Annotated in this window: 43 protein-coding genes; 10 read left to right on the forward strand and 33 right to left on the reverse strand. The window is 52.8% G+C overall.

Annotated elements, in window-relative coordinates; all coding sequences use genetic code 11:
- Positions 1-740 (forward strand): hypothetical protein (locus RNAN_RS19285; protein WP_040552391.1); only part of this gene is annotated, 740 nt, incomplete at its 5' end.
- 16 nt (positions 741-756) lie between these two features.
- On the opposite strand, the gene RNAN_RS16515 is transcribed toward RNAN_RS19285, so the two are convergent.
- The 14 genes from RNAN_RS16515 to leuS all read right to left on the reverse strand — a co-directional run bounded on the left by RNAN_RS16515 (position 757) and on the right by leuS (position 13,976).
- Complete coding sequence (locus tag RNAN_RS16515) at positions 757-1,116, reverse strand: PilZ domain-containing protein (protein ID WP_008223888.1); 360 nt, start codon at positions 1,114-1,116, stop codon at positions 757-759.
- Between the two features lie 131 nt (positions 1,117-1,247).
- Positions 1,248-2,225 carry a lipoyl synthase gene (lipA, locus tag RNAN_RS16520; RefSeq protein WP_040552392.1) on the reverse strand — a complete coding sequence of 326 codons (978 nt, stop codon included), beginning with the start codon at positions 2,223-2,225 and terminating at the stop codon, positions 1,248-1,250.
- Complete coding sequence (gene lipB, locus RNAN_RS16525) at positions 2,218-2,919, reverse strand: lipoyl(octanoyl) transferase LipB (protein WP_008223890.1); 702 nt, start codon at positions 2,917-2,919, stop codon at positions 2,218-2,220. The genes lipA and lipB overlap by 8 nt, the downstream gene beginning before the upstream one ends.
- A gap of 49 nt (positions 2,920-2,968) precedes the next feature.
- A complete protein-coding gene (gene ybeD / locus RNAN_RS16530) occupies positions 2,969-3,250 on the reverse strand; it encodes a DUF493 family protein YbeD (RefSeq protein WP_008223891.1) in 282 nt (93 codons plus the stop codon).
- Positions 3,251-3,353: 103 nt separating this feature from the next.
- Positions 3,354-4,511, reverse strand: a complete 1,158-nt coding sequence (locus tag RNAN_RS16535) for a serine hydrolase (protein WP_008223892.1) — start codon at positions 4,509-4,511, stop codon at positions 3,354-3,356.
- A gap of 32 nt (positions 4,512-4,543) precedes the next feature.
- Positions 4,544-5,365, reverse strand: a complete 822-nt coding sequence (locus tag RNAN_RS16540; protein ID WP_008223893.1) for a septal ring lytic transglycosylase RlpA family protein — start codon at positions 5,363-5,365, stop codon at positions 4,544-4,546.
- Complete coding sequence (gene rodA, locus RNAN_RS16545) at positions 5,365-6,483, reverse strand: rod shape-determining protein RodA (protein WP_008223894.1); 1,119 nt, start codon at positions 6,481-6,483, stop codon at positions 5,365-5,367. The genes RNAN_RS16540 and rodA overlap by 1 nt, the downstream gene beginning before the upstream one ends.
- Positions 6,476-8,344 carry a penicillin-binding protein 2 gene (gene mrdA, locus RNAN_RS16550; RefSeq protein ID WP_008223896.1) on the reverse strand — a complete coding sequence of 623 codons (1,869 nt, stop codon included), beginning with the start codon at positions 8,342-8,344 and terminating at the stop codon, positions 6,476-6,478. Before mrdA ends, rodA begins: the two co-directional genes overlap by 8 nt.
- Positions 8,345-8,346: 2 nt before the next feature.
- Positions 8,347-8,817: a 23S rRNA (pseudouridine(1915)-N(3))-methyltransferase RlmH gene (gene rlmH / locus RNAN_RS16555; protein ID WP_008223898.1), complete on the reverse strand. Its 471-nt coding sequence runs from the start codon at positions 8,815-8,817 to the stop codon at positions 8,347-8,349.
- A gap of 6 nt (positions 8,818-8,823) precedes the next feature.
- Entirely contained in the window at positions 8,824-9,144 is a 321-nt protein-coding gene (rsfS, locus tag RNAN_RS16560) for a ribosome silencing factor (RefSeq protein ID WP_008223899.1), read from the reverse strand.
- A gap of 62 nt (positions 9,145-9,206) precedes the next feature.
- Positions 9,207-9,839 (reverse strand): nicotinate-nucleotide adenylyltransferase, encoded by a 633-nt coding sequence (gene nadD / locus RNAN_RS16565; protein WP_148275772.1) that lies wholly within the window; start codon positions 9,837-9,839, stop codon positions 9,207-9,209.
- Between the two features lie 4 nt (positions 9,840-9,843).
- Positions 9,844-10,890 carry a DNA polymerase III subunit delta gene (gene holA / locus RNAN_RS16570; protein ID WP_008223902.1) on the reverse strand — a complete coding sequence of 349 codons (1,047 nt, stop codon included), beginning with the start codon at positions 10,888-10,890 and terminating at the stop codon, positions 9,844-9,846.
- A 19-nt stretch (positions 10,891-10,909) separates the two neighbouring features.
- The gene (locus RNAN_RS16575; RefSeq protein WP_008223905.1) at positions 10,910-11,389 is read right to left on the reverse strand and encodes an LPS-assembly lipoprotein LptE; all 480 of its coding nucleotides are present in this window, start codon (positions 11,387-11,389) and stop codon (positions 10,910-10,912) included.
- A gap of 1 nt (position 11,390) precedes the next feature.
- The gene (gene leuS, locus RNAN_RS16580; RefSeq protein ID WP_008223907.1) at positions 11,391-13,976 is read right to left on the reverse strand and encodes a leucine--tRNA ligase; all 2,586 of its coding nucleotides are present in this window, start codon (positions 13,974-13,976) and stop codon (positions 11,391-11,393) included.
- Between the two features lie 138 nt (positions 13,977-14,114).
- Between leuS and RNAN_RS16585 the strand changes: the two genes are divergently transcribed.
- The 6 genes from RNAN_RS16585 (at position 14,115) to pnuC (ending at position 17,109) form a co-directional block, all read left to right on the forward strand.
- The gene (locus tag RNAN_RS16585) at positions 14,115-14,594 is read left to right on the forward strand and encodes a zinc ribbon-containing protein (RefSeq protein ID WP_008223909.1); all 480 of its coding nucleotides are present in this window, start codon (positions 14,115-14,117) and stop codon (positions 14,592-14,594) included.
- 184 nt (positions 14,595-14,778) lie between these two features.
- On the forward strand, positions 14,779-15,129 hold the full coding sequence (locus tag RNAN_RS16590) for a putative quinol monooxygenase (protein ID WP_008223910.1): 351 nt from the start codon (positions 14,779-14,781) through the stop codon (positions 15,127-15,129).
- A gap of 411 nt (positions 15,130-15,540) precedes the next feature.
- Positions 15,541-15,732, forward strand: coding sequence for a hypothetical protein (locus tag RNAN_RS16600; protein WP_008223912.1), 192 nt, complete (start codon positions 15,541-15,543; stop codon positions 15,730-15,732).
- A gap of 22 nt (positions 15,733-15,754) precedes the next feature.
- Positions 15,755-16,096 (forward strand): gamma-glutamylcyclotransferase family protein, encoded by a 342-nt coding sequence (locus RNAN_RS16605; protein ID WP_008223913.1) that lies wholly within the window; start codon positions 15,755-15,757, stop codon positions 16,094-16,096.
- Between the two features lie 4 nt (positions 16,097-16,100).
- Entirely contained in the window at positions 16,101-16,505 is a 405-nt protein-coding gene (locus RNAN_RS16610) for a DCC1-like thiol-disulfide oxidoreductase family protein (RefSeq protein WP_008223916.1), read from the forward strand.
- Positions 16,506-16,545: 40 nt separating this feature from the next.
- Positions 16,546-17,109 carry a nicotinamide riboside transporter PnuC gene (pnuC, locus tag RNAN_RS16615; RefSeq protein WP_008223918.1) on the forward strand — a complete coding sequence of 188 codons (564 nt, stop codon included), beginning with the start codon at positions 16,546-16,548 and terminating at the stop codon, positions 17,107-17,109.
- On the opposite strand, the gene RNAN_RS16620 is transcribed toward pnuC, so the two are convergent.
- A complete protein-coding gene (locus tag RNAN_RS16620; RefSeq protein WP_008223920.1) occupies positions 17,073-17,516 on the reverse strand; it encodes a choice-of-anchor L domain-containing protein in 444 nt (147 codons plus the stop codon). The genes pnuC and RNAN_RS16620 overlap by 37 nt on opposite strands.
- Positions 17,517-17,869: 353 nt before the next feature.
- On the opposite strand from RNAN_RS16620, the gene RNAN_RS16625 reads away from it, so the two are divergent.
- Positions 17,870-18,652: a hypothetical protein gene (locus RNAN_RS16625; RefSeq protein ID WP_008223922.1), complete on the forward strand. Its 783-nt coding sequence runs from the start codon at positions 17,870-17,872 to the stop codon at positions 18,650-18,652.
- 46 nt (positions 18,653-18,698) lie between these two features.
- On the opposite strand, the gene RNAN_RS16630 is transcribed toward RNAN_RS16625, so the two are convergent.
- The 4 genes from RNAN_RS16630 to RNAN_RS16645 form a co-directional block, all read right to left on the reverse strand.
- Entirely contained in the window at positions 18,699-19,397 is a 699-nt protein-coding gene (locus RNAN_RS16630; protein ID WP_008223923.1) for a DUF3379 family protein, read from the reverse strand.
- Entirely contained in the window at positions 19,390-19,950 is a 561-nt protein-coding gene (locus RNAN_RS16635) for a sigma-70 family RNA polymerase sigma factor (RefSeq protein WP_148275773.1), read from the reverse strand. Before RNAN_RS16635 ends, RNAN_RS16630 begins: the two co-directional genes overlap by 8 nt.
- An 80-nt stretch (positions 19,951-20,030) precedes the next feature.
- Positions 20,031-20,633 (reverse strand): HvfX family Cu-binding RiPP maturation protein, encoded by a 603-nt coding sequence (locus tag RNAN_RS16640; RefSeq protein WP_008223926.1) that lies wholly within the window; start codon positions 20,631-20,633, stop codon positions 20,031-20,033.
- Between the two features lie 80 nt (positions 20,634-20,713).
- Positions 20,714-20,989, reverse strand: coding sequence for a hypothetical protein (locus tag RNAN_RS16645; protein WP_008223928.1), 276 nt, complete (start codon positions 20,987-20,989; stop codon positions 20,714-20,716).
- Between the two features lie 146 nt (positions 20,990-21,135).
- Between RNAN_RS16645 and RNAN_RS16650 the strand changes: the two genes are divergently transcribed.
- Positions 21,136-23,526, forward strand: coding sequence for a Lon protease family protein (locus RNAN_RS16650; RefSeq protein ID WP_008223931.1), 2,391 nt, complete (start codon positions 21,136-21,138; stop codon positions 23,524-23,526).
- Here the strand turns inward: RNAN_RS16650 and RNAN_RS16655 are convergent.
- The 12 genes from RNAN_RS16655 to RNAN_RS16710 all read right to left on the reverse strand — a co-directional run bounded on the left by RNAN_RS16655 (position 23,523) and on the right by RNAN_RS16710 (position 40,192).
- Complete coding sequence (locus tag RNAN_RS16655) at positions 23,523-24,116, reverse strand: GNAT family N-acetyltransferase (protein WP_081502316.1); 594 nt, start codon at positions 24,114-24,116, stop codon at positions 23,523-23,525. The two genes, RNAN_RS16650 and RNAN_RS16655, sit on opposite strands and share 4 nt — an antisense overlap.
- Positions 24,117-24,248: 132 nt before the next feature.
- Positions 24,249-25,898 (reverse strand): S8 family serine peptidase, encoded by a 1,650-nt coding sequence (locus tag RNAN_RS16660; RefSeq protein WP_008223937.1) that lies wholly within the window; start codon positions 25,896-25,898, stop codon positions 24,249-24,251.
- Between the two features lie 292 nt (positions 25,899-26,190).
- Positions 26,191-27,789, reverse strand: coding sequence for an apolipoprotein N-acyltransferase (lnt, locus tag RNAN_RS16665; RefSeq protein WP_008223938.1), 1,599 nt, complete (start codon positions 27,787-27,789; stop codon positions 26,191-26,193).
- 4 nt (positions 27,790-27,793) lie between these two features.
- Positions 27,794-28,666 (reverse strand): CorC family transporter, encoded by an 873-nt coding sequence (locus tag RNAN_RS16670; RefSeq protein ID WP_008223940.1) that lies wholly within the window; start codon positions 28,664-28,666, stop codon positions 27,794-27,796.
- A 33-nt stretch (positions 28,667-28,699) separates the two neighbouring features.
- The gene (gene ybeY / locus RNAN_RS16675) at positions 28,700-29,161 is read right to left on the reverse strand and encodes an rRNA maturation RNase YbeY (RefSeq protein ID WP_008223943.1); all 462 of its coding nucleotides are present in this window, start codon (positions 29,159-29,161) and stop codon (positions 28,700-28,702) included.
- Positions 29,161-30,165 carry a PhoH family protein gene (locus RNAN_RS16680; RefSeq protein ID WP_008223945.1) on the reverse strand — a complete coding sequence of 335 codons (1,005 nt, stop codon included), beginning with the start codon at positions 30,163-30,165 and terminating at the stop codon, positions 29,161-29,163. Before RNAN_RS16680 ends, ybeY begins: the two co-directional genes overlap by 1 nt.
- Before the next feature lie 41 nt (positions 30,166-30,206).
- Positions 30,207-31,640 carry a tRNA (N6-isopentenyl adenosine(37)-C2)-methylthiotransferase MiaB gene (gene miaB, locus RNAN_RS16685; protein WP_008223948.1) on the reverse strand — a complete coding sequence of 478 codons (1,434 nt, stop codon included), beginning with the start codon at positions 31,638-31,640 and terminating at the stop codon, positions 30,207-30,209.
- A 304-nt stretch (positions 31,641-31,944) separates the two neighbouring features.
- The gene (locus RNAN_RS16690) at positions 31,945-32,793 is read right to left on the reverse strand and encodes a DMT family transporter (RefSeq protein WP_008223951.1); all 849 of its coding nucleotides are present in this window, start codon (positions 32,791-32,793) and stop codon (positions 31,945-31,947) included.
- A gap of 117 nt (positions 32,794-32,910) precedes the next feature.
- On the reverse strand, positions 32,911-37,413 hold the full coding sequence (locus RNAN_RS16695) for an EAL domain-containing protein (protein ID WP_008223952.1): 4,503 nt from the start codon (positions 37,411-37,413) through the stop codon (positions 32,911-32,913).
- Between the two features lie 139 nt (positions 37,414-37,552).
- A complete protein-coding gene (locus RNAN_RS16700) occupies positions 37,553-38,503 on the reverse strand; it encodes a cobalamin biosynthesis protein CobD/CbiB (RefSeq protein ID WP_008223953.1) in 951 nt (316 codons plus the stop codon).
- 1 nt (position 38,504) lies between these two features.
- Complete coding sequence (gene mtnN, locus RNAN_RS16705) at positions 38,505-39,215, reverse strand: 5'-methylthioadenosine/S-adenosylhomocysteine nucleosidase (RefSeq protein ID WP_008223954.1); 711 nt, start codon at positions 39,213-39,215, stop codon at positions 38,505-38,507.
- A gap of 89 nt (positions 39,216-39,304) precedes the next feature.
- On the reverse strand, positions 39,305-40,192 hold the full coding sequence (locus RNAN_RS16710) for a pirin family protein (RefSeq protein ID WP_008223955.1): 888 nt from the start codon (positions 40,190-40,192) through the stop codon (positions 39,305-39,307).
- A gap of 204 nt (positions 40,193-40,396) precedes the next feature.
- Here RNAN_RS16710 and RNAN_RS16715 point away from each other — a divergent pair, with 204 nt between their 5' ends.
- Positions 40,397-40,933 carry an outer membrane beta-barrel protein gene (locus RNAN_RS16715; protein WP_008223957.1) on the forward strand — a complete coding sequence of 179 codons (537 nt, stop codon included), beginning with the start codon at positions 40,397-40,399 and terminating at the stop codon, positions 40,931-40,933.
- Positions 40,934-40,953: 20 nt separating this feature from the next.
- On the opposite strand, the gene RNAN_RS16720 is transcribed toward RNAN_RS16715, so the two are convergent.
- Both RNAN_RS16720 and RNAN_RS16725 read right to left on the reverse strand, forming a co-directional pair.
- Entirely contained in the window at positions 40,954-41,415 is a 462-nt protein-coding gene (locus tag RNAN_RS16720; RefSeq protein WP_040552415.1) for a methylated-DNA--[protein]-cysteine S-methyltransferase, read from the reverse strand.
- A 14-nt stretch (positions 41,416-41,429) separates the two neighbouring features.
- On the reverse strand, positions 41,430-42,628 hold a 1,199-nt coding region (locus RNAN_RS16725), incomplete at its 5' end, for an AlkA N-terminal domain-containing protein (protein WP_040552398.1).

Genomic DNA, 42,628 nt, shown 5'->3' on the forward strand with positions numbered 1-42,628 from the left:
TGCAGCCGGTGGTAAGCCAGCAGGCCGGGCTTAACACCTGGCTGCGGCTGTTAAGTCAGTGGCAGCAAGATGAGCAGTTACAGCAGTTAGCCGTCTGCTTTGCGCCGGCCATACAGCTAAAAGCTACCGAGCTTAACTGCACCGAGCAGCCAGACAGCCGTATTCAGTGCAACTATCAGGCGCTGTCCTCTACCGTGGCGGCCGGCGGTTTTAGTCAGCTGCTGGTGCTCGCTGGGCGCGGTGCTGCCAGTTATAACAATGGCATTTTACAGCTACCGGATAATGCCAGCCTGGCTTTATTGCGGCATGAGTTTATGCATGTATTGGGCTTTATTGATGAATACCGGCTAGCGGACGATACCGCCGCTGAGGTTTGTCACAGTGCAAAACTGTACCCTAATATCTTATTTGCCGCGCAGCAGGCAGCCTATTTACAGCACTGGCAGCTAGACGCCGGGCAAATTGCGCTAACACCTGTCGAGAGCTGCGCGGCAAGCAACCTGCAGGCGTATCGGGTGGTAGAGACAGCGAATGTCATGCGCTCGTACGAGCTGGGGTTGCCAGCGCTTTATTTGACACTGGCGCAGCGTATTCTCAACAAGCCAGAGGCCATTATGCCGGTGCAGTATTATTTTGCGTATCTGGCGCGCCAGCAACAAAACTGGCCGGCCTGGCAGCAATTTATGCAACAGGCTGCTGCGCTGGGGTATGATGAGGCGCAGCAGGCACTTGCACCTTAGCCATATGCGCGGGGGCTTAGCCGTGTTCTCCAAGCTCTGCCAGCTCACGGCTTAACAGGCTGGCATCGCCTAAATTCAGCTCCAGTAAGCGGCGCAGGTGTGACACACTTTCAATGTCAATCTTCTCGCAGTGCAGGCCCACCACAGAGGCTGACTGATGGGCAACACTCACCTCCATTTGCAGCTCCAGCGGAAAATCATTAAGTGCAATACGCAGGGTTATGCGCTTGGGTAAGCGGGCAGGCCAGTCGTCAGGCTTTTGAATAAGCGCCCCTTTAAGTGATAAATCCAGCACCTGGGTACTACAGCTGTGGCTGCCAATATCCAGATGGGCCTTACCTGTAAAATTTACCCGGCTAAAACGTCTGTTTTCCATGCAACCCCCGGCTAATGTTGTAACAAGCATAGCGGTTTTTTGCCGGAAAAACAGTTAGTAAAAGCGGGAAAATCAGCACGCTCGGCGGGCGACAGCAGAAAAAAACGCGCCTGAGGGCGCGTTCTGTTGCTTTACGGCTTTAGCAAGCCGATGTCTTCACCGGCAGCCTGGCGATCGGCGTGGTAGCTGGAACGCACGAACGGCCCGCTGGCAACGTGTTTAAAGCCAAGCTCATAGGCAATGCGTTTAATTTCGTCAAATTCAGCCGGCGGCATATAGCGTTTTACCGGTAAGTGGTGCTTACTCGGCTGCAGGTACTGGCCGACGGTGAGCATATCAACGTCATGCTCACGCAGGTCTTTTAATACTTCGATCAGCTCTTCGGTGGTTTCACCTAAGCCAACCATTAAGCCTGATTTAGTGGCCACAGTAGGATGGGCCGCCTTATAGCGTTTTAACAGCTGTAATGACCATTTATAGTCGGCACCCGGCCTTGCCAGTTTATACAGCCGTGGTGCGGTTTCCAGGTTGTGGTTAAACACATCCGGTGGTGTTTGAGTCAGAATATCCAGCGCGGTGTCCATGCGGCCACGGAAATCCGGTACTAACACCTCAATTTTAATCTCAGGGTTGTGCTGGCGAATTTCAGTAATACAGTCGGCAAAATGCTGGGCGCCGCCATCGCGTAAATCGTCACGGTCAACTGAGGTGATTACCACATATTTCAGCTTCATATCGCGAATGGTTAACGCCAGTTTTTGCGGCTCTTCGGCGCTTGGCGGCAATGGCCGGCCATGGGCCACATCACAAAACGGGCAGCGGCGGGTACAAATGGCGCCCAAAATCATAAAGGTGGCGGTGCCGTGGTTAAAGCATTCGGTCAGGTTAGGGCAGGCAGCCTCTTCACATACTGAATGTAAGCCATGTTTGCGCAGCGCACCTTTGATCTGGTCAATGCGCTCTGAGCTTTTCGGCAGTTTAATTTTGAGCCACTCGGGTTTGCGTAGCATCTGCTCGGGTTCTGTTGGCAGTACCTTTACCGGAATTAACGCCATTTTTTCGGCGTCGCGCAGTTTAACGCCGGGCTCCATACGTGCAGTTTTAGTCATTTTGCCAGTCTAACCCTGTTTTAGCATGCAGTGTGGTAATGTTCAGCGCCTGCTGAAAACACTGCACTATTCGTTGTTTGGCCTGGGCAATACTTTGCGGGCCACCGATATCTTTACATTGGATCATTCGCATGCCGGCGTAACCGCAAGGGTTAATACGCGAGAATGGTGTTAAATCCATAGCGACATTAAGTGCCAGACCATGAAAGGTGCAGCCTTTGCGCACTCTAAGCCCCAGAGACGCGATTTTTGCTTCATCAACATAAACGCCGGGGGCATCGGCCTTGGCGTAGGCATTTATGCCGTAAGGCTGAAACAGCTGCACCAGAACCTGCTCAATTAAGGTAACCAGTGCCCGCACACCCAGGTTGCGCCGTTTTAAGTCCAGTAGCACATAGACCACCAACTGGCCGGGGCCGTGATAAGTGACCTGGCCGCCCCGGTCGACTTTCACCACCGGAATCTCGCCGGGAAACAGCAGATGCTCTTCTTTGCCGGCCTGGCCCTGGGTAAACACGCTGTGATGCTCCAGCAGCCACAGCTCATCTGCTGTTGCGCCAGTGCGTGTATCGGTAAACTGCTGCATCGCCTGCCACACTGTGGTGTAGTCTTGGATGCCCAGATCCCGGATCACCAGCTGGTTGCACATCGCTGCTAACTGCTGCGCGTCGGCCTGTTGTAAATCGCTGTGCATTATACCGCCTTATACACGCAATACGAGTAGCGCCATCGGAGGTATTACCTCAAAGGACGTAACGTACCAGTTCAATTTTGCCAAGCTCTGTGTACAGTAGCTCAATATGCTGCTTGCTGGTTACAGTGACGCTAACAGAAACAGAGTGATAGGTGCCTTTGGTACTGGGGCGTACAGTGGGGCTGTAATCACCGGCATCGGTATGCTGGCGCACTACGGCCATCACCTGATCAACCAAAGCTTCATCAGCCAGGCCCAGCACTTTAAAGCTGAACTGGCAGGGAAACTCCAGATATTCGTCAAATTTGGTGTTTTTTACTTCATGCGCCATTTTGTTCTCACTCTTACACTGCAGGCCGGGCCTGCAAAACTGGGCTAATTGTAACAAAAAGTCCCGGACAATGCCGGGACCTGATGCACAAAAATGCGGCCTGTTAGTTAAACTGCATTTTTATATAGTCAATCATCCGGCTGAAGAAGCCGCCCTCGGCCACATCTTCCAGCGCAACCAGCGGGTAGGTGGCAATATCTTCACCCTGTAGCTTCAGGTAAACCGTGCCCACTGGCTGGCCTTTGGATATGGGGGCAATCAGCTGCTGATCCAAGGTAAAGTCGGCTTGTAAATCTTTACGCTGGCCACGCGGAATGGTAATTTGTACTGGTTGTAAAATACCCAACCGGATGTTTTCTTTATCGCCCTGCCAAATACGTTGTTCGGCAAACTGTTCACCGGCCTGATAGGGGCTGAAGGTTTCAAAAAAGCGAAAGCCGTAAGTCAGCAGTTTTTTGTTTTCTGCTGCGCGCGCCTGCTCGCTGTTTGCCCCCATCACCACTGAGATAAGCCGCATGCCGTCACGGGCCGCCGAGGTAATTAAGCTGTAACCTGCTTCGCTGGTGTGGCCGGTTTTAATGCCGTCGACTTCCAGGCTGCGATCCCACAACAGGGAGTTACGGTTGTACTGCTTAATATTGTTGTAGGTGAATTCTTTTTCAGCATACAGTGCGTATTCTTCCGGCACGTCACGAATAAGCGCGGCCGATAAAATGGCCATATCACGCGGTGTGGAATAGTTTTCTGCACTGGGCAGGCCGTGGCTGTTACCAAAACGGCTATTGGTCATGCCCAGGCGCTGAGCGTGGGCGTTCATTAAATCCACAAAGGCGCTTTCACTGCCGGCGATATGCTCTGCCAGTGCGACACAGGCATCATTGCCTGACTGAATAATGACGCCTTTATTCAAGTCTGCTACCGACACCTGGGTGCCGACCTCGATAAACATCAGTGAGGAGCCGGGGAAGTTCTTCGCCCAGGCATTTTTGCTGATGGTCACCATATCTTCGTTACGGATATTGCCGTTTTTCAGCTCGGTGCCAATGACGTAGCTGGTCATCATCTTGGTTAAACTGGCCGGGGCTAACGACATATCGGCATTGTTTTCGGCCAACACTTTACCGGTGTCATAATCCATCAGGATATGGCCTTTAGCGGCGACTTCCGGTGGCTGGGGGATCACGTTTTGTGCCAGCGCGGGCAGGCTGGCACTGGCCACAGAAACGGCGGCGACGGCAAATATCTGGTAGTAACTATTCATGAGACCTGTTCTTATTCATCGTTATAATGATGTCAGCTGCACTGACGGCTATCAAAAAAATATGCATCCGGGAAAGGCCCGGCTTTTAACTGTTGCAGCCACTGTTGTGCCTGCTGCTTACTGGCGGTAGGACCAACAAGTAAGCGAAAAATTCCACTGCCCGGCTGTATTTCACTGGGTAAGGCCTGCTCTTTGGCTAAGCGCTGCTGCAGTTGGCTAAGCCGGTTACTGTCACTGCTGGCCAGCACCTGAATAAAGCAGCTGTTATTGCCAGGTAGCGTGGTGTTGGCATACATAGCGGGCGATTGTAACAGTTCGAGCTGAACTCTGGCTGTACCTTGCTTTAACATGCCAATTTTATGCGCTGCTGAGTAAGATAAATCAATCACCCTGTCGCGGTGAAACGGACCGCGGTCATTCACCCGCACTATGGCCGACAGGTTATTATCCAGGTTAGTCACCCGCACATAAGATGGCAGCGGCAGGGTTTTATGCGCGGCGGTCATGGCAAACATGTTGTAGGTTTCGCCATTGGAGGTCAGATGGCCATGAAACTTATTGCCATACCAGGACGCCATGCCAATCTCGGTATGGCTGGTGCTGTTAACCAGCGGCGAATAGTGCTGGCCAAACAGGGTATAGGGCTTGTTGCCGCCGCGGCTTAATGGCTCGGCTTTGGGCTTTGGGTCAACCATTTCCAGCATGGTCGGCAGACGCGATGGAATACTGTCTTTATCCTGTTGGTAGCGGCCGGCATTAGGCACTGGTTCAGCTGTGGTATTGGCAGGCGGCGGTGAGCTGCTGCAGGCGGCAAGTACAACACTAAGTGATGCGATAATAAATGCGTATTTCATCAGGGCGTTGCCAACATACGTTTATGAGTACCAATCGACATAATAATACCAAAGGCTGCCATCAGCGTAACCATAGAGGTACCGCCGTAACTTATTAGCGGTAGCGGTACGCCAACCACCGGTAATAACCCGGACACCATGCCGATGTTAACGAATACATAGACAAAAAAGGTCAGGGTAAAACTGCCGGCAACCAGTTTGCCATAGTTGTCCTGGGCGCGGCTGGCGATGATCATACAACGGCCGATGATAAACAGATAGAGGCCGAGCAAAATCAACACACCGGTTAAGCCCAGCTCTTCGCTGATTACCGAGAAAATAAAGTCGGTGTGGCGCTCGGGCAAAAACTCCAGCTGCGACTGGGTACCCTGTAAGTAGCCCTTACCGTCAAAGCCGCCAGAGCCGATGGCAATTTTTGATTGAATAATGTGATACCCCGAGCCCAGCGGATCGCTTTCCGGGTTTAAAAAGGTCAGCACCCGCTGGCGCTGATAATCACGCATTAAAAATAGCCATAAGACCGGTAAAAAGGCACCAATTAAGGTAGCAACCAGCGCAATAATGCGCCAGCTCATGCCGGATAAAAACAGTACAAAGACCCCGGCAGTGGCGATCAGAATAGAGGTACCCAAATCGGGCTGCTTGGCAATCAGCAAGGTGGGAATGGCACACATTAAAAAGCCCAACAACAAATGCCAAAGCCTGGGTGGCAAGCTATGTGAGGCGATAAACCAGGCCACGGCCATCGGTACTGCCAGTTTCATAATTTCTGATGGCTGAAATTTCATAAAGCCCAAATCCAGCCAGCGCTGGGCGCCTTTGCCAACATGGCCAACCAGCAGCACCGCCACCAGTAACCCTAAACCTGCCAGAAACAACGGCAGCGACCAGCGGCGGATGGTTTGCGGTTTAATTTGCGCCACTGCCACTAACACCGCCAGTGCTACGCCGAGACGGATAACCTGTGCTTTCATCATTAGCAGGTTTTGGCCGGACGCGCTGTACATAATAAACAGGCCAAAAGCCATTAATGCCAGCAGGCCTAACAGCAGTGGCCCATCCAGATGAAATGCCGCCAGACGACTATGGCGCGCATTAGCGCGAAACGGCTCATTCATGCTGATTTACCCCGGCTGAGAAGTAATAGTCCATCATCTGGCGGGCAATAGGGGCCGCGTTAGCACCACCGCCACCGGCATTTTCCAGTGCCACCACAATCAGAATACTGGGTTTGTCATACGGGGCGTAGCCAATATACATGGCATTATCGCGCAGCCGCTCGTCAATGGCATCGGCGTCGTATTTGGCATCCTGGGCAATCGCGGCCAGCTGCGCTGTACCGGTTTTGCCGGCAGAATTATAAGCCGCGCCCAAAAATGCCTTATGCGCAGTCCCACCTATGTCGGTTACGGTTTTGTGCATGGTGTCCATCACGACCTGCCAGTTACGCGGGTTCACCACTTCGATCACTTGCTTTAGCGGCGGCGCCAGCACATTGCTTTGGCTATCGTCGCTAAAGGCGGTCACCATATGAGGGGTGGCAAGTTTGCCTTCATTCAATAGCACTGAGGTGGCTACGGCCAGCTGGATGGGGGTGGTGGTCCAGTAACTTTGGCCGATACTCAGGGGCACGGTATCGCCCGGGTACCAGGGCTGGTTATGCCGCGCCCGCTTCCAGCCGCGTGATGGCATCACAGCGCTGCTTTCTTCATGGATATCAATGCCGGTTTTTTCGCCAAAACCCATTTTGCTCATGTAGTCGGAGATGCGATCGATGCCCAGCTTAATGCCCATTTCATAAAAATAAGTATCGCAGCTTTTAATCATCGCCGTGTAGACATCAACCCAACCATGGCCCCAGCGTAAGTGGTCACGAAAGCGGTGATCGCTGTTGGGTAACATAAAATAGCCGGGATCCCAGATTTTCGTTTGTGGTGTAACCGTGTTGGTTTCCAGCCCCAGCAACGCCAGATGCGGCTTAATAGTCGAGGCCGGCGGATAAGCGCCCTGGGTAACCCGGTTTATCAGCGGCCTGTCGCGCGAGTTAAGCAGCGCATTGTAGTTAGCTGAGCTGATGCCATGGACAAATAAATTGGGGTCGTAACTGGGGTTACTGTAAAACGCCAGCACAGCGCCGTCACGCGGGTCTATCGCCACTATAGCGCCGCGCTGCTGCTTTAGCACTTGCTGCGCTGTCAGCTGCAGACCAACATCAAGGCCTAAGTGAATATTCTGGCCCGACACCGCCGGCACCGAGCGCAACACACGGATGGTGCGGCCGCGGTTGTTAACCTCGACTTCCTGATAGCCCATGGTGCCGTGCAGCTCGCGCTGATAATAGCGCTCCAGGCCAATTTTGCCGATATCGCGGCTGGCGGCATAATTGGCGGCCTCACCGTCTTGCTCCAGCTGCTGCAGTTCGCGGCTGTTTATTTTGCCAATGTAACCGATAGCATGGGTAAATAAATCACCAAAAGGGTAGTGGCGGCTTAAGCGCGCCTCTACGGTAACACCGGGAAAACGGTGTTGGTTGGCGGCAATAATGGCCACTTCAGTGTCGGTCAGCTGTTCTTTTATCGCTATGCTGTTAAAGCGGCGCTGGGCACGTACCTGCTTTAAAAAGTTGTCGGTTTGTTCGGGGGTGAGTTCAATCAGCTGAGCCAGGGCGTCCAGGGTGGCACTCATGTCGCTCACTTGCTCTGGCACCAGCTCCAGCGAAAACACCGGCCGGTTCTCTGCCAGTAAAATACCGCTTCTGTCGTAAATTAAGCCGCGGTTCGGTGCCATTGGCACCACTTTAATACGGTTGCCCTCAGAGCGGGTCTGATAATCCTGGTATTTCACCACCTGCAACTGGTACATATTGAAAATGATGACAGAAAACAGCAGCACTACCACCAACATAGCCACTACCGCCCTTTGGTTAAACAGGCGGGATTCGGCAGCAAAATCCTGAATGGCGACGCGCTTTTTTAACATCGTTACTCGCGGTGGTACGGATGGTTAGTACAAATACTCCAGGCCCGGTATAAGCTCTCTGCCAATACCACCCGCACCAAAGGGTGGGGCAGTGTCAGGGCGGACAACGACCATTTTGCTTCACTGGCAGCAATGCAGGCGGGTGCCAGGCCTTCAGGCCCTCCCACCAATAAGCAGACATCGCGGCCATCGCGCTGCCAGTCTGTTAGTTTGGCGGCCAGCTGCGGGCTGCTCCAGTTGTCGCCGGTCACTTCCAGCGTGACAATTTTGCTGCCACGTGGCACCGCCGCCAGCATTTTTTCGCCTTCCTGCTCTAAAATGCGTTTAATGTCAGCATTTTTGCCGCGCTTGCCGGCAGCAATTTCAATCAGCTCCAGCGGCATATCACGCGGAAAGCGCCGGGCATACTCCTCATAACCGCTTTGCACCCAGGCGGGCATCTTACTGCCAACGGCAATCAGTGTTAACTTCATCGCGGCTTAGGCGCTCCAGAGCTTTTCCAACTGGTAAAAACTGCGGCTGTCTTCCAGCATCACATGCACGACCACATCGCCCAGATCCAGCAGTACCCACTCGCCTGAACTCTGGCCTTCAATACCCAGGGCTGCTATACCGGCTTTTTTTACTTCTGCCGCCACATAGTCCGCAATAGACTTGGTATGACGGTTAGACGTGCCGGAGCAGATAATCATAAATTCGGTTACGCTGGATTTGCCGCGTACATCTAAGGTCACGACATCGCGGCCTTTCATGTCATCAATTTTGTCCTGAATAAAACTTACCAGCTCGGTTGTTTGCACCCTGATTCCTCTGCGCTTGAAAAAAGCGGCATTTTACCACAGTTTAATGGCAGCGATAGCCGCTACCGATAGAGTTGTCGACTTTGAATATAGTTCAATACCGCCGGATCTAAAGCCGCCGCTGTGCCGCTGCTGTGCAGCTGCTGACGGATCTGGCTGGCGCTGATGTCATTAAGCGGATTGGGTAACAGCAAAATAGCCCCGGCCGGCTGCTGTTTAAGCGCGCTCAGGTTATCAACCGCATAGTGTTCAAGCAAAAAGGGGGCGTCGCCCTCTGTGGCCTGATAGCCGGGGCGTTGGCACACCAGCAAATGACAATGCTGCAAAATACCCTGCCAGTTTTTCCACTGTCGGAAGTAGCATAAGGAGTCCATGCCGATAATAAAGTAAAAACGGCTGGCGGGCTCGCGTGCCGTCAATAACTGAAGACTGTCGACGGTGTAAGACGGCGTGTCTTTATTAAGTTCAAGCGGCTCCAGTTGCAGCGCCTGGTGGCCCTGTATCGCCAGGCGTACCATGTCTGCGCGCGTTGGGCCATCTACACCGGGGCTGGCGCGGTGCGCCGGCAGATGACAGGGCATCAGCCGTACTTCGTCTAACTGACAATAGCGGCGGACAAAATCGGCACAGGCAATATGGCCCTGATGTACCGGGTCAAAGGTGCCGCCTAATATGCCTACTTCTTTTGTCATCATAGCTTTAGTCATCACAGACATGATGCAGCGAAAACGTTTTGGCGACCGGCTTAATCATAAAACTGACCAGATGTGCCAGCGCAACATCGGTATCTGGCAGCTGGCCGGCCTTATATAAGCGGTCAAAGGCGGCCAGCTCTTGCAGTAAATAATCCAGATACGGCAGCGAAAACCGCGTCAGTGCTTGCAGGTACAGGCTTTGGCGTTTAGGCCAGATCGCCAGTTGTTTAAACTGCTCGCTCAGGTTGCCGCCGTGCTGCTGGGTGTGCAGCAGTTGGCGCAGTTGCGTCACTTCTTTATGCAGCTGCCAGACAATGATCACCGGCTCGGTGTCTTGCTGACACAGCCGCTGCAGCCGGTGTAGCGCTTCATCTAACTGCCCTTGCAGTATCGCATCCACTAACTGAAACACGGTAAAGCTGGAGTGATCGGCTAAAAACTGGCTTAACGCTGTGGCATCCAAAGGGGCTGGCAGCTGGCTTAGTGCCAGTTTTTCCAGCTCCTGGCGTGCGGCTAACAGGTTGCCGGCACAATGCTGTTGCAACAGGCTCAGCGCGTCGCCGGTAAGTGGCAGCTGCAGCGTACGGGCACGTTCACGCAGCCATTGTTGGCTTTGCCGCTCATCCAGCGGGTAAATGGGTACCTGCACTGCCTGGGCGGCCAGCTGTTTAAACCAGGCCAGTTTACTGACATCGCTGAAACTGCGCTCGCCATGAATAAGCAGAATAATATCGCAGTGCAGCTGCTGTGGCAGCGCTTTTAATTGCTCATTGGCTTCGCTGCTCAGCTTTTGCTGCACCAGCTCCAGCTCTATCAGGCGCCGCTCGGCAAACAGCGACATGGCACTAAGCTCACTGGCCAGCTGCTGCCAGTCGAACTGTGCATCGGCGGTCAGGCTGATGCGCTCGGCAAAACCCTGTGCTTTGGCGCCGGCACGAATGGCATCTATCGCTTCGAGTTTTTGCAGTGGCTCTTCGCCAAACAGCAGATAACAGCCTGCCAGCGGGCCCTGAACGTGTTGTGGCAGTTGGTTGGCGTAGAGTTTTTGCATCAACTGTTGCCAACGCCCATTACTGTAACCTGGACAGTTGGCGTAATATGCGGTTGGCCGCCTGTTGGCGTAATTCGCCCAGCAGCAGCTCCAGCTCTTTAGCTTTGGCCAGAGCCTGGTTAGGATCGTCCTGATAATCGCGGTACAGCTCAAACTGATAGGGCTGGGTGTCAGCGTTTGGCATGGTTAAGCGGTACTGCACTTTGTAAATCAGCTCATACTCGGCCACCTGGCCGTTGGGGAACAGTGACAGCGTGCGCCGTTCCAGCGAGTCTTTTACCAGCTCCAGCACCGGAGCGTCCTGTTGATAGCTGTCCAGCAAGGTCACTTTGTTGTAGCTAAACCGCGCTTTGACCAGCGCGGCTAACTCTGAGTGGCGCTCACTTTGTACATAAATGGCCGGAAAGTGGCTAAGCGGCAGGTCGCCGCGCAGGTGAAAGCCGCAGCTGCTAAGCAGCAGTGCGGCCAACACCATTAACAGGGTGGTAAGGCGGGCCATATTAGCCCACCACCAGGTTCAGCAGCTTACCCGGCACGTAAATGACTTTACGAATGTTGACTCCCTCAAGATGACGGCTGACATTCTCATCGGTTTTTGCCGCCGCCAGTACGCTGTCTTCTGTAGCATCGGCCGCTACCGTCACTTTGCCACGTACTTTACCGTTAACCTGCACCACCACCAGTTTTTCATCTTCTACCATGGCGGCCGCATCAGCCTGTGGCCACGGCGTTTGCTCTATGCTGTGTTGCTGACCCAGTTGGGCCCACAGGTATTGCGCTACGTGCGGCGTAATCGGGTTTAACATTTGCAGCAGTGCCAGTATGGCTTCCTGCATCACGGCGCGGTCAAGCTCGGTTGCCAGGCTGGCTTTTTGCAGCTTGTTACTCAGCTCCATAATGGCGGCAATAGCAGTGTTAAAGGTGTAACGCCGGCCAATATCGTCTGATACCTTAGCAATGGTTTTATGCAGTTCACGGCGCAGGGTTTTTTGCTCGTTGTTCAGCGCTGCCAGGTCCAGTTGGCCAACCGGGCCACTGGCAGCAAAGTCGCTCACCAGGGTATAAATGCGCTTAATAAAGCGGTGCGCACCTTCCACGGCCGAGTCTGACCACTCCAGCGTTTGCTCTGGCGGCGCGGTAAACATCATAAATAAGCGCACCGTATCGGCGCCGTACTGGTCAATCACTTTTTGCGGATCGATGCCGTTGTTTTTCGACTTAGACATCTTGCTCATACCGGCCGATTGCACCGGCTGGCCATCGCTATTGAGTAGCGCACTGATAATGCGGCCTTTGTCGTCGCGCTGTACGGTCACATCTGCTGGTGAAAACCAGACTTTACCGCCGTTCTCGGTGTCGCGGTAAAAGGTTTCGGCCAGCACCATGCCCTGACATAGCAGGCGCTTAAACGGCTCGTCAGATTGCACTAAACCCACATCGCGCAGCAGCTTGTGGAAGAAGCGGCTGTATAACAGGTGCAAAATGGCGTGTTCAATACCGCCGATATACTGATCGACCGGTAGCCAGTAGTTGGCTTTGGCCGGGTCCAGCATGGCTTTATCGTAATCGGGGCTGCAGTAGCGGGCGTAGTACCAGCTCGACTCCATAAAGGTGTCGAAGGTGTCGGTTTCGTGGAACGCTTCCGCGCCATTGTAGGTCGTTTTTGCCCAGTTCGGGTCGGCTTTAATCGGTGAGATCACACCGTCCATAACCACATCTTCCGGTAACCGAACCGGCAGCTGCTCCTCCGGCACCGGTACCTGGCTGCCATCGGCCAGGTTTAACATTGGAATCGGCGCGCCCCAGTAACGCTGGCGTGATACACCCCAGTCACGCAAACGGTAATTTACTTTTACCTCACCCCGGCCCATGCCGGCCAGTTTGTCGGCAATGGCGTTAAAGGCGGCGTCAAAGTCCAGGCCGTTAAAGTCGCCAGAGTTCACCAATATGCCTTTGTCGGTATAGGCGGCCTGCTCCAGTGTCACCGCACTGCCATCAGCTGCGGTGATCACCTGCTTGATTGGCAACTGGTACTTGGTGGCAAATTCGTAATCGCGCTGATCATGGCCAGGTACTGCCATGACTGCACCTGAGCCATAGTCCATTAACACAAAGTTGGCGACCCACACCGGCACCTGCTCGCCGGTTAACGGGTGCACGGCAAACAGGCCGGTAGCACAGCCTTTTTTCTCCATGGTAGCCAGCTCGGCCTCGGCCATTTTGCCGCCTTTGCAGTCTTCAATAAAGGCGGCCAGCTCAGCGTTATTAACCGCAGCTTGCTGCGCCAGTGGGTGCTGGGCGGCAACAGCCACATAAGTGACGCCGTACAGCGTATCTGGCCGGGTGGTGTAAACGCTCAGGCATTGTTCGCTGTTGGCCACATCAAAACGGATCTCGACGCCTTCAGAGCGGCCAATCCAGTTTTTCTGCATGGTTTTTACCTGCTCTGGCCAGCCGTCTAACTGGTCTAAATCGGCCAGCAACTCTTCGGCGTAAGCGGTAATTTTAATAAACCACTGGGCTAGTTCGCGCTGCTCGACCAAAGCGCCTGAGCGCCAACCGCGGCCGTCAATGACCTGCTCGTTAGCCAGTACGCACTGATCTACCGGGTCCCAGTTCACGGTGGCCATTTTTTTGTATACCAGGCCTTTTTCGTACAGCTTGGTGAAAAACCATTGCTCCCAGCGGTAGTATTCCGGCTTACAGGTCGCCACTTCGCGGCTCCAGTCATAGCCAAAGCCTAAGCGCTTTAACTGGTTTTTCATGTAATCGATGTTTTCGTAAGTCCACTTAGCAGGGGCGGTTTTATGGTTAATGGCAGCGTTTTCTGCCGGTAAACCAAAGGCATCCCACCCCATGGGCTGCAGCACGTTTTTACCCTGCATGCGCTGAAAGCGGCTAACCACATCACCTATGGTGTAGTTACGCACATGGCCCATATGCAAACGCCCGCTGGGGTAAGGGAACATCGACAGGCAGTAGAACTTTTCTTTACTGTTATCTTCAGTCACTTTAAAGGCGTTGCTCTGTTCCCATTGCTGCTGCAGTGCCGTTTCAATCTGCTGCGGGTTGTATTGTTCTTGCATTCAGGTCTTCCGAAAAAGGGGGGGGTTAGTACAGCTGCCGTCTAGGTGGCAAAAAAGTGGCTATAGCATACCGCAGAGCCGTTATGACAACAACCAGCAGCGCATTGTCTATACTGGTTTTAAACCCAAGGAGACGTTATGGCCGATTTTGTAAAGAAGTATCAACAATGGCTGGCCGAGTTTAGCCACAGCCTGAAGCAAACCGAGCAGCAACAGTTGAATAATCTGGTCGATGTTATCGAGCAGCTAAAAGCTTATGTGAAGGCCGGTAAAGACTTAAGCGCTTACGAAACCACGCTGTTTATTGAAACCCTAAAACGTCAGTGGCAGGAGCACAGTGAAGACGAGGCGGCAGAGCCAGACAGCCTGCCGTCGCTGTGGCCCGAAGCATTGTGGCAGGAGCTTAGTAGCATAACCGACAAAAGCCAGCTGGAATGGCAGGAGCTGGCGCAGGACTTTAGCCACCAGGGTGTGTATTACCAGGGCGAAATGGTGGGCATGGGCCGCTACCGCTGCAGCCACTGTATGAGCCATATCGATTATACCCACCCGGCAGAATTGTTGGCTTGCAGCCAGTGTGGCGGCGTGCAGTTTTTCCGCGAGGGCTTACCGGTATAAGCCCGCTGTTAAAAAGGGCGTAAACGCTTGGGTGACCAGGGGCGCCGGTTCGGGAAAGCTGACAAAAGCAAACTGACTAAGTGTTTTACTAAAATTGCTTTACACTAGGCAGCGGTGCCGACTAACGGCACTTAAATACTATAGGTAAAGCTGCTGGCGACCGAGCCAGCCAACAGGATAGCGCATGTCGAAAAAAGTGTATTGTATTGCCCAGTTTTTACCCAAACCCGGCAAAGCCGATGAGCTATTTAAGGTACTGCAAAGCTTAGAGCCCAACAGTCAGCGTGAAGATGGCTGCCTGCAGTATACCGTTACCCGGCAAATCGCCAGCCCCTTTGCCGAAGGCAAAAGCTTCCCGATTGCCTTTAACGAGATCTGGGCCGATTTAGCCAGCTTTGAAGCGCACTGCCAACGCGCTGAAATAAAGCACTTCTTCGAAACTTACTGCCTGGCCGAAACCGGTCTTGCCGCCGACTGGAATGTCTGCATATACAGCGACGAGCCAGCAAACTTCGACGCGCCAAAACTGGTATAACCGCTACAGCAAAAAACCTGCAGCAGCAGGTTTTTTGCTACCTGCTAGTTTATGACGGCTGGCCAACCAAAGCTGTTGCATTTTTTACTGCTGCACAGCGAGCAGTGTCAGCATCTCATTGTATTTTTTACCAACGGCCAGTAATGTAAGGCACATTAAATTTACAAGTACGGATCAGCCCGTGTTTAAAGGCGGGTCGGCCCGTCGAATAAGCGTTATATGACTTGATAAGATGAAACTGCTCACTAAGAACGACATCATCACCGGCTGCATATTCCTGATCGTTGGGGGATTGATATTGGCTTTTTTGCCAAAATTCTCAAATGCTGGCTGGTACGCAGTATTCTTCGGAATAACCGTATATGGTTTCCCAGGACCACAGCTTAGGGAACGTTATCAAGGAGCAATCTAATGTGGGAAATGGTAAGTGTAATGGCCATTATGGTTGTAGTGCTGTTATTAATTGAACTGTTTGACCTGCCGGATTGGATTAGAGCTTATTTAAAAAACGGCAAAACCCGCAAGAGTTTAGAGCTAAAAGTTGAGGCCTTGCAATTGCAGGTACAAGAGCTGCAGCGTAAAGTCGATCAGCTGTCAAAATAACCGCAAACGGGCAGGAGTCACTATGCCGCTTTTATTCTCTTATGGCACCTTACAGCAAAAAGCTGTGCAACTGGCTAACTTTGGCCGCGAGTTAACCGGCACTGCCGACAGTTTACCGGGCTATGTGGTGGGTGAAATTACCATAACCGATGCACGGGTACTGCGTGAAAGTGGCAAGGCAGTGCACCCGATTTTGCGCTTTACCGGCAATATGCAGCAGCAAGTTGCCGGTGTGGTATTTGAGCTGACAGAGGCCGAATTAGCCCGGGCTGATGATTATGAAGTAGACGACTATCAACGGGTGATGGCAACGCTCACCTCGGGCATGCGCTGTTGGATCTATACCGCCAAACAAGAGCAATAAACCTATGCCTGAGCCCATAGTGCTTATTTATGACAAAGACTGTCCGGCCTGTAGTGCTTACAGCCAACTTGTGCGTATTCGCCAAAGTGTCGGTGAGTTAACACTGATCAATGCCCGTGACGACAGCAGCATTATGCAGCAGATCACCGCGCAGGGGCTGGATATTGACCAGGGTATGGTGCTGAAAATGGGTGATAAGCTGTATTACGGTGCCGATGCACTTTATATGTTATCGCTGCTTAGTAGCCGCAGCGGCTTGTTTAACCGGTTGAATTACCACCTGTTTAAATCCCGCAGGGTAGCAAAATGCCTGTACCCCGTGCTGCGCGCTGGTCGTAATATGCTGTTAAAATTGCGCGGTAAGCGCAAAATTAATAACCTGGGCCTTGCCGATAACGACCGCTTTTAGCCAACGCCGCGCACAACAGTATTTAACAACAGGATAGCCAATGAACCTGACTTATCTGGAATATGCCGCCAACGGCTTTTACTTACTGGCGGTGTTTTTAGCGGCGCGTAACAGTATTCATACCTGGTGGCTGGGTATTATTGGCTGTGCCTTATTTTCCCTGCTGTTTTATCAGGTAAAGCTGTATGCCGAAGTGTTGCTGATGCTGTTTTTTATCGCCACCAACGCCATTGGCTGGTACCAGTGGGGCAGGGCGAGTGGGGTAAAACAGATAACCGACACCGCCTTAGTGCGCTTGTTGGCCTATGCCGCGTTGGCGCTGGTGGTAACAGTGCTATATGGCTTTATGCTGCACCGTTTAACCGATGCTTATGCGCCCTTTGTCGATTCAGCCATTTTAATGTTCAGCGTGATTGCCCAGTTTTTACTGATGAACCGCAAACTGGAAACCTGGTGGTTTTGGCTTATTGTAAACACCCTGGCGGTGCCGCTGTATTTATCGCGTGAGCTGCAATTAACTGCGCTGGTGTATACCGGTTTTTGGTTTAACGCCTGGTATGGCTGGTATCAGTGGCGGCGTTTGCTAAAAGCGGCGGCGGTATAACCGTCGCCGCTGCTAATGACAAAGATAAAATCCAGGCTAATCGCGTTAAAACCAGCGGCTACTGAGAACTGAAATTCCAGAAAGTTAACATCATTGGTGGTGGTGCTTGGCGCGCCATTGGCGGCTAATAAGGCTGACAAGTCGGTATCGCTACCGGTGCCGGTGCTAAAACTCAGGCTGGACGATGTGTTGCTGTCTGCCAGGTTAGCGGTGCCGGTGCTTAAGAAAATACCACCAGCAATACCGACCGAGTGTACGCCGTTACTAAACAGTGCGCTTTGATAAATGGCTGATTGCGCACTGGCGGCGTTGTTGGCCGATGTCATTACCTCAACACCAATTACGGCGGCCTGTGCCGGCAGCATGGCCGCCAAGCTCAGTGCCGCCACTAAATTCCTAAGTTTCATTAATTATCTCCATGTTATTGCTGATTGTTATAAAAGGCGTTTAAGCCGGCTGCCTCTAGCAAATAGTATGTCTTACAGCCTTTTTTGTTTAAGGTTTTGAAAAATATAAGAATTACAATTTTTCATTTAATGTATCGAGGATGCATGTAAAAAATATGACGTACTTTATTTGAATTGTTTAATTTTTAATCAGCTTTGGTGATGTTGTCAGCTTTCTTTACGTTGCAGCGGGTGTTCTGCAGGTTTTGTTTTTATGTGTATGATTATTATGAGTTTTTATTTAAGGCGCGATTTTTGCTTAACATGCCCGGCCAAAAAAATTGGTAACTAGTTGATTTTTCACGGAGTGAAGTATGAAGTTGTTGAAGTCATTGTTTTGTGCAGCCGGATTACTGTGTTCAGCTGCGGTAACTGCCGGTCCTATCTTAATTATTAACGGTGCAGATCAAACCACCGAAGTGGGCACCACCAGTGCATTAACCACTAATTTGCAGGCATTGCACGAAGCTGTAGGTAATACCGTTACTATCAGTAACAACCTGTTAAGCGATATCTCTGGTTATGCTCAGGTATGGGATGTGCGCTTTTTTAACGCTGCTGCCCTGGATGCTGCGGCGCAAAATATTTATCTGGACTATTTAAGTAACGGCGGCGGCCTGTTCTTAATGGGCGAGAACGATAATTTTATGAGCCGCAATAACTCGATTTTATCGCTGATTAATCTGCTGGGCGGTGGCGCTTTGGGCTTTTCCGGCTGTTACGACGGTGTACAAATGGTGCATGAACCCTTTACCGGCCCTAATACAGTAAGCCAGGTTAACTACGCTGCCTCTGGATGTTACACCAGCCATGGCACGGGTGAGTGGATCACCTCCCGCGCAGATGGCTCTATGGGCGCTGGTGTGGCGTTTGGCGTTGGCAGCTTAACCAACGCTATGGCAGGCGCGCTGACCACCATATTGGACGTAAACTTTATGATGAACCAATATGACGTGCCAAACTCACAACAACTGACGAAAAACCTGATCAGTTATGTCGGTGCCCAAGTTGACCCAAGTGATGTGCCTGCTCCGGCAACGGCATTATTGTTTGCAGTGGGTTTAGCTGCGCTGCGGTTGCGTAAAAGCCGCGCCTGATAAATAGTGTAGTTTTGCCATAAAACGGCCCGGCGGGGCCGTTTTTTTATGCTGAAAACACCAGTTTACGTTGTAACTTAGCCGGCAGCTGTTGTAAATCGGCCGGGTTATCACTCACCACCACCACATTGGCATTTTGCATGGCCAGCGTCAGGCCTTGATATTGCTGATCGGCAAAGTGTGGCGTTGCCTTCAGATCTGTGTCTTTAGGTATAACAAAGACAGTGGCATAGCCACTGGCGGTTTTTACCGCCAGATGCAGCGAGCGCACGCCCTGAAAGGTGCAATAGCGGGCGTAAATAATCTCATCCTGCCACTCTTGCAAACTGGCACCAAAGTTGGCCAGTTTCAGGTTTACCTCATCAAGCGGCTGCGCACGGGCGTGGGACAGCAAATAGTCTTGTTCATGGTAAACATGGGCCAGCGCATGGCTGCCGATATCACTGGCATAACCCTGCTGATACCAATTAAGCCCCAACAGCGACACCATGGCGACACTGGCCGCTAAGGCTAATGGTGTTAACCAGCGCCACTGGCGTTTTTGCTGCTGAGGAATGTGCAATAACTGCTCAGCCAGCATAGGTGGTACCGGTATTTGCAGCGCATCTTCCAATGCTTGTTGTTGCTGCTGCAGTTGTTGGGCAAACTGGCGTAAACCGGCATCTTGCTGCAGCGCTTGTTGTAGTACCGGATGCTGACTGTAAGGGTCGGCCAGTAATAAACGGCGTAATTCGGTATTAGTCATGGTGGCGCTCTCCTGATACATCCAGGCTGGCCCGTAATAATTTGCGGGCGCGAAATAAACGGGTGTTAACGGTATTCACATTCAGCTGTAGCAGGTTGGCTATCTCGTCACTGCTAAAGCCACCTAATGCCTGCAACACCAGCGGCTCACGGTACTCTTCGGGTAACGCGGCCAAATGGTGGCGAACCACCTGATTGTCGTATTGTTGTTCGGCACTGCTTTGCACCGTATCGGCCAAGCTATCCTGCTCGGCGCCGTCGTCGTAATCAAATTGCTTACGCTCAAAGCGGCGGGCGTTTTCCCGGCGTAAAATGGTAATAAGCCAGGCTTTGGCAGCACTGGCATCCAGCAAGCTGTCCAGGCTTTTCCAGGCGCGCAAAAAAGTTTCCTGCACCAGATCCTGGGCAATATCCGCATCTTTACATAACCAATAGCCGTAGCGATACAAGTCGGCATGATAGTGTTTTACCAGCAGCTCGTAGCGCTTAGCTTTGCTGTCGCCAAGCGTAAAAAAGGCAGCACTGTGCTGGTTATTACTAACGTGATCGGGCATTGGCGTCTTTTGACTCTGTACGGTAGTGCTGTCCAGCCTAGCCTTATTTGCCCGGCCTGGCAAAAAATGCAGGCTACCCATTACTGTACTCCCGCACAGACGCGGCGCTTCACATAATAATCCAGGCTGGTGTAGCGGCCGCCACCGCTAAAAAACAGGCTAACCAACATAACAAAGTAGGTGGCAGCAAATTCAATACCGTTGTTTAAAATAACAAAACTGCCGTTATGGGTGAGCCAGGCATAATTGCCATGTTGCTGCAGCAGCTGTTTAGCCGCTTGAAGCTGCTCGGCGGATTGTATTACCCGTTCGTTTGCCAACCAGCTGCTGCTATCGGCAATGGCCAGCCAGCCGTTAGGCCAATGTACGGCAAAAATGGCCACCAGCATGGTCACCATCAGCGGTATGCTGGCCAACCGGGTAAATAAACCCAGTAACAACAGCAGCGCGCCCAGGGTTTCGGCGGCAATTGCCAATACGGTTAACAGCAGCGGCAAGGGTAAACCCAGCCCCCAATCGCTGTTGCCAAACCAGGCCACGGTATCATCAAAGTGCTGAAGTTTATTCCAACCGGCTTGCAGTAGCACAGGGGCCAGATACAGCCGTATTAATAAAGGGGCTAACCCGGCCAGCGCCTGGCTGCGGCTGACAATAGCTTGGTAAAAAGTAAAAACCGCCGGCATTTTGCTGCTCCGTTAAAACGACAGAACATAAGAACGGCGGTATTGCAGTTATCTTTCAGGGGGCACGAAAATAGTTGCGGTTAATGGACGCGATACAGCCGGCAGAAAAAGTCGATAACCGCGTCGGCGTCCAGGCTGGAGAAGCGTACTTTACGTTTGGCCATAATGGCCTCGCCCAGCGTTTTTAACGTATGTTCCAGTGGTAAGCCGCAAGGGCGCTCCAGCTCATGATCGGCAAACAGAAAGTTTAGCGCGGCACTGGTGTAAGACTTGCCCGGTGTTAATGACACCAGTTCCAGCTCTTGTAGCCGTACGCCCAGGTTGCGAATTTTCTGTAAGCGGTATGTCTCGTTCATGATTGGCCCCGTGTACTGTTTGCCTTAATGCTTACTGTATCGACGGGCCGAGCGAATTCTTTAGTGAAACAACGAAATTGACCAGCACAGCAGCGCTGCTTTTTGCTAGTATAGCGCCAATAACTGCAGGTTTTACTAGGTAATTCATGACTCATCACCCACATCCGCTGGCACTGACGCTGCCCCAACTTGGGCCACAGCTGGACGCTAAACTGATTAAACAGGCGTTGGATAGCAGAACATTGGTGCCGGCCTTCATCGGCCAGGACAGAGCTAAAGCGGCGCTGGTGTTTGCTATCGGTATGGATATGCCCGGTTACAACCTGTATGTGATGGGTGAGCCGGCGCTGGGCCGCTTTACGCTGGTGCAGGATATACTGCAGCAGGCGGCCAGTGAAAAAGCCACGCCGGATGAATGGTGCTATTTAAATAACTTTGATGACGAGCGCGTACCCAATACGCTGCGCCTGTTGCCCGGTGAGGGCAAGGTGCTGGTAAAAAGGATAGAAGCGCTGATTGACGAGCTGCTGGACACCTTTCCGGCGGCCTTTGATAACCCCGGTTACCAGCGCAAGAAAAAAGCCATTGCCCGCGCCTTTGATGATAAATACGAGCTGGCGCTGGAGCTGGTAGAGAAAAAAGCGCTGGAAAAAAACGTGGTGCTGTATGAAGAAAACGGCGCTGTGAGTTTTTCGCCGATTATCGACGGTAAACCGCTGGATGATCAGGAGTTTAGTAAGTTAACTGAAGAGCAGCGCCAGTATTTTTACAGCCTGGTGGGCGAGCTGGAAACCATTTTAAATGAACAGTTGCTGGAGCTGCCGCAGTGGAAGCGCGAGTTATCTGAGAACCTGCGTGCCCTGCGCAAAGACACCATAGAGCAGGCGATTAAACCGCTGTTAAAGCAGTTGGAGCATGACTATGCTGCTGAGCTGGGCGTGCTGCGCTATGTGCGCGAGATGCGCAGCCATCTGGTAAAGGCCGTGCTGGAGCTGATGCCGGATGAATCGGAAAGCGAAAAGCAGGAAGAGAGCGATAACCGCGAAATTTTTGTCGAAGAGTTTGTGCCTAACGTGTTGGTACACCATGAAAGTATGTCGGGTGCGCCGATTATTTTTGAGCCCAGCCCCAGCTACGGCAACTTATTCGGCCGGGTAGAGTACAACTCCAGCAGTGGCTCGCTGTATACCAATTACCGTATGATCCGCCCCGGCGCGTTGCACCGTGCTAACGGCGGCTATTTAATCTTAGATGCCGACCGTCTGCTTACCCAGCCACAGCTGTGGGATGCGTTAAAGCTGGCGCTAAAATCCGGTGAGCTACTCATTGATACACTGTCAGACCATGCGGTGACCAACTCGACCATTATTACGCCCAAGGCGATACCGCTGAACGTCAAAGTTGTATTGCTTGGCTCGCGTGATCTGTACTACCTGATCCAGGATGTGGATGATGAATTTAACGAGCTGTTTCGTGTGCTGGCCGACTTTGAGCATTATCTGCCGTACAACGCCCAGACGCTTAGCTATATGGCGATGCAAATTCGCGAGCAAATGCAGCTGCTGAATATCGACGAGCTGACCGCCAGCGGTTTTCGCCAGTTGCTTAGCTTCAGCTTTCGCCAGGCCGAGCATCAGCGTAAATTATCCGCCCGTTTTGCCGATGTGTTAGAGCTGGTGCGCGAAGCCTGTTATTACGCCGGCCAGCAGCACAGCAGCAGCTTAACGGCAGAGCATGTGCAGTTGGCCTTAAAAGGCAAACAGTACCGCACCGGACGTATTAGCGAAGCCTTTTTGGAAGATATTCAGGAAGGGCAGATTTTAATTGATACCGACGGCTTGGCGGTAGGTAAGGTAAACGGCCTGACAGTGCTGGAAATAGGTGATACCGCCTTTGGCACGCCGGCACGGATTAGCGCCACGGTATTCGCCGGCTCCAGCGGCGTGATAGACATTGAACGCGAAGTGGAACTGGGTAAAGCCATCCACTCCAAAGGGGTGCTGCTGTTAACCGGTTATCTTGGGGCCAAGTACGCGCGTAATTTTCCGCTAACCTTATCGGCCAATATTGCCATGGAACAAAGTTATGGCCACATTGATGGTGACAGCGCTTCGTTGGCGGAAGTGTGTGCGCTGATATCTGCCATTACCGACATTCCGATTAAACAAAGCCTGGCGGTCACCGGCTCAATTAACCAGCATGGTCAGGTGCAGTCGATTGGCGGGGTGAACGAGAAAATCGAAGGTTATTTCCGTCTCTGCCAAAGCCGTGGCTTAAGCGGCGAGCAGGGCGTCATCATTCCGGCCAGTAATCAGTTAAACCTGGTACTGAATGATGACGTGATACAGGCGGTAAAGCAGCATAAATTCCATTTGTATGTGGTGAAAACCGTCGATGAAGCGCTGAGCTTATTAACCGGCGTTGAAGCCGGCGAGAAAAACAGCCGCGGTCAATACCCGAAAAAATCAGTCAATGGCCGTGCCTTAGTGCGGTTGGCTGAAATTGCCGAGCTGGTTAATGGCGCTATGGATGACTAGCCAGCGCCTGGCAAAAGCTCAGTAAAGGCCGGGTGATACAATACCTGGCCGCTGCGGCCTTTCAGTGCCACCGGGTTAAGCGCCAGCAGCATAAAGGTGTTGTCCGGCACTTGCCACGGGCAGCGGATGTTAAACTGGCTGGCCGGGCTAAAGCCAAAGCGCGGGTAGTAAGCCGGATGCCCCAGCACCACCACCGCCTGAATTTCCCGTTTTTTACAGCGCTCTAGTCCGGCGCGAACTAATGCCGAGCCAATGCCCTGATGCTGTAGCACATTGCTGACAGCCATTGGCGCCAATACCATTAAGCGGGTATTGGGATAAGGCTGCAGCGTTGCCGGTGAAAACAGTATATGCCCGACTACCTTGCCGTGCTGCTCGGCAACCAGAGCGATGCAGTCATCTTGTGCCTGGCGCAGTTTACGGATCAGCTTGACTTCGGCTTCGTTGTTAAAAGCAGTGCGGGTAAGCTGCTCTACGGCAGCATAGTCTGCCGGCGTCTCCGGCCGTACCCGGGTGTCGTAGCCCAGCGCATGCCAGGTCGCGTTGCGCCGGCGCTGTAAGGTGCGGCTGATATTATGCAGTAATGTCATGGCCGTTCTGTGCAAAGCAAAAAACAAGTTTTAGTGTACCGCAGTGCGCCTGTGACTCAAGGCGTTTTGTTAACATTTACTGTTTTAGCGATAAAAAAGCCGGCTTAATGCCGGCTTGGTTCGGTTAAACCCTTAACCACATTTTCTTGGGCCGCCTTTACAGCTGCCGCCGCTGTCACCACCACCGGTATCGCCGCCACCGGTGTCACCACCGCCGGCACAACCGTTCACGCTCAGATAGTCGTATGCTGCTTTGGCTTTCACAATACCGTAGCCGAAGTACACGTCTTTACCTGCTGCGCCCGCATCCTGCGCAGTGGCTTTTAACGCGTTACGAATTTCAGTACCGGTACAGCTTGGGAAGTTAGACCATACCAGTGCAGCTACACCGGCTACCGCTGGCGTTGCCATTGAGGTGCCGCTCATATAGCCGTAGTCACTGCTGTCAATGGTCACTGTCATGCTGCTGGCTGCTAACAACGCTGAACGGTCTTCCAGTGCTGCGCCTGCCGCAGGGATAGAGGTGGTATTGGCACTGCCTTCACCTAAAGTGCCATATAGCATACCGGCTTCGTTATTAATAATTACCGCGCCGATACCGCCTGAGTTTTCGCAGTTTTTCACTTTGTCGTGAAATGAAATGCTACCGCGGTCAATCACGCACACTTTACCGGCTGCACCACTGTCTGTCGCTGTCGCCAGCCCCATAAAATAAGTGCTGCCAGAGGCAGTGCCGGCGTTTTCCATCGCTGATGAGGCATAAGCGGTGCTAGCGGCATACAGTGAGGATGAGGTAGCACCATCGGCCGGATAGGTTGACAGCGTATCTACACCGCCAGCGGTCACTTCAACACAAATTTTTTCGTCAGTTGTAACGTTTTTACCTTTACCGGTGGTGCAGCTTGGGAACTGCGAGAAATCGGCAATATTGTTGTTGGCATCGTTGGCGCCAATCATCATTACCGACGGATAACCGGCCGGGTATGAGCGCACACTGTTGCCGTCATTACCGGCCGCCGCCAGTACTAAACCGCCATTGTTAGTAAAGGTGGCAAAAGCGTTTGATTCGGTGCTGTTAGCACCGCCACCGCCTAAGCTCATGGTGATAATGTTAGCGCCAGCGGCGGTACATTTTTGCGCGGCATAGGCCAGATCTGACGAGTAACCCCAACCTTCAGCGTTAAATACTTTGATAATATGCATGGCGACGCCAGGTGCCATCCCGACCACACCTACGCCATTATCGGCCGCGCCCACGGTGCCCGCCACATGCGTACCGTGTGGTCCGCCTGCAACATCCCAACTACCGGTGCCAGAGTCGTTATCGCCGGTGATATTGCCCCAATCAAAGTCGACGTTTGAGCGGTCCAGGCCAGAGTCAATCACGCAGACTTTCATGCCGGCGCCGGCGTTAAAGTTGACCAGATTGGCTTGCGACTGATACACCGCATAAGGGGTTAGCTGTTCAACCATAGGGTTGCCCAAGTCGTCATTGTAAATAGCCATTGGTTTACGAATTTCGTCGGCTTCAATCAGTTTAATATGAGGGTTGTTTAACAGGCCTTTGATTTCGCTTAAGGTTTTTCCGGTAAACTGCGCAGCGATAAAGCCGTCAGCATCCACTTTCACGTCACCCCCCAGTTGCTTAGCCAGCGCTTTTACTACGCCTTTTTTGCTGTTATCAACCTGAATAATCACCCGATCAGACGCTGTTGCGGCAGCGGTAAAACCCATTGCCAGTAGAGTGGCGGTAGCAATTGTGGACAATTTATTATATTTCATTAACTTACTTCCTCTGGATGTTGCTTAATCAGTTATGTTTGCTGATTTTACTTGTTATTTGTCGCGCTCTGACGGCGCTTTATCGCCTTGCTGTTTAATTCAGCAATAGTCTTATTTCTGCCAGAGAAAAAACGCTTTAGCAACCCTAAACTGAAAGTTCCCGATAATGGCTGTTTTATGTAATTTTTGTGAAATATGTTGAATAAATATTTGTTATTAAGTGTAACTGAAAGGCTATCATGGCGATTAGTAGATGGCTGGGTGGCTAGGGTGCCGGGGCTTTTATTGACGGTTAGGCGTTACCGTTTGAACGGCGTTGCCAGCGCCTTACCAGGCTAAACAGTAAAATCAGCGCGCAGGTAATAACGAGTGGGGTATTGGCAAAGCGTGCGTAAGGTGTTTGGCCCACCGTTAGCTGCACGGTATCCTGCAATACGGTTTGGCTAAACTGCGGTGCGCGGGCGGTTATGTCGCCATTGGCATTAATAGTGGCGGTAATGCCGTTATTAGTGGCTCTGAGCACTGGCCGGCCAAACTCGCGGGCGCGCATTTGGGCAATTTGTAAGTGCTGGTGCGGCCCTATGCTGTCGCCAAACCAGGCATCGTTACTTACTGTCAGCAGCAGTTGGGTGTCAGCTGTCATATTGGCCGCGATTTGATCAGGAAAGGCAATTTCAAAGCAGATGGCCGGCAGCAGGTGATAACCATTGGCGATAAGGTTCGGCTGCACATAGCTGCCGCGGCTGAACGAGCTCATCGGTAAATCAAAAATCGGTGCCAGCTGGCGCAGCAGGCTTTCAAAGGGCACAAATTCGCCAATCGGCAGCAGATGGTGCTTGCTGTAGCGGTTGCCGTGGCCGTAAAAGTAATCGCCATCCGTAGAATCACGGTAGCGTTTACCCAGCACAATCAGGTTGTTCCAGGCCTGTTGGGTTTTAAAGTTGTAATCAAGAATACCACTGATCACCGCGGTATTGGCATACAGGGCGGCCCGGTTTAAGTTATCAAGGTAATCTTCTGCCAATGGCTCCAGCCGTGGAATGGCGGCTTCGGGCCAGATAACTAAATCGGTGTGAAAATGCGGCCGGGTTAAATCCATGTACTTCAGCATGGTCGGCTGCTCTTGCTCAGGTACCCAGCGCAGCTCCTGCTTAATATTCCCCTGCACCAGCAGCACCGACAGCTGCTGTTCGCTGTAATGCCAGCCTTGCCAGCGGCTAAGCTGGGGGCTTAAGACAAACAGTGCGGCAGCAAAAAGTGCCGGCACAATACGCGGCCAGCGCGGGCCGCTAATAAATAATTGCGCCAGCGCAGCAGCGCTAAATACAAGCAGGAAGCTGATGCCGGTCTCACCAATTAGCGGCGCCAAGTGGCCAAGACCAAAGCTGGTTTGACTATAACCGAGCGACAACCAGGGAAAGCCGGTCAGTAGCACGCTGCGCAGCCATTCAGCCAGTGTCCAGCAGGCCGCCAATAACAACGGCTTTAGCCAGCCTGACAGCGCGTGGGTGCTAAGTTTGGCGTACAGCCAGCAGGCCAACGCCGGAAACAGCGCCAGATAGGCGACCAGTAGCGCCATCAGCGCCAGACTGCCGGCCAGCGGCAAGCCACCAAACTGGTCGATACTGACATGCACCCAGCTGATGCCAACACCAAACCAGCCTAAACCAAAACTAAACCCCATCAGGGCGGCGCGGCCGGCTGAGACGCTTGCCGCAGTATTGTTTGCAGTAGCCGGCCGGTTTAGTATGCCAGCCAGTAAAGCCAGGGTGCAAAGCGGCAGCCACCACAGCGTATAAGGGGCAAAAGCCAGAGTATTAAGCGCGCCGGCACCCAGTAGCAGCGCCAGCGGTAATAGTGGCGTTATTTTAGTCACTAAGGTTTTCGCCAAAGGGTTAACCGTCTTCTGCTTCAACGCTTTCTTTAGCCCGGATCACCTGCAACTGCACCAGACGGCGGCTATTGGCTTTGCTGACCTTAAAGGTCAGGCCGTTAAGCTCGATACTCTCGCCCCGCTCCGGCATATGGCCAAAGGCGTGCAGCACTATGCCGCCTATTGTATCGGCATCTTCTTCATCGAAGCTGGTGCCAAAGGTTTCGTTAAATTCGTCCAGCGGGGTAAGGGCACTGACCTGAAACACGCGTGAGGCCATTTTCTTGATATCGTGCTCTTCTTCATCGTCATGCTCATCTTCAATTTCGCCGACAATTTGCTCCAGAATATCTTCAATGGTAACCAGGCCTGACACGCCGCCATATTCATCGACCACTATCGCCATATGGTAGCGTTTCTGGCGAAATTCCTTTAACAGCGCATCAACTCTTTTGCTTTCCGGAATAATCACTGCCGGGCGCAGTAAGTCACGCAGATGCCAGTCGGTGTTGTCGGGGTTTAACGCAAAGTGCAGTAAGTCTTTTACCAGCAAAATGCCTTCGATATGATCTTTGTCTTCATTCACCACCGGGTAACGGCTGTGATTGTTTTCCAGCAGGATCGGCAGCATATCGGCGACATCATCGTCAATGTCGATGGTCGCCATTTGCGAGCGGGGGATCATAATGTCGCGGGCCCGCATGCTGGAAACGTCCAGTACGCCTTGCAGCATACTCTTGGTGTCGGTATCAATCAGATTGCGCATTTGCGCTTCACTGATGATGTCCTGTAGATCTGAGATATCCTGTGGTTCTGCGGTGAAAATGCTGGCTATTCGCTCCAGCCAGGATTTACCGGCAGAACCGCGACTAGAGTGGGGATTGTCGTCACTCATGGGTGAACTGTTGCTCCAAAAGACAAAAAAATCCTATTCGTCATCCAACAAATAGGGGTTAGTAAAGCCAAGTTGCTGCAAAATGGTCACTTCTTCGGCTTCCATCTGCTCAGCATCGTCGTCATTTATATGGTCAAAACCGAGTAAATGCAAGCAGCCATGCACCACCATATGCGCCCAATGGGCGTGTAAGCTTTTTTGTTGCTCAGCTGCTTCCTGTGCTACCACCGGTGCACAGATCACTAAATCGCCCAGCAACGGCAGCTCAATGCCGGGCGGACACTGAAACGGGAAGCTTAGCACATTGGTGGGCTTGTCTTTACCGCGGTAGTCGCGGTTAAGCTGCTGGCTTTCTTCATTGTCGACAATGCGCACTGTCACTTCAGCGTCGGCTTGAAAGGGTAAAATTGCCGCTTCCAGCCACTGTTGTATTTGCGCTTCGCCTGGCACATTGCTGGCGCTTGAGGCCAGTTGTAAATCCAGCGTAATGGCCATTAGTCACCCTTAGCCGCGGCGGTGGCCGCCAGTTTGGCCGCTTCGTGTGCTTCGTAGGCCATGACAATACGCTGTACTATCGGGTGGCGCACGACGTCTTTGGCGGTAAAGTGGTTAAAGCTGATTTCGTTCACCTCGCTTAACACATCTATGGCATGTTTTAAGCCGGAATACTGACCGCGCGGTAAATCGATCTGGGTAATATCGCCGGTGATCACGGCCTTAGAGCTAAAGCCAATGCGGGTTAAGAACATTTTCATCTGCTCCACCGTGGTGTTCTGGCTTTCATCCAGAATAATAAAGGCGTCGTTTAAGGTGCGGCCGCGCATATAGGCCAGTGGTGCAATCTCAATAATGCCGCGCTCAAGATACTTTTCTACTTTCTCAAAACCGAGCATTTCAAACAGGGCATCGTACAGCGGGCGTAAATAGGGGTCGACTTTTTGCGCTAAATCGCCGGGTAAAAAGCCCAGCTTTTCCCCGGCTTCTACTGCTGGCCGGGTCAGAACAATGCGCCGTACTAAATTGCGCTCCAACGCATCCACCGCGCAGGCCACCGCCAGATAGGTTTTACCGGTACCGGCCGGGCCTATACCAAAGCAGACGTCATGTTTTAGCACATTACTGACATACACTGCCTGGTTAGGGTTACGCGGTTTAATTAAGCCTTTTTTAGTTTTCAGGCTGAAATCCTGCGCACTGCCATCGGTTTGCTGGTACTGAATGTCGTAGTTTTCGCTAATCACCAAATGCACCTGCTCCGGCGTTAATTCAGCGTCTGTCGCCGCGGTGGTGTCAAACAGCTGCTGTAACACGTCAAGCGCTGCAGCGACGTTGTCCGGCTCGCCGCTCACTTTAAGCTGGTTGTCGCGGTGGCTGATCTCCACCTGCAGCCGGCGCTCGACATGTTTTAAATTATCGTCAAACGGGCCGCACAACAGCGTTAGCCGCCGGCTGTCGGCCCCGGTGAGGGTTAATTCTGCAGTATGTAACGCTGTGCTCAAAAGCGGCCTCAATGCAAAAGGGGGCGTAAGGCCCCCGGGTGTTAAGGTGTGTAAGTGGTTACGCCCAGTACATCGGCTACCGGTTCAGCTTTTTGCCGCGCCAGGATATGCTGTGGTGCGGTATCGCGGCGCAGGCCCATGTCGCGTTCGGTACGAATAACGTCGCCGCGTAGTGAGTTACTGAACACATCGGTAATCTTCACATCGACAAACTGGCCAATCATATCCGGTGTGCCAACAAAGTTAACTACCCGGTTATTTTCGGTGCGGCCGGTCAGCTCCATAATGTCTTTTTTCGACGGGCCTTCTACCAGTATGCGCTGCTCGGTACCTAACATGCCGCGGGCAATTTTCAGTGCCTGCTGGTTAATGCGATCCTGCAAAATGTACAGCCGCTGCTTTTTCGTCTCTTCGCTGACATCATCCGGCAGATCAGCCGCTGGCGTACCGGGGCGGGCGCTGTAGATAAAGCTAAAGCTCATATCAAAGTTAATGGCGGCAATTAGATCCATCGTGGCCTGAAAATCGGCGTCATCTTCACCCGGGAAGCCGATGATAAAGTCTGACGACATGCTTAAATCGGGGCGGATTTTCTTCAGCTTACGGATTTGCGCTTTATATTCCAGCGCCGTGTGGCCGCGTTTCATCAGGTTTAAAATACGATCTGAGCCGCTTTGCACCGGCAGGTGCAGGTGGTTTACCAGCTCGGGCACATCGCGGTATACCTCGATAATATCGTCGGTAAACTCTACCGGATGCGAAGTGGTATAGCGAATACGGTCAATACCGTCAATCGCCGCCACTAAGCGCAGCAGTTCAGAAAAATGGCAGATGCTGCCATCAAACTTCTCGCCACGGTAGGCGTTCACGTTTTGCCCCAGCAGGTTTACTTCGCGCACGCCTTGCTCGGCGAGCTGGGCAATTTCAAACAGCACGTCATCCAGCGGCCGGCTGACTTCCTCACCGCGGGTATAAGGCACCACGCAGAAGGTGCAGTATTTCGAGCAGCCTTCCATAATGGACACAAAGGCTGTTGGGCCTTCGGCTTTAGGCTCGGGCAAACGGTCAAACTTTTCAATCTCCGGGAACGACACGTCGACCACCGGTGATTTGTTGCCGTGCACTGAGTTAATCATCTCTGGCAGACGGTGCAGCGTTTGCGGGCCAAATACGATATCGACAAAGGGCGCGCGCTCACGGATAGCGGCGCCTTCCTGCGAGGCAACACAGCCACCGACACCGATCACTAAATTCGGATTTTTTTCCTTCAGCGGACGCCAACGCCCTAACTGATGGAATACCTTCTCCTGGGCTTTTTCCCGGATCGAGCAGGTATTTAGCAGGATCACGTCTGCTTCTTCTGCCTCTTCGGTCAGGGTATAGCCATGAGTGGCATCCAGCAGGTCGGCCATTTTGGATGAATCGTATTCGTTCATCTGGCAGCCCCAGGTTTTAATGTGCAGCTTTTTGCCCATTGCGTGTTATTACCTGTATTGTCACTTGGAAAAAAGGGAGCGTATTTTAGCCTGTTCACGCCGGCGTTGCCAGCATTGGCTGAAAATCATGAGTGCAGCGCAGGGCCGGCATCGGTTTACTCACGCCAACACGCCGTGAACCCATCCCTGGGGGCTCGATTATGAACTTCATCCGTGAAGTTCACCCTGTCGGGTCAGCGGAGCTGTTCAAATTCGTTCCTAACGAATTTGTCAGCATCCTGGCCTGCAACGGTTGGCTTAGAGTAAACCGATACCGACCTTTTTTAATTCAGCTGTACAGTCGTCACAGCAGCCTTTGCCGGGTGGTAATATAACCGGCATAAAAAATCACCAGCACGCCGCCAAGCCAGGCCAGCGTAACCGGCTCTTGCCAGAATAAGTAACCAAATAGCCCGGCAAATACCACGCTGCTGTAAGTCCACATACCAATATCACTGGCCGGTGCTATGGCATAGGCGCGGGTCATTGCCAACTGGCCAATCGCCGCCAGCACGCCCATGGCCACAAAGGCCAGCCACACCTCGTTATTCAGCGGCTGCCAGTAAAAAGGCAGCGGTATTGCCGACAAAATGGCGGTTAACAGCGAAAAGTAGAACACAATACGTACCGCCGGCTCTGTGTCTGACATATAGCGGATGGTGGTTTTGGTTACCGCCACCAGCACAGCGGATAACAGCCCCACCAGCATAATGCTGTCCAGGCCGCCGCTGCTGCCGGGCAGTGCCAGCATCACGCCGATAAAGCCGAGTAAAATGGCAAACAAGGTCAGCTTACTTGGCCGCTCTTTTAACCAGAAGCGGGCGATAATCGGCACAATAAAGGGCGATAGCAACAGCACCAGCATGCCCTGCGCCAGCGGCAGGCGCGCCAGCACATAGAAGAAACAATACATAGAGATAATGCCGGTCAGCGCGCGGCTGAGGTGTAAATACCAGCGGTTGGTTTTGAGCAGGCTAACACCATGACGGTACAAAAATGGCAGCATTAACAGCAGGGCAAAAAAATTGCGGAAAAATACCACCTGCGCCTCTGATGCGGTAGCACTGGTAAATTTTACCACCGCGCCAATGCCGGCAAAGCAGGCTTCTGCCAGCAATAACAGCAAGGCACCTTTGAACAGGGGCGTTAACATACAGATCCGGCGACAGCGTTGGGGCAGGCCAGTATACCAGAGCCGTGCAGCCTGCTGCAGCGGTGTTTAACGTACTAATCGTAAGTTATCCGCTACCTGACGCAGCGGCTTAGCCGCTTACAGCTCGCATTGTAAAAAGGCTGGCATAGCGTCGGCCGGCATCGGCTTGGCAAACAAATAGCCCTGGATCAGATAGCAGTGGCGGCGGTTAAAAAAGGCCAGTTGCTGCTCGGTCTCTACACCTTCTGCCACGCAATACATGCCCAGGCTGTTGGCCATACTCAGCATGGCTTCAATAATGGTTTCATCACTGCTGTCGATACCAATATCCTGCACAAAGCTGCGGTCAATTTTAATGCCGTCAATCGGCAGCTCTTTTAAATATTTCAGTGAGGAGTAACCGGTACCAAAGTCATCCAACGCCAACTGTACGCCCAGTTCGCTTAATGCCAGCATGGTTTCGATGGCGCTTTGATGGTCGCGCATCAGCGCACTTTCGGTCACCTCAAAGCGCAGATAACTGGCGGACAAATTGTACTTTTGCAGCAAGCCGCGCACATAGTCGGCCAGCGCCGGTTGCTCCAGATGGCGGGTCGACAGATTAACTGACAGGTATAACAGATGGCCATCGTCATGCCACTTGGCTAAATCGGTCAGTGCACGCTCCAGCAAGTCGTGCGTCATGTTAATGATCAGCCGCAGCTCTTCAGCCAATGCAATAAACTCGGCTGGCGAGACAATGCCTTCGCTGCTTTGCCAGCGCAGCAGCACTTCAGCGCCAACCACCTGACGGGTTTGGCTGTTGACGATGGGCTGGTAAAAGTTGACAAACTCATCGTTGTGCAGCGCTTTTCGTAAACGGGTTTCCCGCGCCAGCCGCATATGGGCTTTTTCGTTCATTTCAGCGGTAAAGAACTGAAAATTATTGCGCCCGGCTTCTTTGGCATGATACATGGCCACGTCGGCATGTTTTAACAGCTCACCGGCGCTTAGGGCATCCTCAGGATAAACAGCAATACCAATACTGGGCGACACGCCCACCGTATGCGTGGCCAACAGCATAGGTTCGCTGACCACGCTTAGCATCTTACGCGCCACATGGCTGATATTGTCCTCAGCTTTGTAGCCTTCAAGCAGCACGACAAATTCATCGCCACCCAAACGGGCGACAGTATCGCTCTCACGCAGGGTTAAGGTTAGCCGGCGTGCCACTTCTTTTAACAGCAAGTCGCCGATGTCATGGCCGAGGGAGTCGTTAATTTGCTTAAATTTGTCCAGATCGATAAAGCAGAGCGCCAGCGAGCGTTTATCGCGCTTGGCCTGATCAATGCCATGATAAATTCTGTCCATTAGCAGCGCGCGGTTTGGCAGGCCGGTTAAGGCATCATAATTGGCCAGATAACGCAGTTCATCTTCGGCCTGTTTTTGCGCGGTAATGTCGGTAAACACTAACACAAAGAAGGTTTGTTGTTGCTGCTCGCCAATAGCGCTGATATTAATCAGGGTGGGGCGCTCTCTGCCATCGGGCGTGATCACCTGCTCTTCGCCTTGCCAGTGCTGGCCGGGTTGTAGCTCTTTTAACAGCTTGGTGTAAAAGCGCCGCCGCACCAGGCTGATGCCCAAATGGTGGGTGCGCGGCTGCTCCAGATAGTGCTCCATATTGCCAAAAGCGGCGGCAAACGACTGGTTGGCAGCCAGCACCCGCTGACGATGGTCAAGAATAACCACCCAATCGCGGGTTTGCTGAAAGGCTTCGCCAAATAAGCGGGCTTTTTCCTGGTTGGCGCGGGTTTCGGTAATGTTGCTAAAAGTGCCCACCACTTTTTGCAGCTTGCCGTCTTCGCCAATGTCGGTAGCCTTGCCCTGATCACGAAACCATAACCACTGGCCTTGCTGATGCTGCATGCGGTAGGTGCAGTCAAAGCCGCTACTGGTGTCATGCAAAAAACGCTGCCACTGACTGGCGAAGCTGGTACGGTCGTCCGGATGGATCAGTGTCATATGCTGCTGCATGGTCAGCGGGTTGATATTTTCCGGGTAGCCCAGCATGGTATGAATACGGGCGGCATACAACTGATTGGTGTTGGCGCTCCATTCCCAGGCGCCACTGTTGACCGACTGCAGCGCTTGTTTTAACCGCTGTTCGCTGAGTTGTACTTTCTGGTGTGCTTGTTGTATCTCGGCATGTTGCCGGCGGCGAAAGCGATATAATTTGTAAGCGGCCAGCGCCAGTAGCAGCAAATACATCAGCTTCGCCCAGCCCGATTGCCAGGGGGCGGCTTGTACGGTCAGCGTCAGAGTGGCCGGTTCACTCTCTATGCCTGAGTCGGGCGATAGGGCTACCACATGAAATTGATAGTTACCCGGTTTTAGCTGTGGGAACATTACACTGTTATCACTTTGTAGCGGAAAGTTGATATTGCTGGCACCGCTGAGCCAATAGCGATAGCGCATTTTATGGTTATAGCTAAAGCTCATAGCGCTAAAGTCCAGCGTAATGCCCAAATCCTGATGCGACAGCGTAAAGTGGCGGTTATTCAGATTGCTGTACAGTGGCTTAAGCTCGCCGCTTAACACCCGGATGCCGGTGATAATCACATCCGGCGTTACCGGCGGCTGTTGCAATAACGCCGGTTGTACCAAGGTCACGCCACGCATCGAGCCAAAGGCCAGCTGACCGTTATCCAGCATGGTCGCGGCGCCACTGTTGTATTCGTGGGTATCTACGCCATCATCCCGGCTAAACAGTTCAATTTGTAGCAGGTCGGGGTTTAGCCGGGCCAGGCCTTTATGCGATGAAAACCAAATCTCGTCAAACTGATCCGTCTGCAGGCTGTAGATGGCATCGGACACCAGGCTTTCGCGGATATTAAAGCGGTGCTGTAGCGTTAATGTCTGGGCATCAAAGCCAAGCAAACCGATACCGGAGATACCGACCCACAGCCGGTTGTGTTTATCCAGCACGGCAGTATCGGCAATACGCTGTGACTGCGGCAGATAGTTATCGTGCCGGTACAGTAGCCGTTGCTGGCCGCTATCGGGCTGCCACAGCCAGACTTCATCCGGTTTACTGACCAGCAAGCTGGTTTGCCGGCTGGGTAGGGCGGCAAATATCAGGCTATTACTACTGGCATCAAGGGCGGCAAATTTTGCGGTTAAATCTTCCATCCGGCCGCTTTGGGTATGGTAGCGCCACAGTTTGTCCTGGTGGAAAAAATACAGCTGATGCTGATGGGCAAAAAAGCCGTAACTGCGATGATCAAACAAGCGCTCGTCCGCAGCATTGGCCAGTGGCAATGGCTCAGTAGCGGCGGTTTGTGGGTTAAACAACTTAAGGCCAATACCGGTGTGCAAGAACAAGTGGCCATTGGGGGCTGGCAGGAGCTGAATGACAGTGCCATCGTGATAATAGGCCTTAGGATCGCTTGATACAAAGTGCTGATTGATGGTGTTATTGCTCAAATCAATCTTATTCAGGCCATTAGCAGTGCCCACCCACAACATGCCCTGATGGTTTAACATGCTGTACACCCGGTTATCACTAAGCTGCTGTGCCGGCCCTGTCAGTTGGCTGAGATTTTCAAATGCCTCACTGCGCGGCTGCCAGTAATAAGCGCCATCATCACGTGAGGCCAGCCAAAAGCCACCGTCCTTATCAGCAACAATATCCAGAATACTGTTATCTGACAGCGCCAGTTTGGCTTCATTAAAGGACAGCAGTGTGCTCAGTTCGCCCGTTAGCGCGTTAAAACGCAGTAAGCCCAGCTCGGTCGGTACCAGCGCTTCGTCGCCCTGCCACAACAGTTGCCAGATATTACGCTTAGCAATCTCAGTGTTAACCTTATAGGGCCTTTGTTGCTGCAGGTAAGCGTCAAGCTCAGGCAGGCTAATGCTATACAAGCCTTCAACGGTGCCAATCCACAGTTTGTTATGCGCGGTACTTAGCACCTTTACGTGCTGTTGGTCGACACTGCTGTTGCTCAGGTCAACATGGGCGATAAATTGCGGCTGGCCAGTAGTAAGGTCATAAGCGATGACGCCATTATAGGCGGCAAGTAAGGCATAGTGCTGGTATAGATAGACGCGGCGTAGCCAGCCGTCAGCCTGACCAGCCTCTGTTAAATCGAACAATTTACGGGCACTGCCATCCTGGCGGGAGATTTGCAACAGGGCGTAATCGGTGATGGCTAACAGGTTGTCGTTATCCTGCTCGACAAGGTCAACAAAGGCATAGCTGTGCAGCGTTTCAAACTGCTGCTGCAACTGTGTCAGCAGGGTCATTAAGCCGCTTTGGCTGTTGTAATAGTACAACTGGCCACTTTCGGTGCCGGCATAAATTTGCTGATTACGGCTTAGCAGTAAGCGGCTGAATGATACTTCGCGCAGGCCGTAATCGGCGGTACTTAACTGTACGATTTGGTTACTGTCGTAGCGGTTTAAGCCACCGGCGGTGGCCAGCCATAAAAAACCGTCCTGATCGAGCATTAAATCGTTAATGCTACCCTGAGATAAGCCCTGATCCGGCGTTAGCGGCCGTAATAGCGGCGCTGCAGGCAGGCTAAAGGCACTGAGTAGCACCAATACTGCGGCGTATCGCAAAAACTGCGGCAGAAAATTCACAGTAACTCCCGTTTGGTAGCTTTATACATATTATTGGTGCTACACCTGTGTCAGGTGTAAAAACATATAACGAGACGATGGCGATTGTCCAGCACCGCTCACCAAGCCAACTGCCGTTATTCTGCATTGCGTTAACGGCTTAGCGCAGTGTCAACACCCACTGCAACAGACCAAAGGCTAACAGCAAAAGAAGCAGCAGGCCCTGCATAAAAGCCAGCATTTTTGCTGCGCCGGCAATATCTGCAGCTTCAGGCTCATGTCGTTGGGTTAATCTGCTGCGGCTTATCTTAGGTTGCTGATAATACACTGGCCCGCCCAGGCTGCGCTGAAGTGCCACGCTGGCACAGCCCAGTAACCAGAATGACAACAGATTGATATTTAACCTGGGCTGACGCGCCTGATGATAACAGCGCTTAATACCATGTTGTATTGCCAGTATCAGTATGCAGAGTAATTGCGGCGGGGTGTTTAAAAGCCGTATAAGCATAGCGGCAGGCCGGCCAAAATAGCGATACGTGGGCAGTTTGCAGTTCCATTGTTGCTGTACCAGCAGTAACAGGCGGTAGCTGAAGGCCGCCAGGCCAGCGCCGAGCAGAAAATAACACAGCACCCCGATCAGGCTGGTGCTGGCGCGCAGTACCAGGCTTTCAATCACCGCTTTGCTTAATCCCATGGCCGACAGCGTTTGACATTGCCGTAGCAGCAGCGGCTTAGCCGATTGGCGCGCCAGGCTTAACTGGCCAGCTTGCAGCTGCTGCTGCACCAACATGGCCTGGCCGCGCTGGTTTTGCCAGTCCAGGCTCAGGTACAGCAATAAGGCGTCCAACGCATAAGGCAGCTCAGATACTGCATACAGCGCATAACCTAACGCAATAAAAGGCAGGCAAAATACCAGTAACGCCAAAGTGCCGGAAATATACAGTTGCTGGCGCGGGCGGTTGGGGTCGGGGTTAACTTTATTGCCCAACTGGCGGCAAAGAAAACGCAGCGCCGTCAGCGGGTGATAAGCGTCGGGCAGGGGTAGCAGGCGGTGCAATAACAGCACCGCCAGCAGCAAAGGTGGGTAGACGCTGAGCCCGTCTGGCCACATGTTATAACTTCACGTGTTGTAGCCGTTGTAGTAGCTCCAGCACCATGGCTGAGCTGTGTTTGGAGGCCACTTCCAGATAGGCTTCAAATGACTGCGGCGATTCTTTACCGGCAATGTCGCTTAAGCTTCTGATCACCACAAAGGGTGTGTTTAGCATGTGGCACACCTGTGCAATCGCTGCGCCTTCCATCTCCACCGCCAACATGGCAGGGAATTGCTGGCGGATAGTGGCAATGCGCACAGGGTCGCAGATAAAGCTGTCGCCGGTGGCGATCAGGCCCTTTTTGGTGTTACAAAACCCCAGCTTGGTAATGCTCTGCTCGGCGGCTTCAATTAATTTAGGATGGGCAACAAAGGCGGCTGGCATTTGCGGTACCTGGCCCATTGCGTAACCAAAGGCGGTCACGTCTACGTCGTGATGGCGCACCTCAGTGCTTATCACCACGTCACCCACGTTAAGCTCGGGGTCAAAGCCGCCGGCTGAGCCGGTATTTACCACCGCAGCGGGCTTAAATTGCTGGATCAACAGCGCCGTAGCCAGTGCGGCGGCTACCTTACCAATACCTGATTGCACTAACACCACCGGCATACCCGCCAATGTGCCCTGATAAAAGGTGTAACCACCGCTCTGGTGTGTGGTCACTTCACTGATTTGCTCTCGCAGCAGCGCCACTTCCGGCTCCATGGCGCCAATAATACCAATAACTTGCATAAGGGATCTCTGAACAAACAACAAGGCCCTTAGTATAAAGGGCCTGTCGGTTAAAATCCCGTCTTTCTTCTGGGTTATTGCCAGGCGATTTAGTGCGACAGCACTATGCTCCCCGCCGCCTTATTGTCTGTCAGCGTGCCGTTTTGATAATCACGGAGCGCTTGCTCTATCTCTGCCACGCTGTTCATCACAAAGGGACCGTATTGTACTACCGGCTCATTAATGGCTGCCCCTGCCAATACCAGCAGGCGGCAGGGCGCTGTGCTGTGTAGCGTCAGGCTATCGCCCTGGCTTAACACACCGGCATGATGCTCGGGTACCCGGCGCGGTTCGTTGCTGTCAATTACCTGCACATCGCCCTGATACGGATAAACAAAGGCGGTATGGCCAGCCGGCAGTGCTAATGTCAGCCTTTGGTCGGCGTTTAGCGCGACGTCGTAATACTGCGGCGCTGTGCTAAGCCCCTGAATCGGGCCACCCTGTTTAGCCTCTGCCGTTTGCACGGTACCGGCAATCACTTTAATATGGCCCTGTGGCAGCACAAGGGTGGGGATTTGCTCTGGCGCGATATCGACATAAGCGGCCGGTTTCATTTTTTCTGCCGCAGGCAGGTTTAGCCATAACTGAAAGCCTTGCATTAAGCCTTGCTCCTGCTGCGGCATTTCAGAGTGAATAATGCCGCGTCCGGCAGTCATCCACTGCACACCACCGCTTTTTAGATGGCCCTGGTTGCCCAGGTGATCTTCGTGCAGCATATGGCCTTCGAGCATGTAGGTCACGGTTTCAAAACCGCGGTGCGGGTGGGGTGGAAAGCCTTTAATGTAATCACCGGCTTTGTCTGAGCCGAAAAAGTCCAGCATGAGAAAAGGGTCCAGCCGGCTGTGCTGGTTTTGCCCCAGGCTGCGTTTAATTTTGACACCGGCGCCATCTGAGGTGGCTACCGATGGGATCAGGCGTTGTAGGCTACGTGTTGTCATGATGACCTCCGGGCAATTTTTGCCATTAGATACCAAGCAAAACAAAAAGAAAATGGCATATTTGTCCGCTTTTTATCCGAAAAAATAGCATGGTTGCTGAGTGTAGCAGTTCAGCCAGTGTTAATTCTGCGCCGTTAAGCTGACGGCACTTTGGTTTAAGCATTAACCGCCGGTGGCTTAGGCGGTAACACAAGGAGTATCACCATGAAAAAGACCCTGTTCGTTGCAACCTTGATGGCGGCCGCTTTTGTCGGCGCTGCGCAGGCTAATGTGAAATGGGATTATGTCGGTGCCGGTTACACTGACGCCGGTGGCGATGGCCCATACGTTGAGGGTTCATACCGGTTGGATGGTAACTGGGTAGTCGATGCTACCTTTTCGCGCTTATCCAGTGGGCCTTTTGATGTAAACCTGCTGCAAGCCGGTGTTAACTATCTGACAGGTTTTAAGCTGGACTTTTCACCAACCACGCAAACCTATTTGTTAGCCGGTATCGAGCATGCGTCTGGCGATGCGGATGACACTGGTGGTTATGGTGGTGTTGGCCTGCGCCATCCGTTAACACCACAGGTAGAGCTGTATTCAGAAGCGACCTATCATTCTATTGGCGATGATCACGGTAGCCTGGCTGGCGGTATTGCGTTTTACTTAAGCCCGGACTGGGCGATCCGCAGCAATATAGCGCTAAACAGCGGCGATACCAAAAATGAGTTCCGTTTTGGTGTCAGCTACCAATTCTAAGCCCTAAGCTTTGTGCTTTATCACAGCAGCGCCTTATGGCGCTGCTCGTGTTTTAACAGCCAGGCTTTTTTCTCCAGCCCGCCGGCATAGCCGGTTAGCGTGCCATTGGCGCCAATTACCCGATGGCAAGGCACAACAATGGCAATAGGGTTACGGCCATTGGCCGCGCCAACTGCCCGCACCGCCTTAGGGTTAGCGATATGCCGGGCAATATCGGCATAGCTACAGGTGCTGGCAAAGGGCACCTTGCCCAACGCTTGCCACACCTGCTGCTGAAACGCCGTGCCGCTGGCGGCCAGCGGCAGCGAAAACTGCGCTAAGCGCCCGGCAAAATAGGCTGTTAGCTGCGCTGCTGCCGTCTCGGTCAGCATTGATGGCTCTGCTTGGCCACTATGGCTGACAAAGGCCACTTCGGTAATGCCGCTGTGGTTTGCACTTATTTTAACCGCACCGAGCGGGCTGTCGATAAATTGGTAATACATGCTGATGTCCTGAATTAACTGGCTAAACGAAACCATAACTGTAAGGTGGCATAGCTGCGCCAGGGAGCGAGGTGCTCATGCTCAAATGGCTGCGGCTGCTGGCCGGCCGTTTTCAGCGCCTTTTTTATGCCTAAATCATCGGCCAGCCAGATGTCGGTGTCCGCTAAACCACGTAACTTAGCGTAACTGACCGTCCAGCGGCCAATGCCTTTAATACTTAACCACTGCTCAGGATCGGCATCTGGTGTGCTTAATACCAGCTGCGCCAGCGCTTTTAAGGTCTCGCGCCGGGCCTGCGGCACTTTAATCATCTGCAGATCGCTGTCTATTACCGCCCGCGGCGTGGGAAACAAGCGGCGTTGGTTATCCAGCGGTTCACCCAGCGCCAGCACCAGCCGGTTAAGCTGAGTGCGGGCGCCGGCAACACTGACCTGCTGGCCCAACACCGCGCGGACTCCGGCTTCCCAACTGTCCCACACGCCAGGTATGCGCAGGCCGCTTTGCAGGCCGCAGGCAAACAGTGCTGAGCCACTAAGAGACTGCTCAATCTGCAGTATATTGGCGTCCAGATCCAGCAGTTGCCTTATCTTTTTTACCAAATTTAACAAGCCCTGAGTGCCGGGCCAGCACAAGCTGAGCAGCAGGTTGTCGCCAGTGCCGGGTGCCACTTCAAACCAGCCACGCTGGCCATTAAAGCAAAAGCTGCGGCCATAACAATTACCGCGCACCCAGTCGACGCCATCCAGCGTGCGGGCGCGCCAAAATGTCAGTAATTGCTGCCACGCCAGCGGCGGGCGATAACTGAGTGTCAGCTGCAGCATTGTGCTGGGGGGGCTGCTGCGACGGCGGATCGCCGTTGGGCACAATTTCACTTGCTGTAAAAAAGCATCATTAAAGCGCCTGACGCTGTTAAAGCCGGCCTGATAGGCAATGGCCGTGATCGGCAAATGAGTTTCGTGTAGCAGCTTTTTCGCAAACAGTATTTGCTGGCATAGCGCGTATTGTTTCGGTGCTATGCCCAGATGCTGCTGAAACAACTTGCGCAGGTAACGCTCGCTTACGCCCAGCCGTTCGGCCAGTTGCTGCTGGGTGTGTTGTTGTAATCCACCTTCGTCTATTAAGCGTAATGCCCGTTGTAAGGTGGTGTGGCTGCCAAGCCAGGCCGGCGAGCCCGGCGCACTGTCGGGCCGGCAGCGCAGGCAGGGCCGAAAGC

The sequence above is a fragment of the Rheinheimera nanhaiensis E407-8 genome, from assembly GCF_000296695.1.
Classification (GTDB): Bacteria; Pseudomonadota; Gammaproteobacteria; order Enterobacterales; family Alteromonadaceae; genus Alishewanella; species Alishewanella nanhaiensis.

Excerpts from the sequence above, each read along its gene's own strand:
- RNAN_RS16575 (WP_008223905.1), bottom strand. The coding sequence starts at position 11,389 with ATGGCCCGCCTTACCACCCTGTTAATGGTGTTGGCCGCACTGCTGCTT.
- lipB (WP_008223890.1), bottom strand. The coding sequence starts at position 2,919 with ATGCACAGCGATTTACAACAGGCCGACGCGCAGCAGTTAGCAGCGATG.
- RNAN_RS16655 (WP_081502316.1), bottom strand. The coding sequence starts at position 24,116 with ATGACATTACTGCATAATATCAGCCGCACCTTACAGCGCCGGCGCAAC.
- miaB (WP_008223948.1), bottom strand. The coding sequence starts at position 31,640 with ATGGGCAAAAAGCTGCACATTAAAACCTGGGGCTGCCAGATGAACGAA.
- RNAN_RS16600 (WP_008223912.1), top strand. The coding sequence starts at position 15,541 with ATGTGGGAAATGGTAAGTGTAATGGCCATTATGGTTGTAGTGCTGTTA.
- RNAN_RS16610 (WP_008223916.1), top strand. The coding sequence starts at position 16,101 with ATGCCTGAGCCCATAGTGCTTATTTATGACAAAGACTGTCCGGCCTGT.
- pnuC (WP_008223918.1), top strand. The coding sequence starts at position 16,546 with ATGAACCTGACTTATCTGGAATATGCCGCCAACGGCTTTTACTTACTG.
- RNAN_RS16720 (WP_040552415.1), bottom strand. The coding sequence starts at position 41,415 with ATGTATTACCAATTTATCGACAGCCCGCTCGGTGCGGTTAAAATAAGT.
- mrdA (WP_008223896.1), bottom strand. The coding sequence starts at position 8,344 with ATGTTAAAAAAGCGCGTCGCCATTCAGGATTTTGCTGCCGAATCCCGC.
- RNAN_RS16645 (WP_008223928.1), bottom strand. The coding sequence starts at position 20,989 with ATGAACGAGACATACCGCTTACAGAAAATTCGCAACCTGGGCGTACGG.
- rodA (WP_008223894.1), bottom strand. The coding sequence starts at position 6,483 with ATGAATGAGCCGTTTCGCGCTAATGCGCGCCATAGTCGTCTGGCGGCA.
- RNAN_RS16635 (WP_148275773.1), bottom strand. The coding sequence starts at position 19,950 with ATGCCCGATCACGTTAGTAATAACCAGCACAGTGCTGCCTTTTTTACG.
- RNAN_RS16670 (WP_008223940.1), bottom strand. The coding sequence starts at position 28,666 with ATGAGTGACGACAATCCCCACTCTAGTCGCGGTTCTGCCGGTAAATCC.
- mtnN (WP_008223954.1), bottom strand. The coding sequence starts at position 39,215 with ATGCAAGTTATTGGTATTATTGGCGCCATGGAGCCGGAAGTGGCGCTG.
- leuS (WP_008223907.1), bottom strand. The coding sequence starts at position 13,976 with ATGCAAGAACAATACAACCCGCAGCAGATTGAAACGGCACTGCAGCAG.
- RNAN_RS16535 (WP_008223892.1), bottom strand. The coding sequence starts at position 4,511 with ATGAATAGTTACTACCAGATATTTGCCGTCGCCGCCGTTTCTGTGGCC.
- RNAN_RS16630 (WP_008223923.1), bottom strand. The coding sequence starts at position 19,397 with ATGACTAATACCGAATTACGCCGTTTATTACTGGCCGACCCTTACAGT.
- lipA (WP_040552392.1), bottom strand. The coding sequence starts at position 2,225 with ATGACTAAAACTGCACGTATGGAGCCCGGCGTTAAACTGCGCGACGCC.
- RNAN_RS16625 (WP_008223922.1), top strand. The coding sequence starts at position 17,870 with ATGAAGTTGTTGAAGTCATTGTTTTGTGCAGCCGGATTACTGTGTTCA.
- RNAN_RS16710 (WP_008223955.1), bottom strand. The coding sequence starts at position 40,192 with ATGACAACACGTAGCCTACAACGCCTGATCCCATCGGTAGCCACCTCA.
- RNAN_RS16690 (WP_008223951.1), bottom strand. The coding sequence starts at position 32,793 with ATGTTAACGCCCCTGTTCAAAGGTGCCTTGCTGTTATTGCTGGCAGAA.
- ybeD (WP_008223891.1), bottom strand. The coding sequence starts at position 3,250 with ATGGCGCATGAAGTAAAAAACACCAAATTTGACGAATATCTGGAGTTT.
- RNAN_RS16605 (WP_008223913.1), top strand. The coding sequence starts at position 15,755 with ATGCCGCTTTTATTCTCTTATGGCACCTTACAGCAAAAAGCTGTGCAA.
- RNAN_RS16640 (WP_008223926.1), bottom strand. The coding sequence starts at position 20,633 with ATGCCGGCGGTTTTTACTTTTTACCAAGCTATTGTCAGCCGCAGCCAG.
- RNAN_RS16585 (WP_008223909.1), top strand. The coding sequence starts at position 14,115 with ATGGCCGATTTTGTAAAGAAGTATCAACAATGGCTGGCCGAGTTTAGC.
- RNAN_RS16620 (WP_008223920.1), bottom strand. The coding sequence starts at position 17,516 with ATGAAACTTAGGAATTTAGTGGCGGCACTGAGCTTGGCGGCCATGCTG.
- RNAN_RS16660 (WP_008223937.1), bottom strand. The coding sequence starts at position 25,898 with ATGAAATATAATAAATTGTCCACAATTGCTACCGCCACTCTACTGGCA.
- RNAN_RS16650 (WP_008223931.1), top strand. The coding sequence starts at position 21,136 with ATGACTCATCACCCACATCCGCTGGCACTGACGCTGCCCCAACTTGGG.
- ybeY (WP_008223943.1), bottom strand. The coding sequence starts at position 29,161 with ATGGCCATTACGCTGGATTTACAACTGGCCTCAAGCGCCAGCAATGTG.
- nadD (WP_148275772.1), bottom strand. The coding sequence starts at position 9,839 with ATGATGACAAAAGAAGTAGGCATATTAGGCGGCACCTTTGACCCGGTA.
- RNAN_RS16700 (WP_008223953.1), bottom strand. The coding sequence starts at position 38,503 with ATGTGGCCAGACGGGCTCAGCGTCTACCCACCTTTGCTGCTGGCGGTG.
- holA (WP_008223902.1), bottom strand. The coding sequence starts at position 10,890 with ATGCAAAAACTCTACGCCAACCAACTGCCACAACACGTTCAGGGCCCG.
- RNAN_RS16515 (WP_008223888.1), bottom strand. The coding sequence starts at position 1,116 with ATGGAAAACAGACGTTTTAGCCGGGTAAATTTTACAGGTAAGGCCCAT.
- RNAN_RS16715 (WP_008223957.1), top strand. The coding sequence starts at position 40,397 with ATGAAAAAGACCCTGTTCGTTGCAACCTTGATGGCGGCCGCTTTTGTC.
- rlmH (WP_008223898.1), bottom strand. The coding sequence starts at position 8,817 with ATGAAGTTAACACTGATTGCCGTTGGCAGTAAGATGCCCGCCTGGGTG.
- RNAN_RS16590 (WP_008223910.1), top strand. The coding sequence starts at position 14,779 with ATGTCGAAAAAAGTGTATTGTATTGCCCAGTTTTTACCCAAACCCGGC.
- RNAN_RS16540 (WP_008223893.1), bottom strand. The coding sequence starts at position 5,365 with ATGAAATACGCATTTATTATCGCATCACTTAGTGTTGTACTTGCCGCC.